This window comes from Dongia sp. agr-C8 (assembly GCF_054658695.1).
In genome coordinates, this window is record NZ_BAAGHZ010000005.1 from 332,122 (window position 1) to 389,792 (window position 57,671).

General features: G+C 66.9%; 45 protein-coding genes (2 of these 45 only partly in view). 9 read left to right on the forward strand and 36 right to left on the reverse strand.

The window, feature by feature from the left end:
* The 12 genes from ACYQ4T_RS25910 to ACYQ4T_RS25965 all read right to left on the reverse strand — a co-directional run.
* On the reverse strand, window positions 1-2,381 hold the 5' portion of the coding sequence (locus ACYQ4T_RS25910) for a sensor histidine kinase (protein ID WP_459859525.1). The gene continues 31 nt to the left of window position 1, outside the view; only the first 2,381 of its 2,412 coding nucleotides appear in the window; its start codon is at window positions 2,379-2,381; the stop codon falls past the left edge of the window.
* A 139-nt stretch (window positions 2,382-2,520) separates the two neighbouring features.
* On the reverse strand, window positions 2,521-3,831 hold the full coding sequence (gene ahcY, locus ACYQ4T_RS25915) for an adenosylhomocysteinase (protein WP_459859526.1): 1,311 nt from the start codon (window positions 3,829-3,831) through the stop codon (window positions 2,521-2,523).
* 190 nt (window positions 3,832-4,021) lie between these two features.
* Window positions 4,022-4,510 (reverse strand): macro domain-containing protein, encoded by a 489-nt coding sequence (locus ACYQ4T_RS25920; RefSeq protein WP_459859527.1) that lies wholly within the window; start codon window positions 4,508-4,510, stop codon window positions 4,022-4,024.
* A 67-nt stretch (window positions 4,511-4,577) separates the two neighbouring features.
* Window positions 4,578-5,249, reverse strand: coding sequence for a TIGR02117 family protein (locus ACYQ4T_RS25925; RefSeq protein WP_459859528.1), 672 nt, complete (start codon window positions 5,247-5,249; stop codon window positions 4,578-4,580).
* 70 nt (window positions 5,250-5,319) lie between these two features.
* Window positions 5,320-6,531: a hypothetical protein gene (locus ACYQ4T_RS25930; RefSeq protein WP_459859529.1), complete on the reverse strand. Its 1,212-nt coding sequence runs from the start codon at window positions 6,529-6,531 to the stop codon at window positions 5,320-5,322.
* Window positions 6,528-8,345: a phosphoenolpyruvate--protein phosphotransferase gene (ptsP, locus tag ACYQ4T_RS25935; RefSeq protein WP_459859530.1), complete on the reverse strand. Its 1,818-nt coding sequence runs from the start codon at window positions 8,343-8,345 to the stop codon at window positions 6,528-6,530. Before ptsP ends, ACYQ4T_RS25930 begins: the two co-directional genes overlap by 4 nt.
* A complete protein-coding gene (locus ACYQ4T_RS25940; RefSeq protein WP_459859531.1) occupies window positions 8,335-8,619 on the reverse strand; it encodes an HPr family phosphocarrier protein in 285 nt (94 codons plus the stop codon). The genes ptsP and ACYQ4T_RS25940 overlap by 11 nt, the downstream gene beginning before the upstream one ends.
* 2 nt (window positions 8,620-8,621) lie before the next feature.
* Window positions 8,622-9,029 (reverse strand): PTS sugar transporter subunit IIA, encoded by a 408-nt coding sequence (locus ACYQ4T_RS25945; protein ID WP_028098699.1) that lies wholly within the window; start codon window positions 9,027-9,029, stop codon window positions 8,622-8,624.
* Window positions 9,029-10,042 carry an RNase adapter RapZ gene (rapZ, locus tag ACYQ4T_RS25950; RefSeq protein WP_459859532.1) on the reverse strand — a complete coding sequence of 338 codons (1,014 nt, stop codon included), beginning with the start codon at window positions 10,040-10,042 and terminating at the stop codon, window positions 9,029-9,031. Before rapZ ends, ACYQ4T_RS25945 begins: the two co-directional genes overlap by 1 nt.
* Window positions 10,039-10,515, reverse strand: coding sequence for an HPr kinase/phosphorylase (locus ACYQ4T_RS25955; RefSeq protein WP_459859533.1), 477 nt, complete (start codon window positions 10,513-10,515; stop codon window positions 10,039-10,041). The genes rapZ and ACYQ4T_RS25955 overlap by 4 nt, the downstream gene beginning before the upstream one ends.
* 11 nt (window positions 10,516-10,526) lie before the next feature.
* Window positions 10,527-12,431 (reverse strand): stimulus-sensing domain-containing protein, encoded by a 1,905-nt coding sequence (locus ACYQ4T_RS25960; RefSeq protein ID WP_459859534.1) that lies wholly within the window; start codon window positions 12,429-12,431, stop codon window positions 10,527-10,529.
* A 43-nt stretch (window positions 12,432-12,474) separates the two neighbouring features.
* On the reverse strand, window positions 12,475-13,188 hold the full coding sequence (locus ACYQ4T_RS25965; RefSeq protein WP_459859535.1) for a response regulator transcription factor: 714 nt from the start codon (window positions 13,186-13,188) through the stop codon (window positions 12,475-12,477).
* A 181-nt stretch (window positions 13,189-13,369) separates the two neighbouring features.
* Here ACYQ4T_RS25965 and ACYQ4T_RS25970 point away from each other — a divergent pair, with 181 nt between their 5' ends.
* The 3 genes from ACYQ4T_RS25970 to ACYQ4T_RS25980 all read left to right on the forward strand — a co-directional run bounded on the left by ACYQ4T_RS25970 (window position 13,370) and on the right by ACYQ4T_RS25980 (window position 15,426).
* Window positions 13,370-13,855 carry a hypothetical protein gene (locus tag ACYQ4T_RS25970; protein WP_459859536.1) on the forward strand — a complete coding sequence of 162 codons (486 nt, stop codon included), beginning with the start codon at window positions 13,370-13,372 and terminating at the stop codon, window positions 13,853-13,855.
* A gap of 92 nt (window positions 13,856-13,947) precedes the next feature.
* Window positions 13,948-14,793, forward strand: coding sequence for a CmcJ/NvfI family oxidoreductase (locus ACYQ4T_RS25975; RefSeq protein ID WP_459859537.1), 846 nt, complete (start codon window positions 13,948-13,950; stop codon window positions 14,791-14,793).
* A gap of 117 nt (window positions 14,794-14,910) precedes the next feature.
* Window positions 14,911-15,426, forward strand: a complete 516-nt coding sequence (locus ACYQ4T_RS25980; protein ID WP_459859538.1) for a PAS domain-containing protein — start codon at window positions 14,911-14,913, stop codon at window positions 15,424-15,426.
* Between the two features lie 4 nt (window positions 15,427-15,430).
* Here the strand turns inward: ACYQ4T_RS25980 and ACYQ4T_RS25985 are convergent, their stop codons facing one another.
* The 3 genes from ACYQ4T_RS25985 to ACYQ4T_RS25995 form a co-directional block, all read right to left on the reverse strand.
* Window positions 15,431-15,937, reverse strand: a complete 507-nt coding sequence (locus ACYQ4T_RS25985; RefSeq protein WP_459859539.1) for a DUF2380 domain-containing protein — start codon at window positions 15,935-15,937, stop codon at window positions 15,431-15,433.
* A 139-nt stretch (window positions 15,938-16,076) separates the two neighbouring features.
* On the reverse strand, window positions 16,077-16,571 hold the full coding sequence (locus tag ACYQ4T_RS25990; protein ID WP_459859540.1) for a DUF2380 domain-containing protein: 495 nt from the start codon (window positions 16,569-16,571) through the stop codon (window positions 16,077-16,079).
* 100 nt (window positions 16,572-16,671) lie between these two features.
* Window positions 16,672-17,379: a corrinoid protein gene (locus tag ACYQ4T_RS25995; RefSeq protein WP_459859541.1), complete on the reverse strand. Its 708-nt coding sequence runs from the start codon at window positions 17,377-17,379 to the stop codon at window positions 16,672-16,674.
* Between the two features lie 333 nt (window positions 17,380-17,712).
* Between ACYQ4T_RS25995 and hutH the strand changes: the two genes are divergently transcribed.
* Window positions 17,713-19,251, forward strand: coding sequence for a histidine ammonia-lyase (hutH, locus tag ACYQ4T_RS26000; protein ID WP_459859542.1), 1,539 nt, complete (start codon window positions 17,713-17,715; stop codon window positions 19,249-19,251).
* Here the strand turns inward: hutH and ACYQ4T_RS26005 are convergent.
* Window positions 19,243-19,944 (reverse strand): Type 1 glutamine amidotransferase-like domain-containing protein, encoded by a 702-nt coding sequence (locus ACYQ4T_RS26005; RefSeq protein ID WP_459859543.1) that lies wholly within the window; start codon window positions 19,942-19,944, stop codon window positions 19,243-19,245. The genes hutH and ACYQ4T_RS26005 overlap by 9 nt on opposite strands.
* Before the next feature lie 8 nt (window positions 19,945-19,952).
* Window positions 19,953-20,933, reverse strand: a complete 981-nt coding sequence (gene arsN2 / locus ACYQ4T_RS26010) for an arsenic resistance N-acetyltransferase ArsN2 (protein ID WP_459859545.1) — start codon at window positions 20,931-20,933, stop codon at window positions 19,953-19,955.
* Between the two features lie 285 nt (window positions 20,934-21,218).
* On the opposite strand from arsN2, the gene ACYQ4T_RS26015 reads away from it, so the two are divergent.
* Window positions 21,219-22,859, forward strand: a complete 1,641-nt coding sequence (locus tag ACYQ4T_RS26015; RefSeq protein ID WP_459859546.1) for an alkaline phosphatase D family protein — start codon at window positions 21,219-21,221, stop codon at window positions 22,857-22,859.
* Here ACYQ4T_RS26015 and ACYQ4T_RS26020 read toward each other — a convergent pair.
* Complete coding sequence (locus ACYQ4T_RS26020; protein ID WP_459859547.1) at window positions 22,856-23,659, reverse strand: AraC family ligand binding domain-containing protein; 804 nt, start codon at window positions 23,657-23,659, stop codon at window positions 22,856-22,858. The genes ACYQ4T_RS26015 and ACYQ4T_RS26020 overlap by 4 nt on opposite strands.
* Before the next feature lie 48 nt (window positions 23,660-23,707).
* Here ACYQ4T_RS26020 and ACYQ4T_RS26025 point away from each other — a divergent pair, with 48 nt between their 5' ends.
* From ACYQ4T_RS26025 to ACYQ4T_RS26035, 3 genes are all read left to right on the forward strand, one after another.
* Window positions 23,708-24,118 (forward strand): DUF2000 family protein, encoded by a 411-nt coding sequence (locus ACYQ4T_RS26025; RefSeq protein WP_459859548.1) that lies wholly within the window; start codon window positions 23,708-23,710, stop codon window positions 24,116-24,118.
* Between the two features lie 340 nt (window positions 24,119-24,458).
* On the forward strand, window positions 24,459-25,043 hold the full coding sequence (locus tag ACYQ4T_RS26030) for a TMEM165/GDT1 family protein (RefSeq protein ID WP_459859549.1): 585 nt from the start codon (window positions 24,459-24,461) through the stop codon (window positions 25,041-25,043).
* Between the two features lie 443 nt (window positions 25,044-25,486).
* Complete coding sequence (locus ACYQ4T_RS26035; RefSeq protein WP_459859550.1) at window positions 25,487-25,687, forward strand: DUF2061 domain-containing protein; 201 nt, start codon at window positions 25,487-25,489, stop codon at window positions 25,685-25,687.
* Here ACYQ4T_RS26035 and ACYQ4T_RS26040 read toward each other — a convergent pair.
* The 18 genes from ACYQ4T_RS26040 to ACYQ4T_RS26125 all read right to left on the reverse strand — a co-directional run bounded on the left by ACYQ4T_RS26040 (window position 25,672) and on the right by ACYQ4T_RS26125 (window position 51,744).
* Entirely contained in the window at window positions 25,672-26,301 is a 630-nt protein-coding gene (locus ACYQ4T_RS26040; protein ID WP_459859551.1) for a PAS domain-containing protein, read from the reverse strand. The two genes, ACYQ4T_RS26035 and ACYQ4T_RS26040, sit on opposite strands and share 16 nt — an antisense overlap.
* Entirely contained in the window at window positions 26,195-29,782 is a 3,588-nt protein-coding gene (locus ACYQ4T_RS26045; RefSeq protein WP_459859552.1) for an error-prone DNA polymerase, read from the reverse strand. The genes ACYQ4T_RS26040 and ACYQ4T_RS26045 overlap by 107 nt, the downstream gene beginning before the upstream one ends.
* 20 nt (window positions 29,783-29,802) lie before the next feature.
* A complete protein-coding gene (locus ACYQ4T_RS26050; RefSeq protein WP_459859553.1) occupies window positions 29,803-31,362 on the reverse strand; it encodes a Y-family DNA polymerase in 1,560 nt (519 codons plus the stop codon).
* Window positions 31,256-32,125 carry an ImuA family protein gene (locus tag ACYQ4T_RS26055; RefSeq protein ID WP_459859554.1) on the reverse strand — a complete coding sequence of 290 codons (870 nt, stop codon included), beginning with the start codon at window positions 32,123-32,125 and terminating at the stop codon, window positions 31,256-31,258. The genes ACYQ4T_RS26050 and ACYQ4T_RS26055 overlap by 107 nt, the downstream gene beginning before the upstream one ends.
* A gap of 106 nt (window positions 32,126-32,231) precedes the next feature.
* The gene (locus tag ACYQ4T_RS26060; protein WP_459859555.1) at window positions 32,232-32,807 is read right to left on the reverse strand and encodes a DUF1349 domain-containing protein; all 576 of its coding nucleotides are present in this window, start codon (window positions 32,805-32,807) and stop codon (window positions 32,232-32,234) included.
* The gene (locus tag ACYQ4T_RS26065) at window positions 32,807-33,343 is read right to left on the reverse strand and encodes a hypothetical protein (RefSeq protein ID WP_459859556.1); all 537 of its coding nucleotides are present in this window, start codon (window positions 33,341-33,343) and stop codon (window positions 32,807-32,809) included. Before ACYQ4T_RS26065 ends, ACYQ4T_RS26060 begins: the two co-directional genes overlap by 1 nt.
* Complete coding sequence (locus ACYQ4T_RS26070; protein WP_459859557.1) at window positions 33,340-34,188, reverse strand: hypothetical protein; 849 nt, start codon at window positions 34,186-34,188, stop codon at window positions 33,340-33,342. Before ACYQ4T_RS26070 ends, ACYQ4T_RS26065 begins: the two co-directional genes overlap by 4 nt.
* Before the next feature lie 32 nt (window positions 34,189-34,220).
* Window positions 34,221-35,765: a formylglycine-generating enzyme family protein gene (locus tag ACYQ4T_RS26075; RefSeq protein ID WP_459859558.1), complete on the reverse strand. Its 1,545-nt coding sequence runs from the start codon at window positions 35,763-35,765 to the stop codon at window positions 34,221-34,223.
* The gene (locus ACYQ4T_RS26080) at window positions 35,755-36,999 is read right to left on the reverse strand and encodes an ABC transporter permease (protein ID WP_459859560.1); all 1,245 of its coding nucleotides are present in this window, start codon (window positions 36,997-36,999) and stop codon (window positions 35,755-35,757) included. Before ACYQ4T_RS26080 ends, ACYQ4T_RS26075 begins: the two co-directional genes overlap by 11 nt.
* The gene (locus tag ACYQ4T_RS26085; protein ID WP_459859561.1) at window positions 36,975-37,709 is read right to left on the reverse strand and encodes an ABC transporter ATP-binding protein; all 735 of its coding nucleotides are present in this window, start codon (window positions 37,707-37,709) and stop codon (window positions 36,975-36,977) included. Before ACYQ4T_RS26085 ends, ACYQ4T_RS26080 begins: the two co-directional genes overlap by 25 nt.
* A 1-nt stretch (window position 37,710) precedes the next feature.
* Window positions 37,711-39,651 carry a vWA domain-containing protein gene (locus tag ACYQ4T_RS26090; protein WP_459859562.1) on the reverse strand — a complete coding sequence of 647 codons (1,941 nt, stop codon included), beginning with the start codon at window positions 39,649-39,651 and terminating at the stop codon, window positions 37,711-37,713.
* The gene (locus ACYQ4T_RS26095; protein WP_459859563.1) at window positions 39,648-40,706 is read right to left on the reverse strand and encodes a hypothetical protein; all 1,059 of its coding nucleotides are present in this window, start codon (window positions 40,704-40,706) and stop codon (window positions 39,648-39,650) included. Before ACYQ4T_RS26095 ends, ACYQ4T_RS26090 begins: the two co-directional genes overlap by 4 nt.
* A 14-nt stretch (window positions 40,707-40,720) precedes the next feature.
* On the reverse strand, window positions 40,721-43,351 hold the full coding sequence (locus ACYQ4T_RS26100; protein WP_459859564.1) for a virulence factor SrfC family protein: 2,631 nt from the start codon (window positions 43,349-43,351) through the stop codon (window positions 40,721-40,723).
* Between the two features lie 10 nt (window positions 43,352-43,361).
* Window positions 43,362-46,400: a virulence factor SrfB gene (locus ACYQ4T_RS26105; protein ID WP_459859565.1), complete on the reverse strand. Its 3,039-nt coding sequence runs from the start codon at window positions 46,398-46,400 to the stop codon at window positions 43,362-43,364.
* 57 nt (window positions 46,401-46,457) lie between these two features.
* Entirely contained in the window at window positions 46,458-47,963 is a 1,506-nt protein-coding gene (locus ACYQ4T_RS26110; protein WP_459859566.1) for an SrfA family protein, read from the reverse strand.
* Between the two features lie 3 nt (window positions 47,964-47,966).
* Window positions 47,967-49,502: a vWA domain-containing protein gene (locus tag ACYQ4T_RS26115; protein WP_459859567.1), complete on the reverse strand. Its 1,536-nt coding sequence runs from the start codon at window positions 49,500-49,502 to the stop codon at window positions 47,967-47,969.
* Window positions 49,503-49,504: 2 nt separating this feature from the next.
* A complete protein-coding gene (locus tag ACYQ4T_RS26120; RefSeq protein ID WP_459859568.1) occupies window positions 49,505-50,593 on the reverse strand; it encodes a trypsin-like peptidase domain-containing protein in 1,089 nt (362 codons plus the stop codon).
* A gap of 143 nt (window positions 50,594-50,736) precedes the next feature.
* The gene (locus ACYQ4T_RS26125; protein ID WP_459859569.1) at window positions 50,737-51,744 is read right to left on the reverse strand and encodes an aldose epimerase family protein; all 1,008 of its coding nucleotides are present in this window, start codon (window positions 51,742-51,744) and stop codon (window positions 50,737-50,739) included.
* Between the two features lie 461 nt (window positions 51,745-52,205).
* On the opposite strand from ACYQ4T_RS26125, the gene ACYQ4T_RS26130 reads away from it, so the two are divergent.
* Window positions 52,206-57,671, forward strand: the 5' portion of a protein-coding gene (locus ACYQ4T_RS26130; RefSeq protein WP_459859570.1) for a HAMP domain-containing protein. Its footprint extends 837 nt past the window's final position; 5,466 of the gene's 6,303 nt are visible here — the first part of the coding sequence; its start codon is at window positions 52,206-52,208; its stop codon lies beyond the right edge, outside the window.

Below are 57,671 nucleotides of genomic sequence, written 5' to 3' on the forward strand. Positions count from 1 at the left end.
ACGGCTTCCAGCGGCAGGCGGCAGACCACCATGCGGTAGCCGGGCCCGCTGCGGGTTTCCATGCTGCCGCCATGGAGCTCGATCAGGGTCTTCACCAGCGCCATGCCGAGGCCGCGGGTGGTGCCGCGCCCCAAAGAGGCGCGGGCAACCGAGGTGACGCCGAAATCGGTCGCCTCGCCGCCGATGACGCCCTGCAATCCGGTCTGCTTCACCGAGATCGCGACATGGTCGCCCTCGTTGCCGGCGGTGATCTCGACCCGGCTGCCGACCGAGCCGGAGCCGACCGCGTTGCTGATGAGGTTGGCCAGCGCCTGCTTCAGGCGCTGCTCGTCGGCCTTCAGGGTCAGGCCGTCGCCGACCTCATCCATCTTGAGCTCGATCTCGCGGCTATGGGCGCGCTGCTGGTAGAGCCGCATCACCGATTCCAGGACCGGCCGTAGGCGGATCTCGGCGATGTCGAGGCGGATGTAGCCGGCCTCGATCGCCGCAACGTCGATCACGTCGCCGACCATCAGCAGCAGGCCCTGCGCGGCGTCGAGGATGCTGGCCGCATATTCCGCCTGGCGCTGGTTCAGCGCGCCGAAATACTGGCGGATCAGCAGCTCGGCATAGCCGATGATGACGTTGAGCGGCGTGCGGAACTCGTAGGAGACGTTGGCGATGAATTCCGACTTCAGCCGGTCGGCGGCGATCAGCGCCTCGTTGCGGTCGCGGAGCGCCCGCTCCATGTTGATGCTGTCGGTGACGTCGGCATATTTGAACAGCTTGCCGCCGTCGGGCAGCGGGATACCGGCGATGTCGATGATGGTGCCGTCCTTGCGTTCCAGCCTGAGGCTGCGCGGCGTGCGCTCCACCGCGTCGCTGACGATGCGCTGCCGGATCTCCGTCCAGTCATAAGGCCCCTCGAAGAAGGGGCGCACCAGATCGACGATCTTGGTGACATGGGGCTCGCCCTCGAGGTCCTCGTCGGCGAGATTCCAGAGCTTGGCATAAGCCGGGTTGTAGATCTTGAGGCGGCCGTCGCTGCCGAACACCGCGATGCCTTCGTAGAGATTGTCGATTGTCTCCTTCTGCACCGCGATCAGGGTGTTGTAGTTGCGCTCCATGGTGAGCTTGTCGGTCACGTCCTCGAAGGTGAGCGTCACCCCGCCGAAGGGGTGCGGGGTTGCCACCATGCGGAAGGTGGTGTCGCCCGGCGTGTGCATCAGGTCTTCGAAGGGCTCGACCAGGGTCATCACATGGCGGATGAACTCCTGCTTGAAGGAGCGGAAATCCGCCTGTTCGGCGATCTGCCGGCGCTCGCGCAGCGCCTCCAGCACCTGGTCGATGGTGGGCTCGCCGCGCAGGAAAGCGGCATCGAGGCCGAACTGCTCGCGATAGGCGGCGTTGAAGAACTTGACCCGCCGGTCGGGACCGAAGATCACGATGCCGTTGCCGAGCGACTGCAGCACGTCGTCATGGGCCGCGATATGGCGCACCAGCTCGGCATGGCTCTCCTCGAGCGCGGTCTGGTCCAGTGCATAGCCAATGAGCGTCCCGTCTTCGAGCGGCACCTCGTGGAAATCGTAGAGCCGGCGATGGCCGTCGACCACCAGCTGCTGGCTTTCCGACTGGGCGAGGCTGAGCTTCTGCGCCCGCTTGGCCAGCGCCTTCGCCGCCGAGCTGATCTCGCGGCCCTTGGCGATCACCTCGCCGGGGGTCGCTCCGAACAGCCGCGCATGGGCGCGGTTGCAATAGGTCACGGTCATCCCGGCATTGCGCCGCCAGACCGGATAGGGCAGCCGATCGAGCAGGGCGGAGAGCTGGCCGAGCTCGGCCATCCCCTGCTCATAGGGCGCGACCGTCTTCTGCAGCAGGTCCTCGACATCGTCCAGGCAGAGCACCCGCTCCATACCCCCGGCCGAGCCGCTGAGCTTGAGCCTGCGCCCGGTCGCCGCACATTTTGCCGTGACGGTGAAGGCGGTTCCGAGCCGCTCCAGCGCCGTCAAACCGGCCGCGATCTCGGATCGGTCGGTTTCGGCGAAGAGTGGCAGCAGCGCCTCGGCACTGTCGGCGCGGCCGCCGAGCAAGCGCGCCGCGTTCTCGCCGACCTCGAAGGCGCCGCCGGCCTGCCAATGGATCCGGCCGACGGACAAGGCTGCTTCCCGGGCGCGTAGATGGTCGCGCTCGGCCTGGCTGCGGGCCAGATCGGCGCGGGCCTGTTGCAGGCGGCGCAGGAGAATGAAAGCGACGGCCGCGCCCGCCAGGGCGAAGCAGACGAAGATCCAGCCCACAGGGCCGACCACGGGGCCGACCACGGGGCCGATCGCAGACCCGGCTTCCGGAGCGGATTGCGCGAGGGCGTCACGGGGAACGGCCGCCAGCACGGCGACCGGCGCCAAAATGCGCAGACTTGCGACTCCACCCCGCGTTCCCATCGGAGACCAGTCTAGCGCCGATTCGCATCAAAGCTCAAAACGAAAGGGAGCGGTCTTCATGACCGCTCCCCCAAGGCGTTCGCCGGCGCTTGGCCCGCGATTTCTAGTACCGGTAATGGTCGGTCTTGAACGGGCCGGACTGGGCGATGCCCAGATAGGCCGCCTGCTTCTCCGAGAGCTTGGTCAGCTTGGCGCCGACCTTGGCGAGGTGCAGCGAGGCCACCTTCTCGTCGAGATGCTTCGGCAGCACATAGACCTTCTTCTCGTACTTGGCGTGGTTGTTCCAGAGCTCGATCTGCGCCAGCACCTGGTTGGTGAAGGACGCCGACATGACGAAGCTCGGATGGCCGGTGGCGCAGCCGAGGTTCACCAGGCGGCCTTCGGCCAGCAGCAGGATGCGCTTGCCGTCGGCGAACTCAATCTCGTCCACCTGCGGCTTCACGTTATGCCACTTGAAGTTCCTGAGGCCCGCAACCTGGATCTCGCTGTCAAAGTGGCCGATGTTGCAAACGATCGCCCGGTCCTTCATCGCGCGCATATGCTCGACGGTGATGACATCGACGCAGCCGGTGGCGGTCACGAAGATGTCGGCCTTGGGCGCCGCGTCTTCCATGGTCACGACCTCATAGCCTTCCATCGCCGCCTGCAGCGCGCAGATCGGGTCGGCCTCGGTCACCTGCACGCGGCAGCCCGCATGGCGCAGCGATTCGGCCGAGCCCTTGCCCACGTCGCCGAAGCCGGCGACCACGGCGACCTTGCCGGCCATCATCACGTCGGTGGCGCGGCGGATCGCGTCCACCAGGCTCTCGCGGCAGCCGTACTTGTTGTCGAACTTCGACTTGGTGACGCTGTCGTTGACGTTGATCGCCGGAACCGCCAGCGTGCCGTTCTTCGCCATTTCATACAGGCGATGCACGCCGGTGGTGGTCTCTTCCGAGATGCCCTTCACCTTGGCGAGGAGCTGCGGGTACTTGTCATGCATGATCTGGGTGAGGTCGCCGCCGTCATCCAGGATCATGTTCGGGGTCCAGCCGTTCGGGCCCTGGATGGTCTGCTCGATGCACCACCAGAACTCTTCCTCGTTCTGACCCTTCCAAGCGAAGACCGGGATGCCGGCCGCGGCCATCGCGGCGGCGGCATGGTCCTGGGTCGAGAAGATGTTGCAGGAGGACCAGCGCACTTCGGCGCCGAGCGCGGTCAGCGTCTCGATCAGGGCCGCGGTCTGGATCGTCATGTGCAGGCAGCCGGCGATGCGGGCGCCTTTGAGCGGCTGCGACTTGCCGTATTCCTTGCGCAGCGCCATGAGGCCCGGCATCTCGGTCTCGGCGATGTTGAGCTCCTTGCGGCCCCACTCGGCCAGGCTCATATCGCGGACCTTGAAATCTCCGGTCTTGGTGTCGGGGGCGGCGGACATGTGGCTCTCCTGCTCGTCAGTTTCGCGCAGCGCTATAGCAGGCGAAGGGAATCGGAGCAAGGGCCGCGCGAGTCGAAATCCTCTTTTTATATTAAGGATTTAATGACTCTAATAGCCTCGATTAGGCGATTGAAATGACCGCGGTTCGCCCGCGCCATGCCAGGGAAGGCACGGCGCGGGCCGGTCGCGATCAGGCCGCTTCCGCGGCGGCCTTGCCGGCATGGAAGACGGTGTAGATATAAACCGGGATGCCGAGACCGCCGAGATGGTGCTCAACCAGCGGCTTCACGTCCCGCCAGTCGAGACCGCCGACGCCGGTCGCGAGTTTGGGCAGCGCCAGGCTGGCGAGCTTTTCGGTCTCGACCAGCTTGGCCAAGGCGCGCAGCGCGTGGTTGACGTTCTCCACCGAAGCGGCGCCCGGCTTCTCGCCGTGCTTATAGGCGGCGGCCTGGGTCATCAGGTTGACGATGCGTTTGCCGTCCGCGCCGGCCCAAGCCCAGATCTCGCCGGACTTCGGATGGCTGGTCTGGCAGTAATGCCGGAAGTCCTTGACCATGGCGGGCCAGCGCTCGCGCAGGCTCAGGGCCAGGCCGGAATCGAAATGGTCGTTCGGGGCCACACCATGCGCGATGGCCGCGGCCTTGCTCATCAGGATGTCGCCCTGGACTTCAATGATCATCGAAACAGCTCCTTGGTTGCTTCGATGATGGATAGCGCGGGCCGAAGGCGTGCCGCGTTGATTCAGGTCAATGTCGGAATGCGGCCGCGCGCTCCAGCGGCGCCATGACCTGGAAGGCGAACGGCGTCCAGATTGCGGTCGGCAGGCCGGCCGCCTTGAGCCCCTCGCCCACCCAGACGTTGCAGGACTTGAACAGGCCGAAACGGCCATGCGCGGCATAGAAGAGATCCGTTGCGCCATAGCCGGAAGCGGCGGGCCAGCCGGGCGAGGCCATGGTGGCACCGATGTAATCCGCCAGCGCGCGGTATTGCGCACCGCTGATCTCCAGCCGGCGGCAGTCTTCGTTCGCACCGGGTCCCGGCCGGTACCGCACATGCAATGCCGCGGGGCCGAGACCGCCGAGGGCGCGCAAGGCGATTCCGGTGTCGAAGTCGGCCCAGGTCGGCGTCGCGCGGTAGAAATCGAGATCGCCCCAGCCGATGCCGACATGATCGAAGGCCGTGACATCGACCGGATAATGCTGCGGCGGGAAGACCGCCGACCAATCCACCGCTTCCGTTTTCACCGGCAGCACGAAGTCGGTGTGGACCCCGTTGGAGCAGACGGCGATTTCGACGCCGCCGGACGTTTCGGTGAACTCGCGGTTGACCGGAATGGAACCGAGGGCAAGCGCCGCGACGATGTAAACGGCGATGGCCAGAACGACGAGTCCGAGCAAGCCCAGTGTATAACGAATCAAGCGGTTGATCATGATCCCCCTACGGTACGAACCGCATCATCCGCCGCGATTCAGGCGACATCAGGGCGATTCAGGGGTCTTTGTTGACCTCGGCTCCGGCGAAGTGAAACAGGCTCTGGATCTCATAGGCGGCGACGGGATTGAGCTGGTCGCCTTCCCAGGTGAACAGCGCCACCAGGGATTTATCGGTGTCGAGCTTCGGGTTGAAGTGGAAATAGCCGGTCCGCAACAGCAGACCGACATAGCCCTGGCGCGCGATCTCGACCGAGAACCAGCGGGTCTCCCAGGTCTCCACCTTGCTGCTGGCCTGGAGCGCATCCCAGTCTTCGCTAAACACCGCTTTTGCCAAGGCGTGCTGCTGCGCGCGCAGGAAACTCAGCGCCTGCCGGTTGGACAGTCTTGCTTGAAGGCGCTCAAGCTCACGCGAGGCGAGCGTCGACGGCGCGAAGACCGGATTGGATGCGACGATCTCACCGAGATCGCTGGCAAGCTTCACCTTCCGCGCGATTTCTTCAAGATTGCGGTCCAGGAATGTGCGGATGGCGCTGCGAAGCGCCGGAGGCGGCTCGATCTGAGCGAGGCTGGAATCCGCTAGCACCGTGCTGCGTGGCGCGGTCTTGTAAGTGACCGTGCAGGATGGCGTCGCATTTCGAGGATCGGCGACGGTCAGATTGAGATCATTCGTGCCTGGGGTTCCCCAATAGCCGCTGACTTCAAGAAAGCCCGTAATGCTCGGCGGTACGACAACATATGGCTTGGCCTCATCGAGCAGGATGGCATAGCCGGTGTCAAAACCCCTCTCGATCTCATCGTACCCCAGGGGCAAGATCTTCAGACGCTTGTCCGATTGCTGCTCGAATGCCGTGAACTGATCGCTGCGAAAGATGCCGCTATGGGTCGTGAAGATGAACAGTTCTTTGCCGCTGGGCCTGGTATCGATGATCTGTGTCCACCAAGGCCAGGTGTCGTCGTCAATCAGGCCTTCGAAAGTGTCGCCATATTTCGCTTCGCACGAATCCCAGTCGGCGCAGCCAATCAGCGCCGCGACTTCACCCGGCTCGGCCTGGCGAGGCTCCAGGTAGCGCATGGGCGCCGGGACTGCGGCCACCAGTCCGTCCGAAAGTTCGTAGATGTCGCGCTCGCCGAGGGCCGGCCCAATGCGATTGGCTTCCAACGCGATCGCTTGACAGATCGCCTCGGCATCTTGCGCTTCCGCTGCGCCGGCACAAAGCGTCGCCATCGCCGCGATCAGGGCGCCGAAAACCGGTCTCAATGGCTTCATGTCGCCAGCGCGTTGAAATCGTCGAGCAGCATCGCGATGCGGCCGGAATCGGTCTGCTCCATGACGCTGCGGGCGCACCGTGCAGCAGCGGCGAAGTCGAGGCTGCGGATCCGCTGCTTGATGCGCGGGATGTTGCCGACCGCCATCGAGAGCTCCTGGATGCCCAAGCCGAGCAGCAAGGGCGCGAATTTGGGATCGCCGGCGATCTCGCCGCAGACGCTGATCGGGATGCGGCCGCGCAAGGCTGCTTCGCTGGCGAACTGGATCAGGCGCAAGACCGCCGGGTGCAGCGGGTTGTAGAGATGCGCCACCTGCTCCTCGCCGCGGTCGATCGCCAGCGTGTACATGGTGAGGTCGTTGGAGCCGATGGCGAAGAAATCGGACACCTGCGCCAGGGCATCGGCGGCGAGCGCCGCGCCGGGGATCTCGATCATCACGCCGAGCGGCGGCAGCGGATCGGCGATCTTCATGCCGCGCTTCTTCAGGCGTTTCGCCACCTGCTCGAGCGCCGCGCGGGTCTGCTTCACCTCGGAGACCGCCGAGATCATCGGCAGCAGGATGCGGACCGGCCCATGGGCGCCGGCCCGAAGCATGGCGCCCAATTGCGCGTCGAGGAGATCGCGGTCGCGCAGGCTCAAGCGGATCGCGCGCAAGCCCAAGGCCGGGTTCGCGGTCTCGACCATGTGGTCCTTGAGGGCGGGCGCGAGCTTGTCGTTGCCGATGTCGAGGGTGCGGATGGTGACCGGCCTGCCGCTCATGCCCTCGACGATCTCGCGCAGGATCTCGTATTGCTGGTCCTCGGTCGGAAGATCCGGGCGGTTCATGTAGAGGAACTCGGTGCGCAGCAGCCCGACGCCGGCGGCACCGGCGGCGAGCGCGTTCTCGACCTCGCGCGGCAATTCGAGATTGGCGTAGAGGCCGATGCGGCGGCCGTCGGTGGTCATCGACGGCAGCTTCCGCAGCCGGCTGAGCTGCTTCTGCTCCTGCTCGATCTCGGCGGTACGGCGCTCGTATTGCGCCAGGCGCTCGCGGTTCGGGTGGATGACGACGCGGCCGGTATAGCCGTCGATGACGAGCTGGTCGCCGCTCTTCACCTTGGTCAAGAGCTCGGGAATGCCGAGCACCGCCGGCAGTTCCAGCGAACGCGCCATGATCGCGGTGTGGCTCTGGGCGCCGCCGATCGCCGTGGCGAAGCCGGCGACGCGATCCGGGTCCAGCAGCGCGGTGTCGGCCGGGGTCAGCTCCTCGGCGATGATGATGGCGCCTTCGGGCAGGTGCTTGAACGCCTCGTAGGGCGTCTTGGTGAGGTTGCGCAGCAGGCGGTTGCCGACCTCGCGCACGTCGTCGGCGCGGGCCGCGAGATAGGCGTCGTCCAGCGCCTCGAACTCCTGCGCGACCGCGGAGATCGCGGCCTGGACCGCGGCCTCGGCGTTGATCCTGTCGCGGCGGATCCTGGCCTCGACCCCGCGCACCACGCGCGAGCCAGAGAGCATCTGCATATGGGCGTCGAGCAGGAAGCCCAGCTCCTCCGCCGCGGCACCGTGCAGCTCGGCGCTCTTGGTCTTCAGCTTCTTCAGCTGGCGGTCGGATTTCGTCAGCGCCTCGTTGAAGCGCGCGATCTCCGCCTCGACCTCGGATTCCTTGATGTCGTATTCCGGGATCTGGACGGCGCCGATCTCGACCACATGCGCTTCGCCGATCGCGATGCCGGCCGAGACGCCGAGTCCCTTGAGGACGACCTCGCGCCGCTCGCCGTCCGCCGGTTTGCGCTTGCGGCGCGGCCTTATGCCGTCGTCGGGCTTCTCATTCTTCATCGAACTTCCGGTCGATGAGATCGACCAGGGCGGCCAGCGCAGGACCGGCGCCGGGACCGGAGGCGCGGAGCTCGATCTCGCAGCCGATGCCGGCGGCCAGCATCATCAGCCCCATGATCGAGCGACCTTCGACATCGGTCTCGCCCTTGATGACGCGGATGTCGGCGTCATAGGCATTGGCGACCTTCACGAACTTGGCGGCGGCGCGGGCATGCAGACCCTTCTGGTTCTGGATCCGCGCCTTCACGACCTGCGGCTGATCCCCATCTGCCATGGTCAGCACTCGCTCGCTTTCAAGAGCTGGGAGGCGACGTTGATGTATTTGCGGCCGGCTTCCTGCGCCGCGGTCACCGCGGCCGGCAGGCTCATCGAGCCCCTGACCGAGGCGAGCTTGATCAGCATCGGCAGGTTGACGCCGGCGATCACCTCGACATTCGCCTTGTCGAGCACCGAGATCGCGAGGTTGCTGGGTGTGCCGCCGAACATGTCGGTCAGCAGCACCACGCCCTTGCCCTGGTCGACCTTGGCGACGGTCTCCAGGATTTCCTTGCGGCGCTGCTCCATGTCGTCTTCAGCGCCAATGCAGATCGCGGCGACGCCGGTCTGCTTTCCGACCACGTGCTCCAGGGCCGCGACGAACTCGCTGGCCAGGTTGCCGTGGGTCACCAACACTATGCCGATCATCATCCCCTTCCCGATTGCGGCGCGCCGGCTCCGGCCGATCCCGTCGGTGGCGCGCTGCGGTCAAGATCGCGATGGCGCAGAATCGCCGGCCGGCCCTTCCCTTCCAGCCACTGCGCCAGGCGGCGCGCGACATGGACCGAGCGGTGACGTCCCCCCGTGCACCCGATCGCGATCGTCAGATAGCTTTTTCCCTCCCGTTCGAACCCCGGCAAGAGCGGCCACAATAGTCCGGTCATGCCGGCGAAGAAACCGCCGTAGGCGGGGTCCTCCTCGACCATATTCCCGACCCGCTCGTCCTCGCCGGTCAGCGGGCGAAGCGCGGGATCGTAATGCGGATTGTCAAGGAAGCGAACATCGAAAACGAGGTCGGCCTCGCGCGGGAGGCCGAGCCGGTAGGAGAAGGAAATGACGGTGATGGCAAGCTCGCTCTTGCCCTCGAGGCCGAGCTCGGTCGCGAGCAGGGCCTTGAAATCGCCGATCGTGCGGTCGCTGGTATCGATCACCAGATCGGCGATCTGCTGCAGCGGGAACATGAGCCGGCGTTCCTGCGCGATGCCGTCGGAGACCGGGCGGTCGGGCGCCATCGGATGCCGCCGCCTGGTCTCGGTGAAGCGGCGGCGCAGAGTCTCGTCGTCGCAATCCAGGAACAGCAGGCGGACATCCAGTGCCGGATCGCGCTTCATATCCTGCAACAAGGCGCTGAGACCTTCGGCGGAGAAATCGCGGGTCCGGCTGTCGATGCCGATCGCCAGCGATCTTGCTGCCTCGCCGGCGGCATTCACGCCGGAGATGAGATGCGGCAGCAGGTCCAGCGGCAGATTATCCACCGCCTCGAAGCCGTGGTCCTCGAGGCATTTCAGCGCTGTGCTGCGCCCGGCACCGGCGAGGCCGGTCACCAGCAGCAGGCGGCGACGCGAGGCCGATGGGCGTACCTCTGGCGGACGCGGGTTACCCAAGGGCGCCTTGGGTGGGGTCGCGGCTTCGGTCGCCGCCAAGGCTTTCTGGCTGCTCATTCGCGGCCCATTATTAATCCCGGTCCGCAGGCGGCGGCAAGCCGCAGCTTGACCGCGGTCGAAGCCTCGAAGGCGTTGAGGCGCAGGACCGGCACGGCATGGCCGAGAAAAGTCCGGGATTCCGCCGCCGGCAGCCGTTCGACTTGCGCCGCCGGAACCAGTTCGACCAGCCATTGCAGCGGTGTCGCCCCGGTCGTGCGCGGCGCCGGAACGATGCCGATTCCCCGCGCCTCGATCCGCCCGAGCAGGCTCGGCGGGATATTGCCGGGCGCGCGGCAGCAGAGGCGGTCGCCATCGACCACGAGCTCGACGCGGTCGTCGGAAATGAGACGCGCCCCGCCGTCGATCATGCGCAGGGCGAGATCGGACTTGCCGCTGCCGGAAGGTCCGGTCAGCAGCAAAGCGGCGTTGCCGACCGCGATGGCGGTGCCGTCGATCGCGAGAATGCCGGTCGCGTTGGCGGAGCCGCTCATCGCATGATGGATCAGATCGCGGGAAGATCGATGGTGAAGCGCGCGCCGATCACCCGGCTCGCGCGGTCGCGGCGATTGGAGGCAGTGAGGGTGCCGTTATGCGCCTCGACGATCTGCTGCGAGATCGAAAGGCCGAGGCCCGAATGGGTGCCGAACTTTTCGCCTTCCGGCCGCTCGGTGTAGAAGCGGTCGAAGATCGCCTTGAGCTTGTCCTCGGGGATGCCCGGGCCTTCGTCATCGACCTGGATGACGATGCGGCCCTGGTCGCGGCGCGCCCGCAGGGTGACGGTGCCGTTGCGCGGGCTGAAGGAGAGCGCGTTGGTCAGGAGATTGCGGAACACCTGGCCGAGCCGGCCCTCGGCACCGAGCACGGAAAGATCGTCGCCCGGCGGCAGATCGGCAACCACTTTCGGTTTGCCGTCGCCGTCGGTCACCGCGTGGATGTCGACCAGCGCGGCGATGAGATCATGGATCTTCACCTTGCTGGTCTCGGCGCGGGACATTTCGGCATCGACGCGGCTGGCGTCGGAGATGTCGCTGATCAGGCGATCCAGGCGCTGCACGTCGTCGAGGATGATGCTCATCAATTTCCGTTGCTGCTGCGGGTCCTCGACCCGCGCGACGGTCTCGACCGCGCTTCTGAGCGAGGTCAGCGGATTTTTGATTTCATGCGCGACGTCGGCGGCGAAGCGCTCGATCGCATCCATGCGGCGCCAGACCGCCTCGGTCATGTCGCGCAAGGCGCCCGACAGATCGCCGATCTCGTCGCGGCGGCGGGAGAGATCCGGAATGCCGGCCGAGCGGCCCTTCGACCGACGCACCCGGTCGGCAGCATCGGCCAGGCGGTGGATCGGCAGCGCGATCGTGCTGGCGAGATAGAGCGAGGCCAACACCGTGATGCCGAGTGCCACCAGGGAAACCGCGATGATGGTGAGGCGGGTTTTGCGCAAGGTGCTTTCGACGCCCTTGCCCGCCTTGGTGAGGAACAGGGCGCCCAGCACCTGGCGATAGCGCTGCACCGGCACGGCCACGGAAAGCACCAGCGAACCGTCGCCGCCGGAGCGCACAAAGGTGCCGGTGTCGCCGCCGAGCGCCTGCTGCACCTCCTGGTAATCGTCGGCGACTTGCACCGCGGATTCGCCATAGGGCGGATAGAGGTCGCTGGCCGGGAAGCGGCCGAGCAGCCAGTCATAGGCTCCGCCCAGCGCGGCCAGAATCGGACCTTCGGGCGGTTCGGGCGGCGGCAGCGGCTCGATCAGCAGGATGCCACCGGGACCGGAGAGCAGGAAGGAGTCCGCAATCAGGGTACCGTTCGGCAGGAAGAGGCGCGCGCGGGTCTTCGAGACATCGACCAGGCGGCGTATGGTCTGGCGCGAGGTGTCGGGCTGCAGCCGTTCGGAGCCGTCGGGATCGGTGACGACGCCGCTCGACGCGAGCGCGCCGGAGAAAAGCTCGCCCTCGGTCTTCAACAGCTCCAACTCCGATTGGATCAGGCTGTCGCGATAGGTCGGCAGATAGAGCAGACCGAAGACCGGGATCGCCAGTGCCATTACGTTCAGCAACAGGATCCGCCGGGTGATCGGCGACATCCAGAGACTGCGTCGCGCCGGCGGCGATTTCGCGCGCGGTTGTTCCGGCGCGGAGGCAGGCTCGGGCTTGGTTTTAAGCGGCCGCTCCACCTTCGGCGCGGTCCTGGCAACCGGCGCCTCGACACGGCGCATCTGCGGCTCGCGCCGGTTCTCGCCGGCGGGGGTCGGCGCCGGCTTCGGCTTGCGGCGGAAGAAGGAGATGATGGTGCCGGTCTTGGACTCGGATTCCGGCAGGCGGAATTCCGCATGAGGGGCCGCATGCGCGGCGCGCTGGCTGCTGCCCAGAGTCGGCTCGACCCTGCCGCTGTCCCTGATCGTGTCGGCCATCGCCGATCAATCCTTCAGGGCGAGCGGCGTGGGACGGGCGCGATCAGGCCTCGCGGTACCGATAGCCCACGCCATACAGCGTCTCGATCTGATTGAAATCGGTGTCAACGACCTTGAACTTCTTTCTCAGGCGCTTGATGTGGCTGTCGATGGTGCGGTCATCGACATAGATGTTCTCGCCGTAAGCGGCGTCCATCAGCTGGTCGCGGCTCTTCACATGGCCCGGGCGCTGCGCCAGCGCCTTCAGCAGCAGGAACTCGGTGACGGTCAGCTCGACCGGTTTCTCGGCCCAGGTGCAGAGATGGCGGGTCGGGTCCATCATCAGCTCGCCGCGCACCAGCTGCGCCTCGCCGGTCGCCTGGGCGGTGCCGCGGCTCATCTCGCGGCGCAGAAGCGTGCGGATGCGCTCGATCAGCAGGCGCTGGGAGAAGGGCTTCTTGATGTAATCGTCGGCGCCCATGCGCAGGCCCATGAGCTCGTCCACCTCGTCGTCCTTCGAGGTCAGGAAGATCACGGGGAGGTCGCTGGTGCGGCGCAGCTTTTCCAAGAGCTCCATGCCGTCCATGCGCGGCATCTTGATGTCGAGCACGGCGAGATCGACCGGCGTGGTGGCGAGCGCCCGCAGCGCCTCGGCGCCGTCGGTATAGGTCTTGACCGCGAAGCCCTCCGCCTCGAGCGTCATCGAGACCGAGGCGAGGATGTTGCGATCGTCGTCAACCAGCGCGATGGTCTGCGGCGCGGCAGCGGCTTGGGCCACGAGAATTCTCCTTATCTTCGAAACGTTTACAGAATTGCTGGTGTCCTGCCAAGGTTCGCCCGGAATGGTGACCGAAATGGGGCGAAACTGCGCCGTTTCGGAGCCTTTGCCCAAATCCTTGCGGCTACGCCGGATATGGGTTCAATCTGTTGTAAAGCAAGCAAAATTACGGTGTGGAAGCGTGACACTTAACCACGATGATCCGGCGAAAGACACCCGCGCGCTGATCGACGGCGCCAGCAGCGCCTATCTCGGCTCGCTGGCCGAACGGAGCGACGCCGGCGGCGGTTCCGAGACCTTCCCCTTCGTTTCGCTGGTCCTGCCGGGCCGCGACGGAACCGGGCAGCCGCTGCTGCTGCTCTCGGATTTGAGCGATCATGCCAAGAACCTGAAGCGCGATCCGCATGCCTCGCTGCTTTACGACGGCACGGCGGGCCTGGCGGAGCCGCTGACCGGCGCGCGGGTCACGCTGATCGGCCGCGTGGTGGCGGCGGACACGCCGGAGAACCGTGCGCTTTACCTCGCCGCCCAGCCTTCGGCGCGGGGCTATGCCGGCTTCGGCGACTTCCATCTCTATCGTTTCGAGATCCAGGAGGCGCTGCTGGTCGCCGGCTTCGGGCGGATTCACCGCATCCCCGGCAATGAGCTCGTTTCCGCCGTCGTGTGAGGTTTTCTCGCCTCAGATGTGAACAATGATCGGTTTAACCGGGGGACAAGAACGCCCAATTGTGAGCGATCCAAGTCACTCGGGAGAGCATCATGTTGCAGAAGGCGAAGGCTTCCGCGGTCCAGAATGCCCCGCTTGCCGGCGTCGAAGCCGAGCTGAGCTTCATCATCCCGGACGGGCGGAAGCCCTTCTCGCATCAATATGACCCGCCGCCGGGCCAGCCGGTGCGTTCGCATCAATATGAGAGCCGCAAGGTCTTCATTCAGGACGGGCGCCCGCAAGCCGAGGCCTTCTCGATCGACCGCGAAGGCTTCGCGCTCGTGCAGCACGCGACCCAGGTCGCGGACCTCTATGACGAGGCTGCGCTGAAGGCGCGCTACTACCCGGAGACCGAGGCCCTGTTCAAGGCCGAGACCGGCGCCACGAAGGTCGTGATCTTCGACCACACGATCCGCAGCTCGCACCAGCGTCCGCGCGGCGTCGGACTGCCGCGCGAAGCGGTGCTTCGCGTCCACAACGACTACACCTTGAAATCCGGTCCGCAGCGGGTGCGCGACCTGGTGCCGGAGGAAGCCGAGGCGCGGCTCCGGAAGCGCTTCGCCATCGTCAATGCCTGGCGCCCGATCGTCGGGCCCTTGCAGCAATTCCCGCTGGCCTTGGGTGATGCGGAGAGCCTGGCGGCCGAGGACGTGCTCGCCACCGACCTCATCTATCCGGACCGCGTGGGTGAGATCTATTCCATCGCCTACAACCCATCGCAGCGCTGGTTCTATTTCCCGGAGATGAGCCGCGACGAGGTCGTGCTGATCAAGACCTACGATTCCGACCCGGCGCGGGCCAGATTCAGCGCCCACGGCGCCTTCGCCGACCCCAACTTCCCGGATCCCAAAGTCTTGCGGGAGAGCATCGAGATCCGGGCGCTGCTGTTCTTCGACTGAGATTCTGCGGCAGGTTCGTGCCGGCGCAGCCGGTGGGATAGCGGCCACGGCGTTGCAGTTCGCTCATCTCGCTTGCATACTTCCAGCGCGGGCCAGCGCGGAGTTGCCAGCGAAGCCATGACGATCGACCGACGCATCCTGATCGATCCTTGGGGCGCCATTCTCGGCAAGGGTGAGAAATTTGCGGCGCGCGAAGGCATGCATCGCGCCTGCAACGAGACGCGAGTCGTGTTCGATGCCTGGTGCGCCGCCAAGCCGAACGATCGCCTGCCGCGGCGGAGCGAGGTTCATCCGGAGCGGCTCGGCGCACTCGCGCCGAGCACGATGATTCTGGACGTGCTCGACGACCCGCGCGACTACCGCTATCGCATCGTCGGAGCGCGACAGATCGAAGCCCGCGCCGACGACCCGACCGGCAAGACTGTCCGCGGCATCTATTCGGGCGAGGTGCTGCGCTTCTGCCTGGAGAGCTATGACCGTGCCGCCGCGTCCGAATGGGGCCTGATCGACTTCTCGGTCGAGGCCAGCGCAAACCCGCGATTTCTGGAATTTGAGACGCTGTTCCTGCCGCTATCCGAGAACGGCGTGACGGTGAGCGAGATCCTGGTCTACGGGCATTTCATCGAACGCTGACGCGCTACTTCGCCAGCGGCTCTTCCAGCAGTTCCTTGGCGAGAAACCGCTCGGCGCGCAGCCAGGACTCGTTGTCATCGCCGCGGAAGGTGATCAGGCGCTCGAACACCAGGCGGTCGGCCTCGACGTCGACCGCCTGGGCCTTCATGTTCTGCACCAGCGTGCTCATCTTGTGCACCCCGCCATAGACCAGCACCCTCGCCCCCGCCTGCTTCGCGGCAGCGATCAGGTCCTCGGGAATCTGCGAACCGACCGAACACGGATCCTGGCCGCAATTGAGGGTCACGACCTTGTATCGGCCGCTCGCCGCAAGGTCTTTGCGCAGCGCCTCGGCAAAGCGCGTGGCGCGGTCGGCATGCGCGGCCCGCTGGTCCGTGACCTCGCCCGAACTGTCCTGATAGTCGATCTCGGCGATGCCGATCGTGATCGGCTCGACGGCCGGGACGCCGCTTGTCGAGATCAGCAGCAGCGGCGCGAACAGCGCGGTGCGGAGAATTGCAGCGACCGACATAGGCGTTCCTCTTCCATGGCGTTGCGCGATCCTTGGCGGCGGCAGGAATGCGCGCAAGAAAAATCCCGCCGCGATTTCCCGGGCGGGAGTTTTTCCCGAACCGAAGGCGTTCATTCGACCACGTCTTGGCGGCGCAAAGCTAATTCGAAAGCGCCGCCTTCAGCAGCGCGTCGGCGAGATCGCGCTCGGCGCGCTGCCAGGCCCTGGCATCACCGGCGCCCAGGCTGATCGCCTGGTCGAAGACCAGTTTGGCGGCCTCGATGTCCACCGCCTGCGCCTGCATGTTCTGGACCCCGGGATTCATGCTGTGAACGCCGCCATAGACCAGAACGCGCGCCCCGGCTTTCTTTGCCGCCGCGATCAGTTCTTCGGGCGGCTGGTTCGCGATCGAGCAAGGGGCTTTGCCGCAGTCGAGCTCGACGACCTTGAACTTGCCGTCGGCGCCAAGGTCCTTGCGCAAAGCTGCCGTGAATTTCTCCGCCCGCGCGGTCGTGGTCTTCTCCGGTTTCCTTTCCGGCGCGCCGGAACTGTCCAGGAAGCCGATCTCGGCCACACCGATCGTGATCGGCTCCGCGGCCTGGGCTGCCGTGGCGGCCAGGAAGGCGAACAACAGCGGCAAAGCGCAGCGATGCATGGGCGGCCTCTCTCAGTTCCGGGTTGCCGGGACTAGAACGGAAAAACCCCGCCGCGGTTTCCCGGGCGGGGTCTTGTCCGTCTCGCTTTGGAGCGATCGATCAGGCCTTGGCGAGAGCCGAACCCTGGCGCTTGGCCATGAAGCTCTTCGCGGTCTCGACCGCCACGGCCGCGTCGCGGCAATAGGCGTCGGCGCCGATCGAATTGGAGAAGGCCTCGTTGAGCGGCGCGCCGCCGACCAGCACGACGTGATCGGAGCGGATGCCCTTCTCGATGAGCGCGTCGATCACGACCTTCATGTAAGGCATGGTGGTCGTCAGCAGCGCCGACATGCCGAGGATATCCGGCTGGTGCTCCTCGATCGCGGCGAGATACTTCTCGACCGGGTTGTTGATGCCGAGATCGATCACGTCGAAGCCGGCGCCTTCCATCATCATCCCGACCAGGTTCTTGCCGATGTCGTGGATGTCGCCCTTCACGGTGCCGATCACCATCTTGCCGACCTTAGGCGCGCCGGTCTCGGCGAGCAGCGGGCGCAGGATGAACATGCCGGCCTTCATGGCATTGGCGGCCAGCAGCACTTCCGGGACGAACAGGATGCCGTCGCGGAAGTCGATGCCGACGATCCGCATGCCCTCGACCAGCGCCTTGGTCAGCACGTCATAGGGGGTCCACTTGCGCTCCAGCAGGATGTGGACGGCCGCCTCGATCTCCTCCTTGAGGCCGTCATAGAGATCGTCATGCATCTGCTGAACGAGATCGTCGTCGTTCAGGCTGTTGAGATCGAGTTCGCCGGCGTCGTTCGCCATGAGTCACCTGTGTTGCGCAATCTGTCGCCGCTCCCGGGTACCTTGGGCGGTTCACCCTGGTCCGAAGCGGGGCGCAGAGTGCCGGGAGAGGCCAGAATTGGCAAGACGAGTACCCGGTTTCCGAATGTCTTAGCCGCGCCGCCGCGACATGTTCTGAAGCGCGCGCGACAGCCCGGCCGGGATGCTGAACCGGAGACGCAGGCGCGCTAAGCTGCGGAAAGCACAGGGATCCGTTGCACTCAATTCGATGAACTTGTATAGACAGGTACAGCAGAGCAGAGTCCGGCTATTCCTTTTCCGACTTCACCGGCGGCGGCCGCGGGAGAAATTATCATGAATGACGCGCCCTTCGTTCTCGAACCCGGCCGGCTCGGCCTCGCGGCCTTGCGGGAGCTCGCGAAAAGCCGCCGCAAGATCGCGCTCGATCCCAAGGCGCAGGTCGAGATCGATCGCTCCGCGCAGGTCGTGCAGTCGATCCTCGACCGGCATGAAGTTGCCTATGGCATCAACACCGGCTTCGGCAGCCTCGCCCATACCCGCATTCCCGACGACCAGGTGGCCGAGCTGCAGCGGCGCCTCGTGCTCTCGCATGCCGCCGGCATCGGGCCGGCACTCGCCGACGAGATCGTCCGGATCATCCTGATCCTGAAGGTCAACGCGCTGGCCAGAGGGTTTTCCGGCATCCGCCGCAGTGTCATCGAGGCCCTGATCAAATTGCTGAACGCCGAGGTCTATCCGGTCATTCCGTCCAAAGGCTCGGTCGGCGCTTCCGGCGATCTCGCCCCGCTGGCGCATCTTTCCGCCGTGCTGCTGGGCATCGGCGTGGTGCGCCATGCCGGCCGCACGCTGTCAGCCGTGGAAGGCCTGACCATCGCCGGCCTGCAGCCGATCACCTTGGCCGCCAAGGAAGGCCTGGCGCTGTTGAACGGCACCCAGGTCTCGACCGCGCTGGCCGCCGCCGCCCTGTTCGCGGCGGAGGATGTCTATCTGGCCGCCCTGGTCGCCGGGGCGATGACGACCGATGCCTGCCTCGGCAGCGACGCGCCGTTCGACCCCAGGATCCACGCGGTCCGCGGCCAGCCGGGACAGATCGAAGCCGCGAAGGCGCTGAAAGAGCTGATGGCCGACAGCCCGTTGCGCGCCAGCCATGTCGATTGCGGCCGGGTGCAGGATCCCTACAGCTTGCGCTGCCAGCCGCAGGTGATGGGCGCCTGCCTGGATACGCTGCGCCATGCCGCGGCGGTGATCGGCCGCGAATGCAACGCCGTCTCCGACAATCCCCTGGTCTTCGCCGATACCGGCGAGGTGATCTCCGGCGGCAACTTCCATGCCGAGCCCATCGCCATCGCCGCCGACACCATGGCGATCGCGGTTGCCGAGATCGGCGCGCTCTCCGAACGCCGCATCGCGCTGCTGGTCGATGCCAAGATGAGCAGCCTGCCCGCCTTCCTGGTGCCGGAGCCGGGCCTCAATTCCGGTTTCATGATCGCGCAGGTGACCGCGGCAGCGCTCGCCAGCGAGAACAAGGCCATGGCCTTCCCCGGCAGCGTCGATTCGCTGCCGACCTCCGCCAACCAGGAGGACCATGTCAGCATGGCGACCTATGCGGCGCGCCGGGTCGGCGACATGGCGGAGAACACCGCCGGCATCATCGCGGTCGAGCTCCTGGCGGCGGCGCAGGGCATCGACCTCAGGAAGCCCGTGACCACCAGCCCGAAGCTCGCGACGGCGATGCGGGCCCTCCGTGTGAAAGTCGCGTTCTGGGACCAGGACCGCGAGATGGCGCCGGACATCGAGGCCGCCAAGGCGCTGATCGCAACCCCGCTGTTCCGCGACCTGGTGCCGCTCAGGGTAGTGGCCGCTCTAGTCTAGCTGACGCCGCGGGTTCACGGCTCCATCGCGGATCTCCACGATCGCACCAATCGCGCGGGCTGCACCGTTCTCGACCAGGATCCCGTCGCCGTCGGGACAGCCGAAGATCGGGCGACCACCATTCTCAAGCGAGTATGCCGTCAGCGCCTCAAGGTGGGCGGGATAAGCCTGCAGGTGCGGGAAGAACTCGAAGGGCAGCAAGTCGAGTGCGGCCTGATCCGGAGAATCCGCAGGGCCAGCGCCTTCGAACAGCGCGTTGAGCGCGATGCTGGGCGTCATCAGTATGGCGCCGGCACTGGTACCGATCAGCGGCTTGCCGGAGCGCGCATAATCGCGCAACGGGGAGACCAGCCCGGCCCGGTTCAATCGCCCGAGAAAGCCGCGCGTGTCGCCGCCCGCCAGATGAAGAGCGTCGCAACCCAGGAGCTCGTCCAGGGCACCGGACGATCCCAGATTCTCCGGATCGAAGTAGACCAGATCGATTGCGCCGTATCGGGCGTAGTAGCTTTGCTTGGCCGCGAAGAAGCGCCGCGCCGGGTCCGGCGCCGAAGTCAGGTATCCAATCCGCCGTGCCGAGCCTTCGAGAAGCCGCAGCACCTCCATATCAAGCCTGCCGTTGGCTGCGATCACCTGGTCGCTGTAGAGCGCGAGACGGAGCGACGGCGCACAGTCGGCCAGCAGCGGCGCTTCCATGCTCGGGGTCAGCCGATATCCCGCCGCATCAGCTTGGCGCTCTGCGGGCAGAGCTCGGCGAACTGCTGGGTGGCGGCGATCTCCGGCGGCGCCACCTCGCGCCCGCAGGGCGTGAATCCGAGCGCCACGAAGAACGGCGCTGCGGTCTCGGTCAGCAACCAGGCGTCCTTCAACCCGAGCTTCCGCGCCTCGGCGATCAAAGCGTGCACCAGACTGCGGCCGTAGCCATGGCCGCGTTCCGGTCCATCGACGACGATCGAGCGCAGCAGGGCGTGCGACCCTCGCGCTTCGAAGCCGCCATAACCGCGGCATCGCCCATCCTCGGTCAGCCGGAAGTAGCGCTTGCCCGCCCCGACCAGATCGAGGGTCGGCAGCGCCGCCTCGGCGAGGCAGCGCCGGAAGTCCGGATCGGTGGCCAGGACCGGTGTGAGGCCCGAAGGGGGCATCTCGGTGCGCGGCGCGATCTCGCCGCTCGGCAGCAGCACCCGCGGCGCCGGGGCGATGATGCGCTCGTCCGGCACGGTGTCGGCGCCGACCGGGAAATCCTCGATGCCGAGCGCGCGCTCGACGGTGACGCCATCCTCGCCGGCGATCGGGAACATTGCCGACTCATATTCGCGCTCGAGGCCGGATTCGGTCAGGAAGCGGCAGATGCCGAAGGTCGGCCGCGCATCCCTGACGAATTGCAGATGATGCGCCGGCCAGTCGGTGTCGAGCTCGCTGGAGAAATCGAGCTCGTCGAGATAGCGGCCGGTGAAATCGCCGCCGGCATATTGCGCCAGCCAGGTGCCGACCAGCACGAAGCGGGCGCGAAACGGATTGCGCTCGTAGCGCGTGACCAGCAGGTGCGGCAGCAGCGGCTTGATCTCGGCGGGATCGATGTCGGACCAGAGCGGCATCGGCCGGCGCCCGCGCTTGGCCTCCCAGTATCGCGTCAGGGCCGCGATCTTCGATGAGCTGAGGTCCAAGGCAGAGGCGACGCGACGCAAGGCAGGCTCCGATCCAGCTGGCCGCAGGGCGGCCGCCGCGAATGTTACGACATCCTGACGGCGCATGCTGCATAGATGATCGCGCGCAGCGCACGCACTTGGGCGGCGCCCGAAACGGGTGCTGTTACAGAGTGAAACCCAAAGCTTCTTTTATTCGCACGGACAATCGTCACACTGTGCCGGTAGCGGGATGCGGCGTGGGTGGCAGCGAAGTCGACTCGGGAAGTGAGCGCTGGCGCCATGGACGATCAGGGATTCCCGCTGCATGCCGCTCCGGGTCAAGCGATGCCGTCGATAGGCGGCCCGTCCCAATCCAAGGCCGTCGGCATCAGCCGCCGCCGGGTGCTCGGCCTCGGCCTGGCGGCTCTGGCGCAGCCGCTGCTGGCGACACCGAGCCTGGCCGGCGGGCGTCTCATGCCGCCGCAAGCTGTGGCGCCGCAGAACGATCCCTTTCCGCTCGGCGTCGCCTCGGGCGATCCGTTGGCGGACGGCTTCGTGCTCTGGACGCGCCTGGCACCCGAGCCGCTGTCGCAGGACCCATGGGCGCCGGGCGGTTTGAACGGCGGCGACGTGCTGCTCAAATACGAGATCGCCGAGGATCCGCTGATGCGACAAGTCGTGCGCCGCGGCCTCGCGCGCGCCGAGGCGAGGTTTGCGCATTCGGTCCATCTCGAGGTTTCCGGCCTCAAGTCCGGTCGGCCTTATTGGTATCGCTTCGTAACAGACCAGGCTGCCAGCCCCATCGGCTGCGCCCGCACCGCGCCGAGCGAGGGCCAGCCGCTCGACAACTTCCGCTTCGGCTTCGTCTCCTGCGCCAACTACGAGCAGGGCTATTTCTCGGCCTATCGCCATCTCGCGGCGGAGGCGCCGGATCTGGTTCTATTCCTCGGCGACTACATCTACGAGACCTCGGCGCCGAAGGACAAGGCGACGGTGCGGCGCCACAGCGATGCCGAGATTCCGACCACGCTTGCCGGCTATCGCAACCGCTATGCGCAGTATCGGCTCGATCCCGATCTGCAGGCACTGCATGCTGCGGCGCCCGCACTGACGATCTGGGACGACCATGAAGTGCAGAACGACTATGCCGGCGAATGGGCTTCGAATTTCGAACCGCCGACACAGTTCCTGTTGCAACGCGCGGCTGCCTACCAGGCCTTCTACGAGCATATGCCGCTTCGCCCCAGCCGCTGCCTGCAGCCGGGATCGGCGCCCGGCACGGCGATGCGGATCTATGGCCGCTACCAGTTCGGCGATCTCGTCAGCTTCTCGATGCTGGACGGGCGGCAGTATCGCTCGCGCGAAGCCTGTTATGGCCCGCCCTATGGCGGCGGTCACGTGGTGACGGCGCGGCAATGCCCGGAGTTGATCGATCCCGCGCGTTCGCTGCTGGGGGAAGCGCAGGAAAGCTGGCTCTATAACGGGCTTGCGGCTTCGCAGGCACGCTGGAACGTGATCGGCCAGACCGTGCTGATGGCGCCGCTGCACGACAACCATCCCGGCACCGAGGCGCATGAATGGACCGAGGCCTGGGACGGCTATCCCGCGGCGCGGACGCGCCTGCTCGATCACATCAGCGCCAGCGGCGTCGCCAATCCCGTGGTCCTCTCCGGCGACAACCACGCCTTCTGGGCCAATGAACTGAAGCGGGAGAGCGACGGCGTCCCGATCGCGACCGAGTTCGTCGGCACCTCGATCACCTCGTTCGGGCCGCCCTATGAGCAGGTGGCGAAGTGGCTGCCGTCGAATCCGCAGGTGAAGTTCTTCGAGAGCCGCAAGCGCGGCTATTCCGTGGCGGACGTGACCGCCGATCGGATGGTGACGCGCTTCCAGGCGATCTCCGACGCCGCCGATCCGGTGGCCAAGGTCGAGACCTTGGCCAGTTTCGTGCTGGAAGCGGGGCGGAAGGTCCTGGTCACGGCTTAGCGCGCCACCAGCCGCGCGTAGCGGCCGGGGGTCATGCCGAAATGCGCCTTGAAGTGGCGGTTCAAGTGGCTCTGATCGGTGAAGCCGCAGGCGCCGGCGACTTCGGCCAGTGGCGCGCCATCGGCGATCAGGCTGCGGGCGGCGGCGACGCGGCGGGCGACCAGATAGCGATGCGGCGCCGTGCCGAAGCTGCGGCGGAAGGCGCGAGCCAGGCTGAAGCGGTCGAGATCGCCGACGCGCTCAAGATCGGCGGAATCGATCGGCCGCGCAAATTCCGCGTCCAGGTAGTCGCGGACCCGGAGCAGCGCATGACGCGGTCTGGCGGGGGGCCGGCGAGGCTCCTGCCGGGCACGGCGCAGGAGCGCGTCGGCGAGGCCAGCCAGCAGCGCATCGCCCGCAAGCGGATCCAGCCGGCCGGGGAAATCCGCAAAGGCTTCATGGATCAGCGTTGCGATGACACGGTCCTGCGTCACCGCATCGGCGACAAAGGGCAGGCTGCGCATGCCGTCATGTTCAAGCGCCCGCGTAATCAGGGCCGGGTCGACATAGATCATGCGATAGCTGAATCCGTCCGGCACCGCGGCATGGCCGTCATGCTGCTCGTCCGGATGCAGCACCATGATCTGACCGGTGCGGCTGACCTGCGCCGCGCCGCGGTAGCGGAAGCCCTGCGCACCGTCCAAGGTCAGGCCGATCGCATAGGTCTCGTGCCGGTGCAGATCGTAGGCATGGCCCTGGAAACGCGCCTCGAGCCTTTCGAGGCCCGGCATCGGGCTGTCGGTGGTGAGAAAATCGGCCATGCACAAACGTCCAAGACGGGCGGTGGTGTCGCGGCGATGATGCCAGACATGCTGTACCCGACCAAGACCGCTCTCATCATCCGCAACGACCTCGCCGCCTGGCAGAAGGCGAATGTCGCGGCCTTTCTTTCCGGCGGGCTGACGCATCATTTCCCTGAGATGGCCGGCGAGCCCTATCGCGATGCCGATGCGACGGTCTACACGCCGCTCATCCGCGAGCCGGTCTTCGTCTACGGCGCCGATGCCGATGGGATGCGGCGCACTTATGAGCGCGCGCGCAACCGCAGTCTGACCTTCGCGATCTACACCGAGCCCTTGTTCAAGACCACCAACGACGGCGACAACCGCGCCTCGGTTGCGGCGACGCCGCGGGAGGCGCTGGACCTGGTCGGCCTCGGCTTCCATGCCGAGCGCAAGATCATCGACAAGGTGATCAACGGCTTGAAATTCCTGGCGTAGGCGCGCGCCTCCTCTCAATCGTCATTGCCGGGCATGACGGTGCGAGGTCAGGGTGCGACGACCCGCGCCTTGCCATTCCGTGTGAAACCGGCTATTTGCCTGCTCGCCCATTGGGGAGTAGCCGCCTGCATCTCAAGCAGGGGTCCGGTCAACAGACTTGGCAGCCGTTTCGCGGATGCCATGGCCGGAGCGGTCGAGCGGTCTGGCCTTCTGTAATCGGAAGGAGAGCCGCGGGATCTGGCGAGACCTTTGGCGCGGCAGCCGGGTCCGGGTTGGACGGCGGTTGCCTCGCCGAAGTTCCGCCCGCGTCCGACCCGCCAGTCATGGTTCGCCTGCTCCGATGTTTTCCCTGAATGCCTTCGCCATTTCCACCGGCCTGGTCGCCATCGCCGAGATCGGCGACAAGACCCAGCTTCTGGCGCTGCTCTTGACGCTCAAGTTCCGCAAACCCTGGCCGATCCTCTGGGGCATGCTGGCCGCCACCTTGGCCAATCACGCCGGCGCCGGCGCGGTCGGGCATTACCTCGAGAATGTCCTGAACGACATTGCCGGGCCGGAGATGCTGCGCTGGGGCCTTGCGGCCGGCTTCGCGGTGATGGCGGTCTGGGCGCTGATCCCCGACAAGATCGAGGAGGAGGAAGGCGAGGTCGCGCGCTGGCGCCGGGGCGGTGCCTTTCTCACCACCCTCGTCTGCTTCTTCCTGGTCGAGATGGGCGACAAGACCCAGGTCGCGACCGTGGCGCTGGCCGCGCGCTTTCCCGAGCTGCTCTCGGTCGTGCTCGGCACCACCTGCGGCATGGTGCTGGCCAACGCGCCGGTGATCTTCTTCGGCAACAAGCTGGCGGCGAAGATCCCGCTGAAATACGTGCGCTGGTCGGCGGCCGCATGCTTCGCAGCCCTCGCGGTCGGGGCGGTGCTGATCTAGGGAGGCGAAGCGGTGCTCCATTCTGTACATGCTGGGTCAATGCAGCGGGCGTGATCCTGCGCGCTTCGCGCGTCGCCACCGCAAGCGGAGCCATGCAAATGGCGATGGCTTCCGCGTCGAGTGATGCGCAATCGGCACGCAGACTTAATTCTGTCTGCGTCCGGTCTGCGTTGCCGGCGCCATCGCGCATTCTCTCAACCGGCGCCGCGCCGTCATCAGGTCGGCCGCCGATGCCTCATTCATGATGTCAAACAACGAGGCTGATTTTATCACAAAGGACGTCGCCGGTCACCGCTGATCGCATGTCTCGGCGAATCGTCTGAAATCAGGAGTATGCAGCGGAATTCGGCCGATCGATTGCGTCGATGGCGGTGATCGGGATTTTGCTGCTTTAAAAGCCGATCCCGGGGCGCCATATTCACTTGAGAACGATTCGCAATTGGATGACAAGACCGGCGATGCTGAGCGATCTGGTGAAATCGGGGACCTGGGCGGTGGTGCAAATGGCCATCGGCTTTGCCGTCGGCATGGCGGTGACCGGTTCGGCCGGTTTCGGGCTGTGCTTCGCCTTGCTCGCCGGCTCGCTCGGCAGCTTCGCCTACTGGCTGCACGCAAGGCTGTGGAAGACTTACGCCAGGCGGTGATGGGTGTAGCCGAACAGCATGGTGACCCGCGCGCCGTCCTCGGAGAGCGGCAGCATCAGGATGTCCTCGTCGCCCACCCGGCCGTCCGGCGCGGTGAAGTCGCGGTGCATGAAGAGCGGCGCCCGGGTCGTGACGACCTGGTCCAGGATGGCGAGGGCGTTTGCGAGGCTCGGGGCGAAGAAGCCCTGCAGGATCGACTGGCCGGTCGGGTCCTTTCCGCGCATCGCGACTTCCCGCGTGCCGACGAGCCGGTAGACATAGCGGCGTTCGTCTTCGACCACGTCGATCAGGATGAGGCCGGGCAGGAACGGCTTCAACTCGAGCGGATCGATGTCGGCGCGTGACGGCATCTCCCGGCCGCGGCGCTTCCCGTCCCAATAGCGATGGACGGCGAGAACATCGGGATGGTGATCGCCGGCATCCGGAGGGTGTTGCCTGTCTTGCGGCCCGGCCGTTGGAGGTCTCCCTGAACGAAGCTTGCCCAGGCAGCATAGCGCGAGGTTGGGATTAGTGAAAATCCCGGCTGCGGACATCCAGCACGGCCGGCGGGTTCCAGCCTTTGGCCGGCTCGGGGTCGCGCGGGTCGGGGCGGATGTTGTGATGCGCCACCTCATCGGCCCGGGCGACCGGCAGCCGGAAGGGCTGGTCCGGGGCCTGCGGATTGACCGGCGTTTCCGCATCCTCGCGCAGGCTCTGCAGCATGCCGGTGAGATCGGTGAGGCGTTCCGCCACCACATGGATCACCTGGTGCGGCGGCTGGCCCTCGATTTGCAGTTTGCCCTCGCAGCCGATCAGCTTGGCGGTCATCACCACGCCACGCGCCTGCTCGAAGAGATGATTCCAGACCACGACATTGGCGATGCCGGTCTCGTCTTCCAGGGTCATGAAGATGACACCGCTGGCGGTGCCCGGCCGCTGCCGCACCAGGACGAGGCCGGCGACTCTGATCTTCTGGCCGTTCCGGCAGGAGGACAGCCGATCGCTGGCGACAACGCCGCGCCCGGAAAGGCGCTGGCGCAGGAAGGCCATCGGGTGCTGCTTCAGGGTGAGCTGCAGCGACCGGTAGTCCTCGATCACATGCTGGGAGAGCGGCATTTGCGGCAAGCCGGCGCCCTCCTCTTCATGCTGCTCCAGCACCGCTTCCTGCGCGACGAAGAGCGGCAGCGGCTTTTCGCCCAACCCCTTCACCGCCCAGAGCGCCTGGCGCCGATCCAGCCCCATCGAGCGAAAGGCATCGGCATGGGCGAGCTGGCCCAAGGTGCGTGACTCCAACTCGGCGCGGCGCCAGAGCTGCTCGGCGCTGCGATAGCCGGCGCCGCGGGCGGCGAGCAGACGCTGGATTTCCTTTTCGCCGATGCCCTTGGCCTGGCGGAAGCCGAGGCGGATGGCGGGATGTTTGCGGTAAGGCGCGGATAGACCCGTCGACCCCTCACCCTCGCCCTCTCCCGCAAGGGGAGAGGGGATTCTTTTGGGCGCTTCCGCGCTGGAGTATCCGATCGAAAATAGGTTGTGAATACCCCCCTCTCCCCTTGCGGGAGAGGGTTGGGGTGAGGGGTCGAAGACTCCATCCGACGTACTCTCCAGCGTGCAGTCCCACTGGCTGAGGTTGACATCGACCGGCCGGACCTCGACGCCGTGCATCACCGCGTCGCGCACGATCTGGGCCGGCTGGTAGAAGCCCATCGGCTGGCTGTTGAGCAAGGCGGTGGCGAAGACCGCGGGGTGGTGGCATTTGATCCAGGCGGAGATGTAGGCGAGCAGCGCGAAGCTCGCGGCATGCGATTCCGGGAAGCCGTAGCTGCCGAAGCCCTCGATCTGCTTGAAGCAGCGCTCGGCGAAATCCAGGTTGTAGCCGTTGCGCTTCATCCCCGCCATGAAGGGCACCCGATACTTGTCGACATCGCCGTTGTGCCGGAAGGTCGCCATCGAGCGGCGCAACCCGTCGGCCTGGTCCGGCGTGAAGTCGGCGCATTCGATGGCGATCCGCATCGCCTGTTCCTGGAACAGCGGCACGCCCAGGGTTTTCCCCAAGATCTTCTCGAGCGCCGCGTGGCCCTGATAGTCGATCGGCTCGCGTCCGTCGCGGCGGCGGAGATAAGGATGCACCATGTCGCCCTGGATCGGACCGGGGCGGACAATCGCGACCTCGATGGTGAGATCGTAGAGCTTCTTGGGCTTCAAACGCGGGAGCATGCTCATCTGCGCCCGGCTCTCGACCTGGAACACGCCGATCGTGTCGGCGCGGCAGAGCATGTCGTAGGTCGCCTTGTCGTCCTGCGGAATCGTGGCCAGCGTCAGTTGCGGCCCGCCCTGCTCGACGATGAGGTCGAAGGCCTTGTGGATGCAGGTCAGCATGCCGAGCGCCAGGATATCGACCTTCATCAACCCCAGGGATTCGAGATCGTCCTTGTCCCATTGGATGACGGTGCGGTCTGCCATCGCCGCATTCTCGATCGGCACCAGCGAGGACAAGGGCCCGCGCGAGATCACCATGCCGCCGACATGCTGCGAGAGATGGCGCGGGAAGCCGATCAGCTCGCGGGCATAGTGCAAGGCCATGCCGAGACGCTGGTCGGCGGGATCGAGGCCGAGCTGGCGCACCCGCTCCTCCGGCACGATCTCCTGCGACCAGCCCCAGATGGTCTTCGCCAGCGTGTCGGTGACATCGGTCGAGAGGCCGAGCGCCTTGCCGACGTCGCGGATCGCCGAGCGCGAGCGGTAGCGGATCACCGTCGCCGCCAGGCCGGCGCGGTCGCGGCCGTATTTCTTGTAGATGTACTGGATCACCTCCTCGCGGCGCTCATGCTCGAAATCGACGTCGATGTCGGGCCGTTCGCCCCGCTCGGCGCTGATAAAGCGGGCGAAGAGAGAGTTGCCCTCGGCGGGATCGATCGAGGTGACGCCGAGGCAATAGCAGACCGCCGAGTTCGCCGCCGAGCCGCGGCCCTGGCAGAGGATGTTCACCGACTTCGCATAGCGCACGATGTCGTGGACGGTGAGAAAATATGGCGCGAAGTCGAGCTGCTCGATCAGCGCCAGTTCCTCGCCGATCTGTTTCGCGACCTCCGGCGGCGTGCCTTGCGGGTAGCGCCAAGCGGCACCCTCCCAGGCGAGGCGGGTCAGGGTCTGCTGCGCGGTCTCGTCCGGGCCGACGACCTCGGTCGGGTATTCATAGCGGAGCTCGGCCATCGAGAAGCGGCAGCGTTCGGCGATCTCGGCGCTGCGGTCGACGGCGGCCTCGAAGCCGCGGAACAGGCGGCGCATCTCCGCCTCGGGCTTCAGATGCCGCTCGGCATTCTTGCGCAAGCGATAGCCGGCCGCGTCGATCGTGCAGGTATGGCGGATGCAGGCGAGGATATCGGCCAGGGGACGCCGCTCGGCCTCGTGATAGCGCACGTCGTTGATCGCCACCGTCGGCAGGCCGACGCGATCGGCCAGGGCCTGGTCCTGCTCCAGCCGCTTCCGGTCGTCGCCGTGATAGCGATGGCAGAGCGCGAGATAGGCGCGCTTCGGGAAGTCGCGGCGAAGGCGGGTGAGGAAAGTGGAGAAGCTTAATTCAGTCGTCATGCCCGCCTGTCCGCGAAGGCGGACATCCGTCCGCTGGGGCCGGGCATCCCTGAGTTTGCCGGCCAGGGAACTCAGGGGTCCCCGAGCCAATCCCCGGATCAAGTCCGGGGACGGGGATGACGACCCAGTAGGCGGATAGATTGGAGACTCCTCCGGCGTGATCGCCACGGCGATCAGGCCTTCACCCCATTTGGCGAGGTCGGCGTAGTCGAGATGGCATTCGCCCTTGGGCGCACGCCGGCGGCCCAAGGTCAGCAGCTCGCAGAGCCGGCCATAGGCGTCGCGGTCGGTCGGGAAGACCAGCACTTCGCGGCCATCTCGGAAGGCCAGCCGGCAACCGACGACGAGATGGAAATTGAGCGCGGCGCAGGCTTCATGCGCGCGGGCGATGCCGGCCAGCGTATTGCGGTCGGCGATGGCGATCGCGCGATGGCCGAGCCGTTCCGCCGCCGCCACCAGTTCCTCGGCATGCGACGCGCCTTCCAGGAAGGTGAAGTTGGTGAAAGCGGAGAGCTCGACATAAGCCATGGCGCGAAGACCCCGCGCGTTTACGCGAAGACACCGTGCAGGAACCAGCGTGGCTGCTTGCCGCTCTGATAGAGACCGGCGCGGTAGAGCCAGTAGCGACCGCCGGTCTCGTCCTGGACGCGGTAATAGTCGCGGGTCTCCAGACTTTCATTCGCGTCTGCACTGGCGGGACGCCACCATTCGGGCGCCACGCGCTCCGGGCCCTCGGCCCAGACCACGCGATGCCGAATCCGGCGCCAATGGAAGGTGATCGGCGGATCGTCCGGCACCGGCGCCATCACCTCGATCGGCTCCGGGTTCGGCAGCAGGCGGGTGGGCCGCGGCGGCAGCTTTGGCCATTGCACCTTCTTCTGACCCTCAAGCGGTGCCACCATCTTTATCGCGCGTTCCGGCACATGACTCTCCACAGGCATTGGGCGCGCGAGACGTTCGGCACCGAGGCGGTTGGCAAGGCGGTCCATCAAGGGCGCGAGATCGGCGGCGGAGACCGCGGTCTCGTCCATATCGATCATGCCCGCTTGCAGCGCGGTCGCCACCTCGGTGCGCTCGGCGGCGAGGCTCATGAATTCGATGCCGGGGCCGGGATCGATCCGCTCCAGCTTCTCGGCGATGAGATGAAAGAGATGGCGCGGTTCGGCGCTGGCCCGCGCGGTGCCGATCGTGAGCGCGGAGACGACGCCGTCGAGACGATAGGCGGAGAGCTTGAGGCTGCGCGCGCCGCGCTGGTGCCCGGCGAGTTCGCGCGCCAGCCGCTCGACCAGGATCTCGGCGACGCGGCGGAGCGATTCCGGCGCCGAGATCGGCTCGGCGAAGCCGAGGCCGATCCGGTGCTCGGGCGGCGGCAGCAGCGGCGACAGCGTCTCGGCGGCACAACCGAGCGCCTGGTCCAGACGCGTGATCAGCTTGGTGCCGAAGCGCTGCGCCAGGCCGGCGCGCTTCATCGGATAGAGATCGCCGATCTTCCTGAGGCCCAGGCGTTGCAGCCCGTCGACGGTCGCGGCGTCGATGCGCAAAGCCTGCACCGGCAAGCCGTCCAGCGCGCCGGAGACGGCACCGGCCGGGATGATCGTGCCCTGCCTGGACTGGCTGAAGCGCGCGGCGGCCCAGGCCGCGCCGATCGTGCCGGCGATGGCGCCGACAACGTCGAAGCCATGACTGCGCAGGCGCTGCAGCGCGTCCGCCAATAACTTCTCCTCGCTCCCCCAGAGATGGGCGCAGCCGGTGATGTCGAGCATCAGCCCGTCGTTGGGATCGGGTGCCACCAAAGGCGAGAAGCGCGTCGCCCATTCGGCGAGCTTATGCAGCGCCGCGAGATCGCCGGCGGGATCGGCCGGCAGGACCAGGAGATCGGGCACCAGCGCCTGGGCATCGGCGACGCCTTGGCCGGGCGCGATGCCGCAGGCGATGGCGCGGGGATCGGCGGCGCGCACTTCGCGGCGCGGGCCGACGGTCTCGACGAGGACGAAAGGTCGATCAGTTTCCTGTGCCCGCCGCCAGCGGTCGGCCGCCCAGAAGCGGAGCCAGATCGCCAGATAGCGGCGCGTTCCGCTGCGAGCGGGTCCGGAATTCATCCGATCCATGTGCCTTCTCCATGATCCAGGTGTTGGGGCGGCCGCCGCGACAGCGCGCGAGATCGACCTGCCAGCAGATTTCCTGCGCGCTGGGGAGCGCGGTCACGCGCCAGCGGGTGACCGCGGCGATCGGCTGTGCGGCATCGCGCGCCGCGCGTTCCATCAGGCGCCAGCGCCGCAGCGCGAAAGCGGTGACGCCGCTGGTTTCCGCCGCCAGTTGCAGGCGGCGGCTCGCGGTCAGATCCAGCTTCTCGACCTCGCCCAGCACCGCGCCGAGGCACTGCGCCTTCAGGCCTTCCTCCATCGCCCACAAGGCTTCGTCGTCGCGCCTGGCGGCGACCAGGATCAGGCGCTTCGGGTCGAGCCGTTGTTGATGAAGACCGTGGGCGTGGAGATCGATCGCGGCGCGGCTGCCCGCGCGGACGATCCAGAGCGCCGGTCCCGCATCCTGCAGCCGCGCGAGCCAGAGTGCGGCGAAGCCGGCGGCCGCGGCCCCCTCCTCCCGGTCGGCGCCCTCGCCCGCCACTTCATGCAAGGCCGCCCGCGGCAGGCCGCCCCAGGGGAGATGCCGGTCCAGCTCCGGGAGCCCCAGGACGACCGGCCGGAGCGGGTGGCGGGCCTGGCTGGTAGTGGCGCCGAGCCGCTCCAGCCGCGCCACCTGATCCCGCAGCGCGCCGAGCGCCAGCGGCTTTACCCGCGCCGACGGGGCGTCAGCGAGGTGGTTCTGGTTGGCCGCGATGGGTTGGCGCTCAGGTGTTCCATGTTGGGGCATTTGTTCATCATGTGTTCTCACCCGTGCCTGAGTCAAGAATTGGGAACAAAGCAAGAATACAAGATGGAGCCGTTTTTTAAAAAGCGCTTTGAATCAGCGACTTACTTCAGGCGTGCAACGCCCGGTCGATCGGCGGACCGATCTCGAAATCCCGAAAGGTGACCTCGAAGCCCTCGCGTTCCGGCGAGCAGCACATCACGCCGACCTGCAATTCCGCCGCCGGCTTGAGATAGGCGAGGCGCAGCATCTGCCATTGCCCGGTTCCGGGATCCTCGAACTGGATGCGGATCGCCTCGCCATGGCGGGTCACGCGGATCGAGACTTCGTCGCGGGCATGGCGATAGGGCAGCACCGACCAGTCGGAGAATTCGTTGGTCACCACGACCGAGAGATGACGCTCGCCGTCGGTGTATTCGATGCCGGTCTTCGCCCAGTGACTCTCGTCGGCGCGCAGCATCAGGCCGGCCTGGTCGTAGAGCGCCTCGTAGCGGCCGGTGAACTTGACCGAGGCCGTGAAGTCGCCGGTGACGGTGCGATGGAGGAAATGTCCGCTGTGCCGGCGGAAACCGTAGAAGGTCTGCTGCCAGAAGTCGGTGGCGCCGCGGGTCATGACCGTGAGGGCGTTATCGGCACGCGTCTCGGCGAGAGGCGGGTTGAGCCAGGCGAGCCCGTCGAAGCCCACTAATGCGCCTGCAGGATCGCGTCGATGTCGGCTTCGAGTTCCTTGGTGCGCTTCTTCAGCCGGTCGAGCTCGGCCTGCCGCTCGGCCATGGCGCCGCCGGTATCGGTCTGGGCCAGCTTGGTCTGGTCCTGCACCCGTTGCAGCTCGCGCTGGGCCTGGTTGAGGCGCTGCTGGTCGACCTGGTTGTTGGACCGCGCCTTCTGGATCCGCGCGTTCATGCCGTTGAGCTCGGTGTCGAGGTTTCTCAGCTCGCCGGAGATTTTGTCGATCTGCTGGTTCAAGCCCTGCTGCTGCGCCGCGAGATCCTGGTTCTGGCGCTGCAGCTGCACGTTCTCGTCCTGCAGGTTCTCGGTCGCCTGCTGCTTCTGGTTCACCTGGTTCTGATAGGCGCCCATGTTCCGCTGCGCGCAGAAGTAATTGTCGGTGCGCGGATCGCCGGTGCAGGAGGAGGAGCAGCCCGTGGCTCCCATGCCGACCAAACCGAGCAGCAGGACCGGCAGGATTCCGCCGGCGACGCGCAATACCTTTCCGCTCATTGCAGGACCACGGCCTTCCGGCGCTCCACCAGCTTGTCGTATTCGCGCTCCAGCTCCTCGTTCTGGTCGCGCATGTCGGCGATCTGCTGGTCGAGCGCATCGACCCGCGCCTCGTCGATCTTGCGGCGGGTGCCCTGGGCCATCTGCTGGGTGTCGGAGGCCATCTGCTGGTACTGCTCGCTGTTCGCCTTCATCGAGGTCATGCGGGTCTTCAGCGCGGCGGAGTCGGCGTCGATGGCGGCCAGCTCCTTCTGCGCCTGGGCCTTGGTGATCCGCTTGTTGGCGTAGTCGTCCTCGAGCTGGTCGAGCTGGCGGCTCAGGGTATCGACCGAGGCCTGCAGCGCTTCGCCGGAGGCCTTCAGCTTGGCATTCTCGTTCCGCGCCGCCTCGAGCTGGCAGTCGTAGCGCGCGAGCTGCACGGCGTAATATTTCTTCTGCTCGGCGGTCTGCACGCCGGAGGCGGCACCCAGCGCACCGCCCGCCACGCCGCCGATCACGGCACCGGTGGCGGCACCGCGGCCGGCATTGTTGGACATCATCGCACCCGCCGCGGCGCCGAGCAGCGCCAGCAGCACCGCGCCGGCCGCCGTCGCCACGCCGACGGTCTCGAAATAATTCACCGGCACCTGGTCTTCGTTGATGTTCATGCAGGCGGCGACGCCGCCCGACTTCACCACCGAGCCGAAGTTGCCGGGCTGGACGTTGGCCGTCTTCGCGCCGGCGCCGCGGTTGGGATCGTAGCCCGGCGGCGGGCCGCCACTGCTCCACGCGCAGCCACCACCCTGGAAGGCGGTGATGCAGGCCGCGGCCAGCAAGATGCCGCGCGCTGGTGCTGGAACTCTCATCTCACTCCCGCAATCCTGACCCGCAAGGCCCGCTATTGGGCCCGAACGCCGACGATTCCCTTGAGCCATTCTTCGGATCGGACCGTGTTGTCCGACCGGTATTTTTGGATGGCCGCAAGCAACTCTTGGCTGAAGGGATTCAAATAGGACGCCCCGCGCTGAGTCAACTCGCCCCCGAGCGCCTCAGCCTGGCCCTTCAAGAGGTTTTGATCATAGTCACGCAGTTGTATGATCAGCGACCCGTAAAGCGTTAAATTAGAGTCAATCCGCTTCTTCTGGTCGTCCACGCTTGCCTGTGCCACGGCGACCCGGGCGGAATCCTGCGGTTGATCCTTCTTGCGCCTGGACAACTGGTCCTCCAGGACGACCAAATATTCGTGATCGTGCCGGATCAGGGCGCCGAGCCAGGCGCCCTGGTGAATCAGCGCCTGCGCCGCCTTGGCGCGCTGCTCTTCGACCCGGGTCATCTGCTCCTTCACCGTGCCGGCCAAGGTCTCCAGCCGCGCCTTCATGGCCGCGTCGTCGGCCATCCGGGTCAGGGCCTTGATCTCGTCCAGCGGGTCGGCGAGCGGCGTGCTGGATTCCGGCGCGATCGATTTCCCCAGCTTCTCCCAGGCGTTTCGCGCATCCTCCACCGCCTCATCGTCGGTCAGCACCGGCGCGGTTACGACGATGCGAAAGCCGGTCGCCTTGGAGCGGCGCGGGCCTTCGGCGGTGTAGGGCGGGTATTCGACCCGATAGGCGGAGCGGATCGCTTCCTTTGGCGTCAAATAGCTGCCGCCCTTCACCACGTCGCCGCCGGCGCGGCCATGCAGCCGCTTCACCCGGTCGAGCTGGTAGAGATCGGCGACGAATTCCTCGGCATTGCCGAGCATGTCGTAGAGGCCGAGCGGGTTGGGCTTCAAGAGGCCGGTGACCTGCAGCTTGCCGTTGGCCGATTCGGGCCCGGCATAGGCGACGTATTGCGCCATGCCCTCGGGCATCGGGAAGACCGGCTCCTCGAATTCCGGCGGCGCCACCGCGATGCCGCCGCGCGCCGCGAACTCCCATTCGACCTCGGTCGGCAGCCGCGCGAAGGCGACCTCTCGGCCGACCGCGGGCAGCTGGTCCTTGGCATGGGCGAGCAGCCAGACCGAATAGGCATCGGCGAATTGCTCCGCCTCCAGCCGGGTCACGCCGGTGACCGGCAGGCGGCCCCTGATCTCAGCCTTGGGGCAGGCCGGCTTCATCAGCGCGTCGAACTGCATCTGCGTGGTTTCGTATTTCGCCAGCAGGTAATAGCGGCTGGACGATTTGTCGGAGAAGGGGCCGTCGATCGCGCCGGCGCGGGAATATTCGGAATAGGCATAGGTGGGATCGGCGCCGCCGATGGTCATCTGGTAGTCGTCCAGCAGGCCGCCGCCGGGCACCGCGATCTTGCGGAAGGCCATGGCGCCGCCGCAGGGCATCGGCAGCACGACGTCGTCGCCCAGGGGATTGGGGTTCGCCAGCTTCGCCGGCCAGGGCGCGTCCGCCGCCAGGGCGCCGTTGCTCAAGGTTGCCGCCAGCACAAGGGCGGCTGCGCGTTCAAGCTTCACGAAGACACTCTGCAGGTTCGATGCCGAGGACCCGCGCCCCGCCGATCAGGGCGCCGAGCCCGCCGGCGATGGCGGTGACGAAGAAGAGCAGGAGGAACTGGCCGGGCGCCAGGCGGCAGATCGGCCCGTCGATGATCTCGACCGCGGCGATCAACCTATCGGCCAGCGGCGAAAGGATGAGGAAGAGGATGCCGGCGAGGACGAAAGCGCAGGCGGCGACCACCAGCGCTTCGGCCACCAGCATCAGCAGCGCATTTGCCTTGGTGAGTCCGATCAGCCTGAGCACGCTGATCTCGCGGCGCCGCCGTTCGACGCCGAGCCACTGGCTGACCGCGATCGAGCAGGCGACGCCGACCATGCCGAGCAGCACGATGATGCCGGCGACCCAGTTGAGGCCGTGGTCCAGCGTGCGCACCACGGCGATCTGCTGGCTGCGCATCCGCACCGAGACACCGGTCGCCTCGACCGCGGCGGCGAGGGCTTCGACCTGGTCGAGGTCGCGGGCATAGAGCCGGGCCGAGGCGTAGGCGCGGGCCTGCAACGCGGCGGTGTCGGGACCAGGCGCGTTGATGCCGTCGACGACGCCGTCGCGGTAGTCCTCGCTCAGCACCAGCAGGCGCAGGCTGACGAAGGCGAAGTCGCCGGTGGCGAGGCTCTCCGGCGCGAGCGCCTGGACCAGGAGCGAGCGGACCGAGGCCTGATCGGCGCCGTCGATCCGGCGCTGCACGGCGGCGCGGACGGTGTCGCCGGCCTTGACGCCGAGCTTGCGCGCCGTGGCTTCGGAGAGGATCACGGCGTCATCCTCAGTCGGGACCGGCAGATCGGACAGCAGCGGATCGCCCGGCGCGGTCGGGATCATCTGCACGTCGCCGATCATGCCGCCTTGTTCGTTGGCGAGCGCGATGGTCGCCGAGAGCGAGCGCGTGTTCGGCACAATGAAGCCCAAGGCGGGGCTGCCGGCGATGGTCTTGAACCAGCCGCCGTCGAGGTCGCGATTGCCGACGATGATGACTTCGAGATTGCGCGGGTCGGCGCGAAGCTGCGCCAGCATGCCTTCGATGAAGCCGTTCTTCAGGCCGGCGATCAGCAGCAGCGGCACCAGCACCGCCGCGAGCCCGATCGTCTGGTAGAGCGAGAGCCGGCGGTGGAACCACAGGCCCTTGGCCGCGAGGGTCGCGACCTGGGCCAGCCGGCGACCGGCGCCGGGCGTCAGGCTGCGGCGGCGATTCGACATTCGACCTCGCTTGGGCCGACGGGCTTGGCCTGGAGGGTGATGCGGCGCGTGCCGGTCTTCTCGGTCAGGCGCGGGTCATGGGTGGCGATGACCGGGGTGATGCCGTATTTCGGCGCCACCTCCACCAGCATCTCGGAGACGACGGCGGCGCTGACGGTGTCGAGCGAGGCGGTCGGCTCGTCGGCCAGCAGCAGCCGCGGGCGATGGGCGAAGGCACGCGCCAGACAAACCCGCTGGCGCTGGCCGATCGAGAGCGCCTGGGGCTTGAGCGCGAGCAGGATCGGCGTGATCTCCAGCGCGTTGCAGAGCTGGTCGATGAAGGGGGGATCGAGCCGGCCGCAGAGGATCGCCGGCAGTTCGATGTTGTCCTGCACCGAGAGGAAGGGGACGAGGCCGCCGGTCTGCGGCATATAACCGATCTCCGAGCAGCGGATGTCGGTCAGCGCGGCATCATCCGCGTCGGCCAGCAGGGAGGCGAGGTCGATCGCCTCGCCGCTGCTGGGGTGATAGGCGAATTGCGCCGTCCGTGTCGGCCGCAGCACCAGGCCGATCACGTCGAGCAGCGAGCTCTTGCCGGAGCCGTTCTCGCCGGTCAGCAGGACCGGCTGCCCGCTCTCAAGCTCGAGGCGGTCGACCACCATGCGGAATTTGGAATCGCCGGTGCCGCGCTGCATCTCCAGGCCGGCGATGACGAGGACCGGTTCCGCCATTTTACGGCAGCGCGTCGAGCGGCACCGGATAGACCTGCTCGCTGGCCGGCGCGCCCGGTGTCAAGGTCACCCAGCGGCTGACATCCTCATTATAGGCCTTGTAGAGCGCCAGCTTTCGCTCGAGCTCGTCGAGGAAATAGTTCTGCTGGGCGATCGGCCAGGATTTCCAGGTGTCGGCGTCGATGTTGAGCACGGCGCTCTTGTAGGGCAGGCCTTCGACATATTCGCCGAGCAGGCCCATCTGGCTCAAACTTGTCGCCTTCGGGTCCTGCAGCTTCGCCGGATCGCGGCCGAGCGCAGCGGCGACCGATTTCACCGCGTCGTAGAAGCCGGCCGGGTCGAACTGCTTCTCATGGGCGGCGTCGAGCACGCCCTTCAGGGTCTGCTGCAGGTCGCTCAGCTGCGCCTTGGTCAGCAGCACGCGGACGTCCACGGTGGCGATCGAAGGCTTGGCGAAGTCGCGGTCGATCATCCAGGACTGGACCAGCTTCGGCGCGGTGGTTTTGGCGGCGCGACCGAGATAGGCAAGCCGCATCGCATGGCCGACCGCGGCGGTATCGGCCTCGATGTCGCTCTTGGCCTGGGCCGCGGGATCGGCGCCGATCGTGGTCTTGCCGGAGGACGCCTCCTCGATCTGCTTCACCACCGCGTCGGCCAGCAGCTCGACCGCGGTGCCGAGCTTGTCCACGCTGCCTTCGGCGATCGGGTAGTAGAGCGGCTTGGTGACGCCGGGATAGGTGCTGAGGATCTCGTATTGCGACTTCGCCCCCGCGTGATCCTTGGCACCCGCCGGCGTCAGGAGATGCAAGGTGTAGATCGCGGCGCCCTGGTCCTTGGCGTAGAGGCGGACCTGGTCGGCATTCATCTTGGTCGAGGAGATGGGATCGTTGCCGCCCAAGGGTCCGGCATCGGTGATCAGCACGATGTAGCGGGCGCCAAAGCGCGACCAGTCGATCTCCTTGAGCGCACTCATCACGCCGGCCAGCGAATCCTCGTCGAAGCGCGGGGTCGAGACCGTGGCGGCGGAGAGGTCCTTCACCGCGTTCATGAAGGCGGCCTTGTCGGTCGCCTTATTCGGATCGACGAAGACTTTCGACGTGTAGTCGATCCCCGCCTCGTTCCCGCCGGCGCGAAAGGCGACCAGGCCGAAGGCGACCTTGCTGCTGACCGCCTTGCCGCTGATGTCCTCGTAGAGCTTCTCGACCGCCTCGCGGGTGCGGTCGATGTAGGGGCCCATCGACTTGGTGGAATCGATGACGAAGACCACGCCGGCGGTGAAGTTCTGCAGCATCTCGGCTTCGCTGGGCGCGGCCGGCTGCTGCGCATCGACAGCGACGGCGGGCAGCGAGGCCAGCTGCAGCTCGATGGTCTGCGCGCCGGTCTGCGTCATCTGCTCGCGCGAATCCAGGATCGGCAGCAGGTAGAACTGCTTGGTGAAGTCGATGTATGTGTTGGGCTCGGTGGCGATCACCGGGAAGTCGGCCGGCAGATTGCCGCCGGCGATGGTCTTGCGGAGTTCGGCCGCGGCGGCACCGGGATCGTCGGCGTTCAGCACCTTTTCCAGATTCTCCGCGCTGTCGAACATCAGCGCGGGATCGCGGTTGGAAGGATTGGTGAAGGTGAGGACGATCTGCTGCTTCCAATCGAGCGCGCTGGTCGCCGGGATCCAGCCGAGCGTCTTGCCGTCGGCGGCGGGGCCCACCTCCAGCCAGGGCGCGCCGCCCACATCCTGGCGGGCATAGACATAATAGATGCTCATCGCCGGAACCGGCTTGCCGTCGGCGGCGCCGGGCTTGGAGAAGAGCTTTGCGTCGGGCTGGGCCAGGACGCGCTGGTAGAGCGTCTTCTTGCCCTCCATCAGCAGCGGCTTCTTGTCGGCCGCCGATGCCGGTGCGACCAGCAGCAGGGCCGCGAAAATGAGCGCGAGGCTGCGCAGCATCATGGACCCAACTCCTTCAGTTTCGCCGCGGCATCGGCATCGCCCTGTTGCGCCGCCTGCTTCAGGAGGTCGATGCCCTCCTGGTATTTGGGGGCGTCCTTGCCGGGCGCAACCAGCATCGCGCCCAGGCGGCGCATCGCCTCGACCGACCTGGCGTCGATCGCCTTGCGGTACCAGAAGGCGGCGGTGTCGGAGCTCACGGTGCGGTTCGGCGCGCCAACCTCGGGACAGACCGGGTCCACGGGATCGTAGAAGCGGCCCATCGCCAGCGCCGCCTCCGCATCGCCGGCCTGGCCGAGATCCCGGTACAGCACCGAGGCCCAGTTGAGCTGGCAGGCGGCCAAGGTTTCGCGCGCCTTGGCCAGGCGTTCCGGCGCGTTGGGATTGGCGGCAAGGAAGGTCTTGATCTGCTCCAGTTCGCTTTGCGCGGGGGCGTCGGGTGCGGCCGGCGGCGCCTCTTCCGTCGCGCCGAGCAGCTTGTCGCGGAAGAACCAGCCGGCCACCGCCAGCGCCAGGACGACGATCAGGATCACCAAGATGAGGCCGAAGCGGCTGCCTGACGATCGCTCGACCGGCGCGCGATCCGGATCGGCTGTGAGAGTCGACCGCGGCGGCGGTGGCGTGGGTTCGGGCTCCGGTGGGGGCGGCGGCGCGGGCGCCGGTTCCGGTTCCGGCGCGCGGCGCTGCGGCGCGCCGGCGGCGCCGGAGGCGAGCAGGATCGGCTGCTGCGGGATGACGATGGTGGCGCTGGAGCTGCCGGCGGCTGTCTCGACCGTGACCTGGAAGGCGTTGCCGGCGAGCGCGGCGGCGATCGGATCGACGATCTCCGGGCCGACGGCGATGTCGATGCCGTCGGCGGTCGGCGTGCGGCTGGATGCGGAGACGGAGAACCAGAAATCCGGCGAGCTCTGCCAGCGGCCTTCGCTGCCGAGATAGGTGTCGGGTCCCTGGTTGCGGCGGATCTGCAGGCGGAGACTCCCCGCGTCCGCCGCCAGGCCGTGCAGCCGAAGCTGCGCGCGGCCGGGATCCTGGCCGATCAGTTCAGCGCGCATCGCCATTCACTGAGCCCCGCTCATTGGACCAGCGCGCGCGCCTGCACGTCGACGGCGGCGACGATGGCTGCGAGGGTGCGCGCCTGGGCCGGCGAGAGCTCGGAGCCCTCGGAGAAGCCGGCATTCTCGATCACGAGGTCATGCAAGGCGGTCAGCCAGTCGGACATCAGCAGCAGGGCGTGGGCGCCATGGTCGGCTTCGTCGAGCTCCGGCAGCGCGATCGGCGCCTTCTGGGTTTCGAAGATGCGGCGGTTGCCGACCACCAGGTTCATCGGTCGCGGCCGGTTGAGCGCGCCAAGATAGCTGGTGAAGGTCGCCAGTTCCTGGCGCGCAATCAGCACCTGCTCCTCGGCGACCTGGGCGCGGCGGCGGGTGGCGCTCATCTCGGTCGCGGAACAGGCTTGCGCGATCTGGTCGGGCAGCCTGGTGCGCAACGCGCCGGCGATCATCTCCTCGACGATGACCCGCGCGGCTTCCGCCTGCAGGCGCACGTGCCGCAGCTGCTTCTCGTTGTGCGGCAGGTCGCGGAGCTGGTTGACCCAGGCGGCGATCACCACGTCGGCGAAGTGGCGCGCGCGGTTGCTCGGCGCCGGCGCCGCCGAGGCGCCCTTGCTCTTCAGGAGGTCGCGCAGCGAGCCGGTGGCGCTCTTGCCGTTGGTCAGGCCGCCGCGGGTGTCGATGCTGAGATAGCAGGAGCGCATCTGCTCGGCGTCCAGCAGCAGCACGTCCAGCAATTCGGCGAAGCGCGGCGGCTCGTTGTCGGCGATGGCGCCGACCAGCCATTCGGCGCGCTTGCGCTTGGTCTCCAATTCCTCGCCGCCGATGCCGACATGGAAGATCTCGAGCTTGGCGCGGGTCTCGGTGACCAATGACAGCAGCTGCTCCTGCAGGCGCTGGGTCTTCAGCTTGCCGATCCCGATCGATTCCAGGTATTTCACGATCCGACCGACGCCGCCGTCATTCGGTGCCAGCATCGCGTCCCAGGCATCGGCCGGCTCGGCGACATGCTTCAGCACTTCGTCGCCCGCCAGAAAATAATCGCGGATCTGCGCCAGGCGCCCGAGCTGCGACGTCACCACCCCGGTCTCGTGCCCGTCCCGCATGCCGAACAGCAGGCTCTCGACCCGCGGCTTGCGCGTCAGGAACAGATTGCGGAACGGGCGGCCGTCCCAGTCGCGCACCCAGTCATAAGTGCGGAAGCGTTCGAAGGTCATGTGCATGACCGCGTCGCCGGCGACCCGCAAGGTCTCCGGCGTCTCGTTCGCGGTCGGCAGCAGGCGGAGGTCCCACATGGTGGTGACGACCAGCAGGCCGGAGGGGCGGCGGGCGCGGATCTGCGGTGTCTCGCCCTGCACGGTGCGAACCCAGTCGTCGAGCACCGGGCCGATATCCTGCACGTCGCTCTGCTTGGTCGAGGGCGCGCAGAGCACCAGGGCGTTCATCTCCTGGTCCTCGGTGTAGCGTTCGAAGAGATAGGACACCTTGCCGCGCAGCCAGATGTCGGAGACGTGGTAGCCGTCCTCGCGCTCCTCGGTCGCCGAGAGCAACTCACGCTTGGGATCGGTGATCTTCAGCCGCCCGCGATAGCCGGGAAAGTCGATGAGATCGGTGCTCTCCAGCACCGCGGCGACCGGCTTCTCGGTCAGGGTGAAGCGCAGCTCGGCGGTCACGCCGGCCAACAGGCCGCGCGGCAACTGCTTGACTACTCCATGCCCCGCCTCCAGGACCGGGCGAACCTTCACCAGGTCGCCGCCGTCGCCGTCGAGCAGGCGCAGGCAGTCGACATTGTTGATGCATTTGGCCTGCGAGAATTCGCCGCTCTCATCGCCCTCGACCAGAGCCGCCAGCTCGCAATGCAGCGAGCGCGCGTGGTCGACTTCGGCGAGGCCCGCCTGCAGCGCACGATACAGATCGGAAAGCTGCTCAAGGCCACCCCAGAGCAGGCCGAAGAGATCGGCGCGCGCGGCCGGGAGCAGGTTGGGCGCCAGCTCGATCGCGTTCGGCCAATAGGCGCCGCGCAGGCTCTGGCTGGTCTTGCGCGAGAGCCGGTCGAAATAGTCCATGAGGTCGACCACGTCGTCGGCGGTGAGGCCGGGCACCGGCGCGGCCTGGCGCTGCGGGCCGACGCGGCGCAGAACCTCGTCGATATTCTCGGCCTCGACCCGGGCGGTCATCGCCTCCTGGTCGAAGTCGCGGATGTAGGAGTTCCAGAGGATCTTGATGAGATCGGCCTCGCTCACCAGCTCGACCTCGACCGGGAAATCGGCCGGCGCCTTCGACCGGGTGCGGGTGAAGCGGGTGACGAGACCGGTCGCCTCCTTGCCGCCGCCGGGCGGGTTCACATGCTTCATGAAATCGAGGCGGGTGTTGCCGAACATGGATTCGACGCGGCCGTTCTCGCCTTTGGAAAGCGAATCCACCAGGAAGGACTTGCCGGCCTGGCTGATGCCGAAGATGCCGATTGCCGGCGGCCGCGACGCCGCTTTCGCCAGACGGCGGCTCTTGTTGCGGATGCGGCGCAAGGATTCGATGGTCGGGTCGGCCTCGCGCTCCACGGATTTCGCATTGGTGCGGGCATCTTGGACCCAATCGATGGCGCCGCCGATCGCCTGCCCTAGAGCGGTACCGGTGCTGGAGAGAGAGTCGGTCATCCAATAATCCTCAGACCAGGACCGAGCCGGTGTCGAGCCAGTAATCATTGGCTTCGAGCACATTGCTGTTCAGCGTCTTGAAGCGGAGCAGCAGCCGGTCCTTGCCGATGCTGCGGCCCTCGCTGCCGTCGGCTTCCCGCACGGCAACGCGCGCGATGCGGAAGCGTTCCAGGCCCTGGTCGCGCGCCGCCTTGGCGCGGCGGTTGCCGCCGCTGCGGTCGAGCTCCAAGGTCACCAGCAAAGTGAGATTGTGCAGTTCGGCCCGGGCGTCCTCGCGATAGCTCAGGGAATAGAGCGGCGCCGCGGTCCAGTACGGCGTCGAGAGCTGGCGGAAGCCGAGGCGCATCGGGCCGGAGATGACGATGGCGCGGTTCGGCAGCTGGTAATCCGGATCGTCGAGATCGATGTCGGCGAAATAGACGTCCTCCGGCTGGATCAGGTTGTTGCCGTCGAGGCGGCCGAAATAGCGCATGGTCGATTTCAGATCGAATTTCTGCGAGAGCAGGCTGAAATTCGGCAGCCGGCCTTCGGCCAGCACGCAAAGCATGGCCCCGACCGCAGCCGTGGTCTTCGGGTCCTGAATGCGGCCATGGCGGTGGAATGGATACCAGGCGCCGGCGCGGTAATTGTGCAGCGGCACCACGCGGTCCGGCGAGACCGGCATCAGGGAGCGCACCAGCTCCTGCACGCCGGGCAGGCGCGAGGGACGGCCGGTCAAAAGCAGCACGTCGCAGGCATAGCGCGCGACCACTTCCGAGAGCCAGCTCAAGGGGCCGTTCAGGTCGATGTCCTTGCCGATGAACATCGCGTGCAGCCGGTCGAGATCGACCGCGACCGGAACCTTGATCACGTCGAAGGCAGCGCCATGCGGCAGGCTCTTGCGCGCGCCCTTGTTGAAATAGGCGAGCGCGCGGTCCTGCGGGCGGCGGCCCTGCAGCAAATCCTCGATGGTCATGCTGCGCACCGGCGCCCGCTCGACCGGGTCGTAGTTCTCGTAGAGATGCAGCAGGGAGATCGCCGCCGGCACCAGGACCTGGGCGGTGAACTGCTGGCGCAGCACCTGGTCCTCGATCTTCAGGTTCTCCGAGCCGATCAGTTGCGACATGAGAGACTCGATCTCGGTCGCGCCCGCGGCGGAGAGCGCGGATTCGATCGCCGGCAGGAGCTGCGACTTGATGGTCTCGAGCACGATGTCGTCGCCGGCGAGCTTGAAGCCGTCGCGGAACAGCTGCCGCGGCTCGATCTTCACCGCATTGCCTTCGGCCGGCAGCAGCACGTAGTCGGTGACCACCAGATCGGTGGTGCCGCCGCCGATGTCGATGGTGCCGATGCGCAGGCGCTCGTCGCCGCTCGGCGCCACGTCGCGGCGGCGCATGGTCTTGAAGAAGAGCTTCGGATCGCCGCCGAAATGGTTGGCACATTCCGAGAAGAGATAGACCACCTGGCCGCAGGTCGCCTCGTCCCATTTCATGATGATCTCGGGGAAGGGCAGCTTCGGCGGCCTGCTCTCGTCGTCGGGCGCCGCGGTCTCGTCGTGCCAGGACATCGCCTTCCAGACGGTGGCGACCGCATCGTCCATGCGGCGCTTCAGAATGCGCTGCTCCGGGAGCGGCATCGACGGCGGCACGGTCAGCACGATCCGGCGCAAGCGGCGCGGCAGGTTGGACTGCGCCTGGCGCATGCGCTGCATCGGGCTGTTGATCTGCGACAGCGCCTGCAGCAGCACCTCGCTCAGCATGATCATCATCAGCGAGCTGCGCGAATAATGCGGGTCGAAGACCGGGATGCGGCGCGGGTCGCTGGGCTCCAACGCGTAAAGAGGTTCACCGGCCTCGGTGATGAACTGGCAATAGGGATAGGCGGTGGCGAGGCGCTCGCGCTGCTCTTCGCTCATGAACTGGTTGAAGCGCCAGCCGTGGAGATAGCTCTCCTCGTCCCAGAGATAACGCTTCGGGCTGCTCAAACCCGTCGAGCCCTCGGTGCCGCGGCGCTGCGCCGCGAGCTTGGTCGCCTCCGGCCCGACGCGGGCGATGGTCGGCCAGCTGAAGGCATTGGCGCGGCCGCTCAAGGACGACGCACTCTCCGAACCGAAGGTCGGCTGGTTGAATTCCAGGCGGCTCTCGAAGGGCTCGCGATAGACCAGCTGCGGCTCAGAGAGGTCGCGCAAGGCGAGTTCGTAGCGGTTGTGCAGCGAGGAATCCTCGCGGTCGTGGTCTTCGATCAGGATGCCGCAGGTGCGCGAATTGCCGACGTCGAGCACGAGGTCCACGTCGATGGTCGGGTGTGCGCGGTCGTCCTCGTTGCGCAGCAAGGTAATGCGCGGGATTTCGAAGAACTGATCCAGCAGGCCGATGAAGGTCAGGTAATGCGCGACGTCGAAGCCGCGGCCGATCTCGCGCTCGATATCCTCGGATTCATAGCGCAGATGCCGCGCCGCATTCTGGCGATAGGCGTCGCGGATCCAACGCGAGACCCAGTCGAGGCCGACGAAGGGCAAGGGCTCGAAGCCGCGGGCCGCCAGCATGAAGGGCTGGCCGGCACCGATGTCGTTGCCATGCGGCGCCAGGTAGCCGATCGCCTTGTCCTCCGGCACCGGCAGAACCGCGGTGTCGATTGCCACGGTCAGGCGGTGGGTGAAGCCGTCCTCATCGGGTGAAGCGAGTTTCGTGAGCCGCGCCCGCGCCCAGTTGGTGGGGCCGAGATCGAAGCTGCGGCCGGGCCGCGCGCGCAGGATCGGAATCGGCAGCCAGGTCGAATCCAGCAAGGCGACGGTATCGCCCATCGAAATCTGGATGATCGGCTTCTCGCGGCTGCGCACCGTGCCCGCCGGGGCACCGGTCAACGTGGCGCCATGTTGGGCCGGCAAGCGATAGCTGTCATCGGCCTCGTCATAGTCGAGCCGCACCAGGGCGCCCGAGCCGTCGCGCGCGAAACCGACCTGCGGCGCCCGGTTGATCCGGTCGAAGGCGACGCCGAAGTCGAGGAACTGCAGACCGCTCTCGGCGATCAGCATCACGCCCTCGCCGAACTTGGTCAGTTCAGCGAGCATGGCGGTCTCCGCTCGACATCCGGGGTCGCGATGAAAGGGCGCTCGGCATGATTTCCCCTATTGCCCCAGCAATATGTCGTATGTCTGCCCATTTGGGTAGCGCCCTACGCAACGGGTCTTGCCGTCCGCGGCCTTGCTGCATTCGACGGTCGAGCCCTGGAAGTTGGAGCCGTCGCTGCAATTCAAGCCGCCCTGATCCTGGATCGTCAGCTTGCCGTTCTGCGTGGTCGCCGCCGAGGCGCCGCTGCAGGTGACGCCGTTGCCGAGCTTCAAGGTCGTGGTGCCCTTGCCTTGCTTGTCGAATTGATAGCCGATGGTCGCCGGCGCGTTCGAGCCCGAAGCGCGGAGCCCGGTCTGCGAACGCCACTGGCCCTGCATGAAATCGGCCGGACCGTTGGCGGCGCTGCCGTCGGCCGGCAGCTCGATCGGCTTGATCGGCGGTTGCGCGCCGGCCTGCTGGTCCGGATTCTGCTGGTCCGGGGACGGCGCATCCGGCGGCGTCTGCGCGTCGGTCTTCGGCTGGTCCGGATTCTGCTGATCCGGGTTCTGTTGATCCGGGTTCTGTTGATCCGGGTTCTGTTGATCCGGGTTCTGCTGATCTTCGGGCGTCTGCGCGTCGGGTGGCGTGCTCTGATCCGCGTTCGGCTCGGCGCCCTGATCGGGGGTCTTCGGCGCGTTCGGATCGACGGTGCCGTCGGGCAGAGTCGCGTCGGGCGGGACCGGCGCGTTCGGATCGACGGTGCCATCGGGCACCACGACCGTGCCGTTGGTGGTGCCGTCGATCGTGCCGGTGCCGGGGACGGTGCCGGTGACCGTGCCGCCGGGGACGGTCACGATCTTGTTGTCGGGCGGCGTTTCGCTTGGCCAGACGATGCCCTCGTTGCTGAGATAAGGCACCGGCGCCTCGATTACATCGCAGGAGCGCAGCGCCATCAGCAGAATCAACAGCAGAAGCAGCAGCCCCAGCAGCCACCAGAGCCAGCGCCACCAGCTTGCACCCTCCGCGACCGGCACGGCGACCGCGGCAACCGCCGCCGGCGCGATCGGCGCCGCGGCGGCGGCGCGCTTCACCGGCTCCTGCTTCACGATATCGGCGAGGCGGTGGCGGCTGGGATCGGCGCCGGCGGGGATGAAGCCCCAGAAAGTGAGGACCGGCTGGCCCTTGATGATGAAGATATGCGAGCTGTCCGGGATGAAGGGACAGAGTGCCAGCAGGCGCCCGAATACCAGCTGATCGTTGCTCTGTGGGTCGGCGACGATGCGGCGCGCATGCGCCTCGATGCGGTCGTTGAGCTCCAGCAGCCGCTGCCGCGCCGCGTTGCGCTCCTCGGGCGAAGCGGCATCCCAGGGGACGATGTCGCCGTCCTGGGTCGCATACCAGTCGATGTTGCGCCCCACCGAATCGAATTTCGGCACCGCGAAGAGGTCGGCGGCCTCGCGGCCGATCTGATGCAGCACCGCGGTGCGGATCTGGTCTGCCGCGGCATAGACCGGCTGTCCGATCTCGCCCAGCGGCGTGTAGTCGCGCAGGTTGCCTGACTTGAGAAGCGGGCCGGAATACATCGTCTAGGGTTTCCCTTTGCACGCGGCCGGCAATGCCGTCGGATAGGTCGCCTGCTGCATCGCCTGCTTGATCTCGGCGGGCGTGCGCGCGGGCAGGACCTTGCCGCCGCCGTTCTGGGCGATGCAGGCGCCGCCGCCGGTTCCGCTGACATCGACGACATTGATCGTCATGTTCGGATGGCTGGCCTTGGCCGCGGCGGCCACCGCGCAAGGATCCTTCTCGCCGCAGGAATCCTCGCCGTCGGTCACCACCACCATGACCGTCGGCTTCTTCTTGCTGAGGATATTGGCGGCGCGCTCCATCGACCGGCCGAGCGGCGTGCCGCCTTGCGCCTGCAGGCTGTTGACCTTCTGCTTCAGCGCGGCGCGGTCGATGAAATAATCGTTGTCGATCGAGTTGCAGCCGTTGAACTTCACCAGCGCGGTGTCGACATCGGCCGGCAGGTTGTCGGCGATGACCGCGACCGACGATTTCGCCGCGTCGAGCCGGGTCTCGCCGCCCGCATCCTCCCGCATCGAGCCCGAGGCATCGATCACGAACACGACTTCCGGCGCATCCCAGGACTTGCGCTCCTGGATCGCCTGGTCGCAAGCCTGCGCGGGCTCCGGCGGCGGCGGTGCCGCGGTCGCGACCTGCGGCGGCGGTGTCGGCGCGGGCGTGACCGGCTTCGGCTCGACCGGTTTCGGCGGCGCCGGCTTCGGCTGGACCTCGACCTTCTTCTCCGGCTTCGGCGCGGGCGGCGGCGTTTCCACCTTCTTCTCCGGTGGCGGCGGTGGCGTCGGTTCCGGCGGCGGCACGGCGCAGGCCAGCTTCTTGGTATCGAATTCCTGGCGCAGCGCCTTGACCCGCTCGCGCAAGGCCAGCGCGCGCTGCCGCTCGGCTTCCAGCTGATTGACCAGGTCCAGGCCCATGCTGATCGCGGGGTCGAGCGCCGCTGCTTCCGGCGGCATCAGCCAGGCGACCAGCTTATCGCGCTGGACCCAGCCCATCCAGCCGAGCAGCCCGAGCAGAACCAGCAAAGCCAGCAGCGCCGGGAGCAACCAGGATCGCGATGCCGGTGCCGCTGCGACGGCCGCGCTGGTGGTGGCCGGAATTGCCGGCGGCACGACGGCGGCGGTACCGCGGCGGGCGCGACTGCCCCATTGGGTCAGCACCGGCTCCTGGCCGACGACGTAAACGCTGTCGGCACCCGGGTATTGGGCCGCGGCTTCGAGCAGAGCCTTCTGCCGAGAATCGCCGGTGGCGGCGGCGAGCGCGCGCAGCTGGCCGAGGCGGAATTGCAGCCGCTCGTCGGCGGCGGTGCGATCGCCGCCTTGCAGTTGGACCAGCGGGATCGCGGTGCCGGAGATGGTCGCGTACCAGTCGATGGTGTTGCGGTCCTCGGCGATGACCGGCTCGGCGAGGAAACCGGCGAGCTGCGGCACCGAACGACCGACCTGCTCGAGGATGGACGATGCGGACGCGATCGTGGCCTCCCCCGCATGGAGGATCGGGTCGGCCGCGTCGGCGGTTGTGCGGGTGAGGCGGAGACGGCGCATGGTCAGAAGCGATCGGCCGAGCAGCTGCCGCCGACCGGCAGCGCGACATTCTGGCTCTTCAGGAAACGGTCGATCGCACCGTTGCCGATGGCGAAGTTCGAGGTGCGGCTCTGGCCGGGGATCTGGATGCCGAAGGTGTTGATGCCGACCAGCTGGCCGCAGGCATTGACCAGCGGACCGCCGCTGTTGCCTTCGGAGATTTCCGCGGTGTGCGCCAGCACCGGCGTCGGACTGCCCTGGTTCTCCACCGCGCGGACGTCGCCGCGGCTCAGGACAACTCCCGGCATGCCGACGGCGCGGCCGGCCTGCAGGTCCTGGAACTGCTTGTCCGCAGTGATGACATTGGTCGGAAAGCCCGCGGCGATGACGGGATCCAGGGCCTGCACCGCGCTCGCCATGTTGAGCGGCGGCGCGGAGAGCGGGCCGCTCACCGTGACCAGCGCGAAGTCGTCCGCGTAGTAGTCGCCGGCATTGCCGATCGGCTCGGCGGAGAGGGCCTTTACCCGGCCGAGCAGAGGGCGCGCCTGGGTCGAGGCCATGACCACCAGATCGCGCCCGACCGAGCTTGCGACGACATGGCGATTGGTCAGCACCAGGCCCGGGCCGATCACCATGCCGGAGCCGAGCATCACATCGTCGCCGCCCGTCGGCGCCAGGATGAAGACGGTCTGTTCCTTGAGCTGCTGCACCAAGGCTTCGTTGCGCAGCGCCGAGACGCCGTCGCCCGGCGTGACGCTCGCGTTCTGGATTTTCGCCGGCGGCGTTTCGAGATGGGCGCCGAACTCGATCTTCTGCAGCAGGGTTTCCAATTCCGCCTGGCGCTTCGGATCGCAGACGTCGAGCTTCAGCAGCGCTTCGGCCTGGGTGATGCCGGCGGCGAGGCGGTCGTTGCTTTCCTTCAGCGCGGCGATCTCGTTTTGCAGGACCGCGGGCGCCTGCATCAGGGCGTCCGGGAGCACCGGCTGGGGCGCCGCGGCGGTCAATTCCGGCAGGCGATAGAACAGCCACCACGCGGCCGCACCAGCCAGGCCGAGGACCAGCACGGCCAGCAGGAGAAGCCAGACTCCAAAACCCCTACGCCCGCGTGCCATGAATGCCCGATCCTCGATCCGCTCTCCCAAGCTAAACAAGGGGTTGCAGCGAATACAAGCCGTTAAACCCCAAACCTCCGGGAATCCGGCGGCTTAGGAAGCGTTCTTCACGCGAAGTTGTGCAAGCTGGGCGACGCGGCCGGTCAGCCCATCACGCGCCCGTCGGGATTGACGCCGCGCACCGCGCCGCCGGGCTTGAAGATCTGCAGGCGTATCTCGGCGGTGACGTCCTTGCCGGGTGCTAGGTTGAGCAGGCGGCCGCCCTGCTCTTCAACATCGGCGAGGCCGCTGGCCGGCCAGCTCGTGTTCGGCCCGACCGCGATCAACCGGGTCTGGCCGTTCCAGGGCGCGTCCTGCAATCCATTGAGCTCGAACCAGAGCCAGGCATAGGGAAAGACGCTCTCGTCCCAGGAAAGGGCGACGCCGACGGCATTGTCGAGCCGGCGCAAGGTGACCCAGGCGCCGCCGGTGATCTTCGGCGGGAAGTCGCCGAGGCAGGTCATGGCCGAAAGCGGCTCGCGGGGCCGGCTCAAGTCATAAAGCGCGTTCTTCGCCTTGCTCGGCACCATCGGCCAGCGGCCCTTGCCGCCGGGGCGCAGCGGATTGGCCGGCGCGTCATAGCGTTCGTCGCTCAGGAAACCGCGGGCGCTCGACTGGATCTCGACAGGGCCATCGAGCAGATCGGAGCCGAAGCTCGGCTGATGGCCCCACATCACCGTCGCGGGCGCCGCACTGGTGCAGCGCGCGGTCTCGCGGATCAGCAAGAGATCGCCATCCAGGGTGATCTCGCGCTCGAGCGTGACGGGCACGGTCTGGAAGCGCCGGCGCAGGACGATCGCGCGATCGTCCATCTGCATGTCCCAGGGCGACACGGAGGCCTCGCCGTGGAAGCCATGAAACACGCCCTGATATGTGCAGGCGTCGCCGCCGTTCGGGAACAGGATCGGCCAGCCGCCGGAATAGCGGGTGAGCCAGAGCGCATCGTCCTTGACCGCTGCCGGATCGAGCGGCGTCGTCTCCGCCTTCCACGGCACCTTGCCGAGCACGGAGAGGCCGAGCCCGTGATGCTCGACGCTGCGGATCGTGCCGCCGACCATCGGGTCGACGACGACGCGCAGTTGTTCGTTCTCGAGGAGGACAAGGGCGCTCATGGTGGGCGAGCCGGGGGCGTTTAGGTTACTGTCGCGGCCGGCTGTCCGGAATGGCGCGCTGCCGAAAGGCGGTCGTGAAGTCGGTCATTCTCTGCACTCTTGCTTGTCGTCCCCAGCCTGGACCGGGTCCCCAGGCTCCCCGCCGTGAAGCTTCCCGCAGGTGGCTTACCGCAATCAAGAGGCGGGGCTAGGAGCAGAGGCATAAAATGCAGATTTCTGCCGTTATTTCCGGGGTTTGACTCAAATGTCGGAGAAAGCGTGACGGGATGCTTCCCGCTGGGGCGGAAGGAACCCTTCGAGGCCACCGGGGTTTCCGGTTGTGGCGGATATCGCCTCGGGGTCTTGGAACTTGCGCGAAACGTTTGAGCAGAAACGCGATTTCTCCAGTGCCAGCACTGGGACGATAGCGGCTGCCCTGAAGGCGGCTCGCGCCCCCGATCACATCCGGTTCGGGGGTTCTCATGGCGCAGGCCAAAGTCGAGCAGCGTAGTTCCGAGACCAAGCCGCGCAAGGCGCCGCCCCCGCCGCGCTATTCCGGCAATGGGCATGCCGAATCCGACCCGATTCTTTCGCCCCTGCTGCAGGCCTTGCAGGCGATGCGGATGGGCGATTTCTCGGTCCGGCTGCCGACCGACCAGGTGGGCATCGCCGGCAAGATCGCCGATGCCTTCAACGACATCGTCTCGGCCAACGAGCGCATGGCGCAGCAGCTGGAGCAGGTCGGCCAGGTGGTCGGCCGCGACGGCAAGACCTCGAAGCGGGTCAAATACGGCATCACCCATGGCGCCTGGGGCGAGATGGAGACCTCGGTCAACACGCTGATCGACGACTTGCTCTGGCCGACCACCGCCGTCACCCGCGCCATCACCGCGGTCGCCAAGGGCGATCTGCTGCAGACCGTGCAGCTCGAAGTCGATGGAAGGCCCCTCAAGGGCGAGTTCCTGCGCTCGGCCACCATCGTCAACACCATGATCCAGCAGCTCTCGGTCTTCACCTCGGAAGTGACCCGCGTCGCCCGCGAGGTCGGCACCGAAGGCAAGCTCGGCGGCCAGGCCCAGGTGCGCGGCGTGACCGGCGTGTGGAAGGACCTGACCGAGAGCGTGAACTCGATGGCCGACAACCTGACGGCCCAGGTGCGCAACCTCGCCGACGTGACCATCGCCGTGGCCAACGGCGATCTTTCCAAGAAGATCACGGTGGACGTGCGCGGCGAGATCCTGCAGCTCAAGGAAGCCATCAACACGATGGTCGATCAGCTGCGCTCCTTCGCCTCCGAAGTCACCCGGGTCGCCCGCGAAGTCGGCACCGACGGCAAGCTCGGCGGCCAGGCCCTGGTGCCGGGCGTCGCCGGCACCTGGAAGGATCTGACCGACTCGGTCAACGCGATGTGCGGCAACCTGACCGACCAGGTGCGCAACATCGCCGAGGTGACCACCGCCGTGGCGCGCGGCGACCTGTCGCGCAAGATCACCGTCGACGTGCGCGGCGAGATCCTGGAACTCAAGGACACCATCAACACCATGGTGGACCAGCTGAACGGCTTCGCCTCGGAAGTGACCCGCGTCGCGCGCGAAGTCGGCACCGAGGGCCGCCTGGGCGGCCAGGCGCAGGTGCCGGGCGTCGCCGGCACCTGGAAGGACTTGACCGACAACGTGAACTCCATGGCCGGCAACCTCACCGGCCAGGTCCGCAACATCGCGGAAGTGGCCACCGCCATCGCCGGCGGCGATTTGTCGAAGAAGATCACCGTCACCGTCTCGGGCGAGATCCTGCAGCTCAAAGAGACCATCAACACCATGGTCGATCAGCTGAACGCCTTCGCCGGCGAGGTCACCCGCGTGGCGCGCGAAGTCGGCACCGATGGCCGGTTGGGCGGACAGGCGCAGGTGCCGGGCGTCGCCGGCACCTGGAAGGATCTGACCGATTCCGTGAATTCGATGGCCGGCAACCTGACCGGCCAGGTGCGCAACATCGCCGAAGTCGCCACAGCCATTGCCAACGGCGACTTGTCGCGCAAGATCACCGTCAACGTGCGCGGCGAGATCCTGGAGCTCAAGGACACCATCAACACCATGGTCGACCAGCTCAACGCGTTCGCGGGCGAAGTCACCCGCGTCGCCCGCGAGGTCGGCACCGAAGGCAAGCTCGGCGGCCAGGCCGAGGTGAAGGGTGTCGCCGGCACCTGGAAGCATCTGACCGACTCCGTGAATTCGATGGCCTCGAACCTGACGGCGCAGGTCCGCAACATCGCCGAAGTGGCGACCGCGGTCGCCGAGGGCGACTTGTCGAAGAAGATCACGGTCAATGTTTCGGGCGAGATCCTGCAGCTCAAAGAGACCATCAACACCATGGTCGACCAGTTGAACGCCTTCGCCGGCGAGGTCACGCGCGTCGCCCGCGAAGTCGGCACCGAAGGCCGGCTGGGCGGACAGGCGCAGGTGCCGGGCGTCGCCGGCACCTGGAAGGACTTGACCGATTCCGTGAACTCGATGGCCGGCAATCTCACCGGCCAGGTCCGCAACATCGCCGAGGTCGCGACCGCGATCGCCAACGGCGACCTCTCGCGCAAGATCACCGTCAACGTGCGCGGCGAGATTCTGCAGCTCAAGGAAACGCTGAACACAATGGTGGATCAGCTGAACGGCTTTGCTTCGGAAGTCACCCGCGTCGCCCGCGAAGTCGGCACCGAAGGCCGCTTGGGCGGACAGGCCCAGGTGCCCGGTGTCGCCGGCACCTGGAAGGACCTCACCGACAACGTGAACTCGATGGCCGGCAACCTGACCGCCCAGGTCCGCAACATCGCCGAGGTCACCACCGCGGTCGCGCGCGGCGACCTGAGCCGCAAGATCACGGTCGACGTGAAGGGTGAGATCCTCGAGCTGAAGAACACCATCAACACCATGGTCGATCAACTCAACGCCTTCGCCTCCGAAGTCACGCGCGTGGCGCGCGAGGTCGGCACCGAGGGCAAGCTCGGCGGCCAGGCCGCGGTGCCCGGCGTCGCCGGCACCTGGAAGGACCTGACCGACAACGTCAACTTCATGGCCTCGAACCTGACCGGCCAGGTCCGCAACATCGCCGAGGTGGCGACGGCCATCGCCAACGGCGACTTGTCGAAGAAGATCACCGTGGACGTGCGCGGCGAGATCCTGCTGCTCAAAGAAACGCTGAACACCATGGTCGAGCAGTTGCGCTCCTTCGCGGCGGAAGTGACCCGCGTCGCCCGCGAGGTCGCGACCGAAGGCCGCCTGGGCGTGCAGGCGGTGGTGCCCGGCGTCGGCGGCACCTGGAAGGACTTGACCGACACCGTGAACCTGCTGGCGGCGAACCTCACCACCCAGGTGCGCAACATCGCCGAGGTCACCACCGCCGTCGCCCGCGGCGATCTCTCGCGCAAGATCACCGTGGACGTGCGCGGTGAAATTCTCGAGCTGAAGAACACCATCAACACCATGGTCGATCAGCTCAACGCCTTCGCCTCCGAAGTCACCCGCGTGGCGCGCGAGGTCGGCACCGAAGGCAAGCTCGGCGGCCAGGCGCAGGTGCCGGGCGTCGCCGGCACCTGGAAGGACCTGACCGACACCGTCAACGTCATGGCGGCGAACCTGACCGAGCAGGTGCGCGGCATCGTGAAGGTGGTGACCGCGGTCGCCGACGGCGACCTGAAACAGAACCTGACCGTGAAGTCGAAGGGCGAGGTCGCGGCCCTGGCCGAGACCATCAACAACATGACCGACACGCTGGCGACCTTCGCCGAGCAGGTGACCTCGGTGGCCCGCGAGGTCGGCGTCGAGGGGCGCTTGGGCGGCCAGGCCAACGTGCCGGGCGCGGCCGGCACCTGGAAGGACCTGACCGGCAACGTCAACCTGCTGGCGGCGAACCTCACCAACCAGGTGCGCGCCATCGCCGAGGTGGCGACCGCCGTCACCAAGGGCGACCTGACCCGGTCGATCCAGGTCGATGCCCGCGGCGAGGTGGCCGAGCTCAAGGACAACATCAACACCATGATCGGCAACCTGCGCCTGACCACCGAGCGCAACACCGAGCAGGACTGGCTGAAGACCAACCTCGCCCGCTTCACCAACATGCTGCAGGGCCAGCGCGACCTCGCGGCAGTCGGCCGCATGCTCTTGTCCGAGCTGGCGCCGCTGGTCGGCGCGCAGAACGGCGTCATCTATCTGGTCGAGAATGCGGAGAGCCTGCGCCGGCTCTCGGTCTATTCCGACCAGGGGCTGGACGGGCATCCGCAGCGCCTCACCGTCGGCGAGGGCCTGATCGGCCAATGCGCCGCGGACGCCAAGCGCATCCTGATCACCGAGATGCCGGACAACGTGGTGCCGATCGGCTCCGGCCTGTTCCGCGCCGTGCCGAAGAACGATGTCGTCCTGCCGGTGCTGTTCGAAGGCCAGGTGAAGGCGGTGATCGAACTCGCCTCGGTGAACGATTTCACCGAGCTGCAGATCTCCTTCCTCGACCAGCTGACCGCCTCGATCGGCATCGTCTTGAACTCGATCGAAGCCACCATGCAGACCGAGGGCCTGCTGGTGCAATCGCAGCAGCTCGCCGGCGAGTTGCAGACCCAGCAGCGCGAATTGACCCAGACCAACGAGCAGCTGGAGCTCAAGGCCCAGCAGCTTGCCGAACGCAACGTCGAGGTCGAGCGCAAGAACCGCGAGATCGAACAGGCGCGCCGCGCGGTGGAGGAGAAGGCCGCCGAGTTGGCGCTGACCTCGAAATACAAGTCGGAATTCCTGGCCAACATGAGCCACGAGCTCCGCACGCCGCTGAACAACATCCTGATCCTCGGCCAGCAGCTGGCCGAGAACCCGGACATGAATCTCACACCCAAGCAGGTCGAGTTCGCCCGCACCATCCACGGGGCCGGCACCGACCTATTGAACTTGATCACCGACATTCTCGATCTTTCCAAGATCGAATCCGGCACGGTCTCGGTCGAAGCCGGCGAGGTGCTGTTCAGCACGATCTTCGATTCCGTGGTGCGGCCGTTCCGCCACACCGCGGAAAACCGCAAGCTCACCTTCGACGCGTATCTCGATCCGACGCTCGATCGCAGCATGATCACCGATGCCAAGCGGCTGCAGCAGGTGCTGAAGAACCTGCTGTCCAACGCCTTCAAGTTCACCGAGCGCGGCGGCGTCAAGCTCTCGATCAGCAAGGCTTCCAGCGGCTGGTCTTCCGAGCACCCGACCTTGAGCCGCGCACCGGCGGTAGTGGCCTTCGAGGTCACCGACACCGGCGTCGGCATCCCGCTGGAGAAGCAGAAGATCATCTTCGAGGCCTTCCAGCAGGCCGACGCCTCGACCAGCCGCAAGTTCGGCGGCACCGGTCTCGGCCTCGCCATCTCGCGCGAGCTCTCGAGCCTGCTCGGCGGCGAGATCCAGCTGAAATCCCTGCCCGGCCAAGGCAGCACCTTCACGCTCTATCTGCCGCTGAACTATGTCGGCCCGATCGAGCAGCCGCAGCCGGAGAACCGGACCCGGCGCAACGTGCCGACCGAGGTGATCAGCCACAAGCTGGGCACCCTGCCGGAGGAGCGGGTGCCGGACGACCGTACCCTGCTCGAACCCGGCGACCGCATCCTGCTGGTAGTCGAGGACGACCCGACCTTCGCCCGGATGGTAGCCGACATGGCGCACCAGCACGGGCTGAAGGTGCTGATCGCGCATAAGGGCGCCGAAGCCCTGGCGCTGGCGCGCGAATACCAGCCGAGCGCAGTCTCGCTCGACATCTTCCTGCCCGACATGCTGGGATGGTCGGTGTTGAGCCAGTTGAAGCAGGATCCGCTGACGCGGCATATTCCGGTGCAGATCGTGACCCTGGAGGATGACCGCCAGCACGGCCTCGCCCGCGGTGCCTTCAGCTTCATCACCAAACCCTCCAGCACCGAGGGACTGGAGAAGGCGCTG

Bases quoted from the DNA above. Each gene is read 5' to 3' on its own strand.
- ahcY (WP_459859526.1), bottom strand. From the start codon at position 3,831: ATGTCCGCCGCCCCCGACACCAAGACCGGAGATTTCAAGGTCCGCGAT.
- ACYQ4T_RS25920 (WP_459859527.1), bottom strand. From the start codon at position 4,510: ATGATCATTGAAGTCCAGGGCGACATCCTGATGAGCAAGGCCGCGGCC.
- ACYQ4T_RS25930 (WP_459859529.1), bottom strand. From the start codon at position 6,531: ATGAAGCCATTGAGACCGGTTTTCGGCGCCCTGATCGCGGCGATGGCG.
- ptsP (WP_459859530.1), bottom strand. From the start codon at position 8,345: ATGAAGAATGAGAAGCCCGACGACGGCATAAGGCCGCGCCGCAAGCGC.
- ACYQ4T_RS25940 (WP_459859531.1), bottom strand. From the start codon at position 8,619: ATGGCAGATGGGGATCAGCCGCAGGTCGTGAAGGCGCGGATCCAGAAC.
- ACYQ4T_RS25945 (WP_028098699.1), bottom strand. From the start codon at position 9,029: ATGATCGGCATAGTGTTGGTGACCCACGGCAACCTGGCCAGCGAGTTC.
- rapZ (WP_459859532.1), bottom strand. From the start codon at position 10,042: ATGAGCAGCCAGAAAGCCTTGGCGGCGACCGAAGCCGCGACCCCACCC.
- ACYQ4T_RS25955 (WP_459859533.1), bottom strand. From the start codon at position 10,515: ATGAGCGGCTCCGCCAACGCGACCGGCATTCTCGCGATCGACGGCACC.
- ACYQ4T_RS25960 (WP_459859534.1), bottom strand. From the start codon at position 12,431: ATGGCCGACACGATCAGGGACAGCGGCAGGGTCGAGCCGACTCTGGGC.
- ACYQ4T_RS25975 (WP_459859537.1), top strand. From the start codon at position 13,948: ATGTTGCAGAAGGCGAAGGCTTCCGCGGTCCAGAATGCCCCGCTTGCC.
- ACYQ4T_RS25980 (WP_459859538.1), top strand. From the start codon at position 14,911: ATGACGATCGACCGACGCATCCTGATCGATCCTTGGGGCGCCATTCTC.
- ACYQ4T_RS25985 (WP_459859539.1), bottom strand. From the start codon at position 15,937: ATGTCGGTCGCTGCAATTCTCCGCACCGCGCTGTTCGCGCCGCTGCTG.
- ACYQ4T_RS25990 (WP_459859540.1), bottom strand. From the start codon at position 16,571: ATGCATCGCTGCGCTTTGCCGCTGTTGTTCGCCTTCCTGGCCGCCACG.
- ACYQ4T_RS25995 (WP_459859541.1), bottom strand. From the start codon at position 17,379: ATGGCGAACGACGCCGGCGAACTCGATCTCAACAGCCTGAACGACGAC.
- hutH (WP_459859542.1), top strand. From the start codon at position 17,713: ATGAATGACGCGCCCTTCGTTCTCGAACCCGGCCGGCTCGGCCTCGCG.
- ACYQ4T_RS26005 (WP_459859543.1), bottom strand. From the start codon at position 19,944: ATGGAAGCGCCGCTGCTGGCCGACTGTGCGCCGTCGCTCCGTCTCGCG.
- ACYQ4T_RS26015 (WP_459859546.1), top strand. From the start codon at position 21,219: ATGCCGTCGATAGGCGGCCCGTCCCAATCCAAGGCCGTCGGCATCAGC.
- ACYQ4T_RS26020 (WP_459859547.1), bottom strand. From the start codon at position 23,659: ATGGCCGATTTTCTCACCACCGACAGCCCGATGCCGGGCCTCGAAAGG.
- ACYQ4T_RS26025 (WP_459859548.1), top strand. From the start codon at position 23,708: ATGCTGTACCCGACCAAGACCGCTCTCATCATCCGCAACGACCTCGCC.
- ACYQ4T_RS26030 (WP_459859549.1), top strand. From the start codon at position 24,459: ATGTTTTCCCTGAATGCCTTCGCCATTTCCACCGGCCTGGTCGCCATC.
- ACYQ4T_RS26035 (WP_459859550.1), top strand. From the start codon at position 25,487: ATGACAAGACCGGCGATGCTGAGCGATCTGGTGAAATCGGGGACCTGG.
- ACYQ4T_RS26040 (WP_459859551.1), bottom strand. From the start codon at position 26,301: ATGAGGTGGCGCATCACAACATCCGCCCCGACCCGCGCGACCCCGAGC.
- ACYQ4T_RS26045 (WP_459859552.1), bottom strand. From the start codon at position 29,782: ATGGCTTATGTCGAGCTCTCCGCTTTCACCAACTTCACCTTCCTGGAA.
- ACYQ4T_RS26050 (WP_459859553.1), bottom strand. From the start codon at position 31,362: ATGGATCGGATGAATTCCGGACCCGCTCGCAGCGGAACGCGCCGCTAT.
- ACYQ4T_RS26055 (WP_459859554.1), bottom strand. From the start codon at position 32,125: ATGCCCCAACATGGAACACCTGAGCGCCAACCCATCGCGGCCAACCAG.
- ACYQ4T_RS26065 (WP_459859556.1), bottom strand. From the start codon at position 33,343: ATGAGCGGAAAGGTATTGCGCGTCGCCGGCGGAATCCTGCCGGTCCTG.
- ACYQ4T_RS26070 (WP_459859557.1), bottom strand. From the start codon at position 34,188: ATGAGAGTTCCAGCACCAGCGCGCGGCATCTTGCTGGCCGCGGCCTGC.
- ACYQ4T_RS26080 (WP_459859560.1), bottom strand. From the start codon at position 36,999: ATGTCGAATCGCCGCCGCAGCCTGACGCCCGGCGCCGGTCGCCGGCTG.
- ACYQ4T_RS26085 (WP_459859561.1), bottom strand. From the start codon at position 37,709: ATGGCGGAACCGGTCCTCGTCATCGCCGGCCTGGAGATGCAGCGCGGC.
- ACYQ4T_RS26090 (WP_459859562.1), bottom strand. From the start codon at position 39,651: ATGATGCTGCGCAGCCTCGCGCTCATTTTCGCGGCCCTGCTGCTGGTC.
- ACYQ4T_RS26095 (WP_459859563.1), bottom strand. From the start codon at position 40,706: ATGGCGATGCGCGCTGAACTGATCGGCCAGGATCCCGGCCGCGCGCAG.
- ACYQ4T_RS26100 (WP_459859564.1), bottom strand. From the start codon at position 43,351: ATGACCGACTCTCTCTCCAGCACCGGTACCGCTCTAGGGCAGGCGATC.
- ACYQ4T_RS26105 (WP_459859565.1), bottom strand. From the start codon at position 46,400: ATGCTCGCTGAACTGACCAAGTTCGGCGAGGGCGTGATGCTGATCGCC.
- ACYQ4T_RS26110 (WP_459859566.1), bottom strand. From the start codon at position 47,963: ATGTATTCCGGCCCGCTTCTCAAGTCAGGCAACCTGCGCGACTACACG.
- ACYQ4T_RS26115 (WP_459859567.1), bottom strand. From the start codon at position 49,502: ATGCGCCGTCTCCGCCTCACCCGCACAACCGCCGACGCGGCCGACCCG.
- ACYQ4T_RS26120 (WP_459859568.1), bottom strand. From the start codon at position 50,593: ATGGCACGCGGGCGTAGGGGTTTTGGAGTCTGGCTTCTCCTGCTGGCC.
- ACYQ4T_RS26125 (WP_459859569.1), bottom strand. From the start codon at position 51,744: ATGAGCGCCCTTGTCCTCCTCGAGAACGAACAACTGCGCGTCGTCGTC.